Genomic DNA, 57,671 nt, shown 5'->3' on the forward strand with positions numbered 1-57,671 from the left:
ACGGAGCCGGAAACTTACGAGCGAGACGAAGCCTGACAGCGCCGTCGTCCGCACGAAGCCTCGGGCTCACAGGGACTACCCGCCCTGCCCGCACCTCTCGTGCCGACGCTGCAGCGTCCACCGCAAAACCGGCTCGCGAACATGACGACTTCACGTCGCCCCTCTTGGTGAGCCGGGATGAGCGACACATACGCCGAAACCGAATTTCGGTAAAGTGGAATATTTTTGCGCGCGTGGATTGACAGCGGACGACACAAGCGCGGTCCGGTAGGCCGGAATGTCCGGCAATACCTGTTTACATCCAGCAACATTCGGGCTGCTGAAACGCCACGATCGCGCGGCTATTGGTTCCAGCTCGTTCCTGCCCCGCCGCGGGCCATGGGCGCCTCTCCCGGGGCAAGGCCATATGGATCTCAACCGACTTGATGCCGTCACACCCGTTCGTCGCAATCCCCGTACCATCCGCAAAGGAGAATCATCGTCCGACGCCGACGCAGTTGCGCGCCGGAGCAGCCTGCCTCGCGCTGATGCTGGGCGGCCTGTTGACCGGCTGTGCGGTTGGTCCGGATTACGCAGGGCCGCCCCGGCTGGAAATGCCTGCGCACTGGAGCACCAGATCGGCGCCGCGACGGCAGACCGGAACACTGGACCGCTGGTGGCTGCGCCTGCGCGATCCCCTGCTCAACCGGCTGATCGAACAAGCCGTCGAAGCCAATCCCGATGTCGCCAAGGCCAAGGCGGCTGTGCGCGAGGCGCGAGCAACGGTTCAACAAACCAGCGCCGGCCTGTTTCCTTCGATCAGCGGCTCCGCCTCGGTAACCGACAACAAGACCAGTGCTGGCTCCGCCTCAGCCGTCGTCGACACTTCACCCTACACGTTGCACCAGGCAAGCTTCGATTCCAGCTGGGAGCTCGACCTGTTCGGCGGCACGCAGCGGAACGTCGAGGCGGCCGTGCGCGGTGCGCAATCCGCCGAGGAGGATCTGCACGACAGCCTGGTCACGCTGATCGGCGACGTCGCCGCCTATTATGTGGACGCGCGCGGCCATCAGGCCCGGATCGCGCTGGCGCAGCGCACATCGGTCTCGCAGCGCGACACCGAAAAGCTCACCCGCAGCAAATACGACGCCGGCAGCGGCAATGCCGTCGATCTCGCCAAGGCGACGGCGCAAGCTGCCAGCACCGAGGCCAACGTTCCGACCTATCAGGCCGCGCTCGCGGCCGACATTCACCGACTTGGCATCCTGCTCGGCCGGCCACCCAACGGCGTCGCTTCGCTGATGGCGCGGTCCGCCCCCGTGCCGGCACCGCGCATGCCGCTTCCCACCGGACTGCCTGCGGATCTCCTGATGAGCCGTCCGGATGTGGCCAGCGCCGAACGCAAGCTGGCCCAGGCGACCGCCAAGATCGGCGCGGCCGAGGCCGATCGCTATCCGGCGGTATCGTTGACCGGCTCGGTCGGCACCTCGGCGCTGCGCGCCGGCGATCTCGCGAAATATTCCAGCGTGAGCTGGTCGGTCGGCCCCTCGATCACGGTGCCGGTCTTCGACGCCGGCAAGCGCCTAGCCACCGTCAGGATCGCGGAGGCGCAGCGCGACCAGGCGTTTGCGACATTCCATTCGACCCTGCTCACCGCGTTCGAAGACGTCGAGAACGCCCTGGTCTCGCTGTCGCGCGAACGCGTGCGTGCGACCAAGCTGACGGAAGCGGCCAAAGATTACCGCGAGGCCGCACGGCTGTCGCGATCGCTGTTCGAAACCGGCAGCGCCAGCTTCATCGACGTGCTGGACGCCGAACGGTCGCTGTACTCGGCCGAGGATTCGCTGATCCAGAGCAAGGTGTCGGCGGCCAAGGACTACATTGCGCTGGCAAAGGCGCTCGGCGGCGGCTGGTCCGAACCGGTCGACGTGTCGACGCCCATCATCGTGGACAGCAACACGGGACCTCACTTCCGGGAGACGCAGAAGTGACCGGGATCATCACCGCCAAGCGCCTGAAGATCGCCTCGGCCATCGTTGCCGTCGCGGCCACCGGCGTCGTCGCCGCCATGCGCTTTCCGGGGACGTCGAACAAGGCGCAGTCCTACATCACGGCGCCGGTCACCGTCAGCGATCTGCGCGAGGAGGTGCTCGCGAGCGGCACGCTGAAGCCGGCGCGGCTGACGGCGGTCGGCGCGCAGGTGTCGGGCCGGATCACCGCCCTCAACGTTCGCGTCGGCGATACGGTCAAGGCGGGCGATGTCATCGCCCAGATCGACCCCGTCACCAGGCAGAACGACCTGCGCAGCTCGGAAGCCTCGCTCAAGAACTACCGCGCGCAGAAGACCGAGAAGGAGGCCGCGCAGGTGCTGGCCGAGGCGAACCTCGCGCGCCAGCAGGCGACCTTGGCGCAACGCGCGACCTCGCGCAGCGATTTCGACAGCGCGGATGCAACGGTGCGCCAGACCCGCGCCCAGATCGCCGCCCTCGACGCCCTGATCGTGGGCGCCGAAGCCAGCGTCGAGACCGCCAAGGTGAACCTCGACTACACCCGCATCACCGCGCCGATCGACGGCACGGTCCTGGCCACCGTGGCGCAGCAAGGACAGACGGTCAACGCGGTGCAGTCCGCGCCGACCATCGTCGTGCTCGGCCAGCTCGAGACGATGACGGTGCGGGCGGAGATTTCCGAGGCCGACATCGTCAAGGTCAAGCCCGGCCAATCGCTCTACTTCACCATCCTCGGCGACCAGGATCACCGCTACGAGGCCAAGCTCGAGCAGATCGAGCCGGCTCCCGAATCGATCAAGAGCGACGCCAGCTTCTCCTCCACCACCACGACCTCGAGTTCAAATTCGAGTTCATCGAACTCGACCAGCACTGCGATCTACTACATCGGTGTCTTCAACGTCCCCAACAAGGACTATGCGCTCCGAACCTACATGACCGCCGAGATTCACATCATCACCGGCGAGGCCAAGCGCGTGAAGGTCATTCCGTCGCTGGCCGTGATGCGGAAATCCGACGGACGCAGCACCGTGCGTACGCTGAGCGCAGCCGGCGATGTCGCCGAGCGCGAGGTCAGGACCGGCCTCAACGATCGTACCACCGTCGAGATCAAATCCGGCCTTGACGAAGGCGAGCGCGTCATCACCGGCGAGGCGAGCGAGCAGACCGCATCGCGCGGCACGCCGAGCGGCGGTCCGCCTAGAGGGGGAGGTCCCTGACATGACCGATCCGATCATCGCGCTCGACAACGTCCGGCGGGAGTTCGCGGCCGGCGACACACGCGTGGTTGCGCTCGACGGCGTCTCGCTTTGCATCCAGCCTGGCGAAATGGTCGCGATCATCGGCTCGTCCGGGTCGGGCAAATCGACGCTGCTCAACATCCTCGGCTGTCTCGACCGTCCGACGTCCGGCACCTATCGCGTCGCCGGCAAGAACGTTTCAGAGCTGGACGCCGATGCGCTGGCGGCGCTGCGCCGGGAGCATTTTGGCTTCATCTTCCAGCGTTACCATCTGCTCGGGGACCTCTCCGCGGCTGCGAATGTCGAGATCCCCGCCGTCTATGCCGGCATCAATGCGCGCGAGCGCCGCAAGCGCGTAAACGCACTGCTCGAACGACTTGGCGTGGCGACCCGAAGCGGTCATCGCCCGAACCAGCTCTCCGGCGGCCAGCAGCAGCGCGTCTCGATCGCTCGCGCGCTGATCAACGGCGCTGAGGTGATTTTGGCAGACGAGCCGACCGGCGCGCTAGACCGGCGCAGCGGCGAGGAGGTCTTGAAGATCCTGAAGGAGCTGCATCGCGAGGGACGCACGATCATCATCGTCACTCACGATGCCGATGTCGCCGCACGGGCCGAGCGCATTATCGAATTGCGGGACGGCAAGATCGCCTCTGATCGCTGCACTGAAACTGCCGCCACGGCAGAACCTGCCGCCAGGGTCTCCCCATCCGCACGGGACAGCGCTGTCGGCTGGTTCAGCGCGATGGGACGCCTGAGGGAGGCCTCGCGCATGGCGTTGGCCGCGATGGCCGCGCACCGGTTGCGTGCGTTCCTGACCATGCTCGGCATCATCATCGGCATCGCCGCGGTGTCGTCCGTGGTCGCGCTCGGCAACGCATCCCAGCGCAAGGTGCTGTCCGATATCTCCAACCTCGGCACCAACACGATCGAGGTATTCCCGGGCAAGGATTTCGGCGATGCGCGCGCCGGCAAGATCAAGACGCTCGTGGTCGACGATGCCCGCGCGCTCGACCGGCAGGCTTTCATTGCCGGTGTGACGCCGACGGTCTCGACCAGCACGACGGTGCGATATCGCGGCAACGAGTCCAACGTGCTGGTCAACGGCGTCGGCGAGAGCTACTTCCAGGTCAAGGGCGCCAAGCTGGCGAAAGGCCGCCTGTTCGACGCCGACGCTGTCCGCAACATCGAGCGGCAGGTCGTCATCGACGACAACACCCGCAGGACCTTCTTCTCCGACGACCAGACCTCCGGCATCGGCCGCGTCATCTGGCTCGGCAAGGTGCCCTGCCGCATCGTCGGAATCATCGCCCAGCAGCAGGGCGGCTTCGGCTCGAACCAGAACCTGTCGGTGTACCTGCCCTACACCACCGTGCAGGCCCAGTTCACCGGCGACCGTGCGCTGCGCAGCATCCTGCTCCGGATCAGCGACGAAGTCTCGACCAATCTGGCGCAGGACGCCGTGACCACGCTGCTGACGCAGCGGCACAACACGAGGGATTTCGTCATCCTCAACACCGACGATATCCGCCGCACCATCACCAGCACGACGCAAACGCTGGCGTTCCTGGTGGCGGCGATCGCGGTGATCTCGCTGGTGGTCGGCGGGATCGGCGTCATGAACATCATGCTGGTGTCCGTGTCGGAACGGATCGGCGAGATCGGCGTGCGCATGGCGGTGGGCGCCAGGCGCAGCGACATCCTCCAGCAGTTCCTGGTCGAGGCGACTCTGATCTCGTCGATCGGCGGCATCGCCGGCATTCTGATCGCGGTCCTGCTCGGCGTCGCCATCAACGTCGCGGTGCCGGGATTTCAGGTCAGCTATTCGACCTTCTCGATCGGCGCGGCATTCCTGACCTCGACCGGAATCGGAATCGCTTTCGGCTTCTTCCCCGCCCGCCGCGCCGCGTTCCTCGACCCCGTGGTGGCGCTGAGCCGTGACTGACCGTAGGATTGCCCCATGACCGTAGTTCTTCGGACGAGACAATCGTCCGCAAATCGACCAACGATCGTTGCCCCCGATGCGATTTCAATCATGACCGACGGCAACCAGAACATCCTGATCGTCGAGGACGACAAGCCGACCCGCGACCTCATCTCGCGCTATCTGCGCGATCACCAGTTCTCGGTCGACGCGGTCGCGAACGGAAAGGAGATGGACCGCTATCTCTCGAAGGACCGGGTCGATCTGATCGTGCTCGACCTGATGCTGCCGGGTGAGGACGGCCTGAGTCTCTGCCGCCGCCTGCGGACGGACTCCACGACGCCGATCATCATCCTCACCGCCAAGGGCGAGGATCTCGACCGGATCCTCGGCCTCGAGATGGGCGCCGACGACTACCTGGCAAAGCCGTTCAACCCGCGCGAGTTGCTCGCCAGGATCAACGCGGTGCTGCGCCGGCGTTCGAGCGGCCTCGCCGCCGGCTCCGCTGCAGCGCGTCTCAAGTTCCAGGGCTGGACCATCGACCTTCGCCTGCGGGAGTTGCGCGATCCCCAAGGCGCTCAGGTGCCGCTGACCAGTGCCGAGTTCGATCTGCTGCAGGCCTTCTGCGAGCGGGCCGGCCGCGTTCTCACCCGTGACCACCTGCTGAGCATGACGCGCGGCCGTCCCGGAGCAAACTTCGGCCGCAGCATCGACGTGCTGGTCAGCCGGCTGCGTCGTAAGCTCGACCGGACGGAAGAAACGTCCGTGATCAAGACCGTCCGCATCGGTGGTTACGTCTTCACGCCGGTGGTGGAGGAAGCATGAGCCGCACCGCCGACATCGTCGCGCTCTTCAGCTTCCGGCGGATCAGCGGCCAGATCGCTGCCTTGATCCTGGGATCGCTGATCCTGATCCACGTCCTGATCGCCGGATATTTTCTCCTCAACCAGCCGAAGCTGCTGGCGGACACACCGCTGGAGCAGATCGAGCTGATCGTGCGCATCATCGCCAACGCGCCGAAAGCCGAGCGCGCGCTGGTCCTGAACAGCGTCAGCCGGACTTTTCCGGCGCTCGAGCTCCAATTGCGGGACGGCGGCTCCGCTGCCGCCACGCCGCAGTCGATGCGGACGTCCCTGCCCATCCCTTCCGTGCTCGGCGTCAGGGCCGAGCTCGTTCGCGGCGGCGGCGCGGACGGCGAGCGCGTCTGGTTCTACCTTCCCGGCGACGACGTGCTCGAAGCCACGATCGGCTCGCCCAAAATGCCGGGCTTCGTCAGCGGCCTGTGGACATCGACGCTGCTGTTCCTGGTGGCGAGCCTGACGCTGCTCGGCGTCTGGGCCGGCCGCGCGCTCTCCTCGCCGCTGTCGGCCTTCGCGCGCGCCGCGGAGGATTTCAGCCTGAGCCGGTCCTCCGCGCCGCTGCCCGAAAACGGACCGGAGGAGATCAGGTCCGCGGCGAGGGCACTGAACCGGATGCGCGATCGCATCACCACGCTGATGAACGACAGGAACCGCATGCTCGCGGCCATCAGCCATGATCTGCGCACGCCGATCACGCGTCTGCGGCTGCGTTCGGAATATATCGAGGATCCGGCGCAACGCACGCAGACCGTGCGCGACCTCGACCAGATGCAGTCGATGCTCGAATCGGTGCTGTCCCTCCTGCGCAGCGAGAGCCCGGTCAAGCCGACGCTGGTGGACGTCGCGGCGCTGCTGCAAATGGTTTGCGACCAGTTTTCGGACTCCGGATTCGCCGTGACCTATTCCGGCCCGGACCGGGCCGCCTTCATCCTGCGGCCCGACGAGATCATCCGCGCGGTCACCAACCTCGTCGAGAACGCAACGCGCTTCGGAACCCGGATCGAGGTCGCGCTGTTGGCGGCCGGAGACCGGCTCGTCATCGACGTCTCCGACGACGGGCCGGGCATTCCCGAGGACAGGAAGGCCGCGATGCTGGAGCCCTTCGTGCGCGGAGAGGAAGCCCGCACCATGGACGAGACGGCCGGATTCGGGCTCGGCCTCTCGATCGCGCAGACGATCGTGACCGCGCATGGCGGATCGCTTCAGCTGCTCGACAACGCGCCAAAGGGCCTGCGCGTCCGCTTGCAGCTCGCGCGGGCCGCCCGTGACGATTTGGAAGAGCCCCGGACATAAAGCCGCGGCATTTCACGGGCTTGTCGATCGCCCCGCCTGCTCTCCCGGAGTTCCCATGTCTTCCGCCGACCGGCCCTCGACGCGCCTTGCGACCCGGCTTGCCTTCCTCGTCGCGGGTTTCGGCATCTCGTGCTGGGCGCCGCTGGTGCCGTTCGCGAAGACGCGGCTCGGCGTCGATGACGGCGTGCTCGGACTGCTGCTGCTCAGCCTCGGCATCGGCTCGGTCGTCGCGATGCTGGTGACCGGAATCGTGAGCGCGCGCTACGGCAGCAGGCCGATCATCATTGCGGGCGGGTTTGGTCTGGCGCTGGTCCTGCCCCTGCTCGCCATTGCGGCTTCGCCTGCAACGCTGGCGCTGGCGCTGTTCGCATTCGGCGCCGCGCTCGGCTCGATCGACGTCGCCATGAACATCCACGCCGTTGAGGTGGAGCGCGCCGCGGCACGCCCGCTGATGTCCGGCTTCCACGCGCTGTTCAGCATCGGGGGCTTTGCCGGATCCGCGCTGATGACGGCGCTGCTCTCGCTGCAATTCGGCACGCTCGCCTGCACCTTGATCTGCTCCGTCCTGATGCTGATAGCGATGGTCGTGACCTCGCCGCGCCTGCTTCGTTCCGTGCAGGTGCAGGAGGGCCCGCTGTTCGTGCTGCCGCACGGATCGGTGTTGCTGCTCGCGCTGCTCGGCGCCATCACCTTCCTGGTCGAAGGCGCGATGCTGGATTGGGGCGCCCTCCTCGTCATCGGCGCAGGTCTCGTCACCGAGGCGCAAGGCGGCGCCGGCTATATCGTGTTCTCGATCGCGATGACTGCGGGCCGGCTCGGCGGCGATGCCGTCGTCGCGCGCATCGGCGACCGCGCGACGTTGCTGTGGGGCAGCCTCATTGCGATCGCTGGCTTCGTGGTCCTGCTGACGGCGCCCGTTGCGGCAGTCGCCATCGGCGGCTTCCTGCTGATCGGGCTCGGCGCATCGAATCTCGTGCCGGTGCTGTTCCGCCGGGCGGCGCGGCAAACGGTGATGCCCACGGGGCTTACGGTCGCGGCGATCACGACCGCAGGCTACGCGGGAATTCTGGTCGGCCCCGCCGGCGTCGGCTTCGTCGCCCGTTTTGGCGGACTGCCCATGGCCTTCTGGCTGCTGGCTGTGCTGATGAGTCTGGTCGCGCTGACGGCACGTATTGCCACAAAGGACCCGGGTCGGACCATGGCGACCTAACCCCTTCCACTCCCAGCATGATTCAGGTGGACGGAGGCCGAGCCCAAGCCATCTGCGCAGGTCTGCCAGCCATGCGGCTTTCGGCCAGTTTACTGTACGGCTCGTTCTGCTAGACCACAACAAGATACCTTTTGACTCCCGTTGCGGGGGCAATGGCACGTGCCAGCTCACAATAACAATCAAGATTCGGCCATTTCATTCGGGCCATTTCGGCTGTTTCCCAAGTCCCGGCTCCTGGAAAAGGAAGGGGTGCCGCTTCACGTCGGCGGCCGCGCACTCGATATTCTCATCCTGCTGGCCGAGCGTCCCGGCGAAGTCGTCGACAAGAGAGAACTGGTCAAGCGCATTTGGGCCGAGGTGAATGTCGACGAGGGCAGCCTGCGCTTCCATATCGCAGCGTTGCGCAAAGTGCTCGGCGACACCGGCAAATCGGCCCGTTATGTCCTCAATGTGCCCGGCCGCGGCTATTGCTTCGTCGCCGCGTCCGCCCAAGCCGCCTCGCAGACCGTTCCGGCCGCCGCCGAAATCATTCTCCCCCGCTCCCTGCCCGCCCAGCTTGCGAAGATGGTCGGACGGGAGGAGGTCATCGAGAAGATTTCGAACGGCCTGACGCTCTATCGCTTCATGACCCTGGTCGGTCCCGGCGGCATCGGCAAGACCGCCGTCGCCGTCACGGTCGGCCATCGGCGCTCGGCGGATTTCGACGGCCGCGTCTTCTTCGTCGATTTCGGTCCGCTGCGGGACGCCAGCCATGTCCCAACCACCATCGCCGCCGTGCTCGGACTGACCGTCAGCTCGGAGGATCCGACACCCGCCATCCTGACATTTCTGAAGAGCGGCCCGGCCCTGCTGATCTTCGACAGTTGCGAGCATGTACTGGACACGCTGGCGCCGATCGTGGAGCGCATCGTTCGCGAAGCGCCGCAGCTTCGTGTTCTCGCCACCAGCCGCGAGTCGTTCCGGAGCGAAGGCGAGCGGATCTTCCGGCTGTTTCCGCTGGATTGCCCGCCCGAGCGCGAGGGCATCGACGCCACCGAGGTTCTCGCCTACCCCGCGGCCCAGCTCTTCGTCGAGCGCATCGCGCAGAGCTCCGGGCCATTCCAGCTCAGCGCGGAAGAGGCGCCGCTCGTCGCCAGCATCTGCCGGCGGCTCGACGGCATTGCGCTGGCGATCGAACTCGCGGCGGGCCGTGTCAATGCCTATGGCATCGCCGGCACCGCCTCCCTGCTGGACAGCCGCTTCTCGCTGCAATGGCGCGGACGGCGCACGGCCGTCCCGCGGCACCAGACGCTCGCCGCCGCCCTCGACTGGAGCTACGACCTGCTGCCTCCGGCGGAAAGCGCCACCTTGCGACGATTGTCGGTGTTCGCAGGACCCTTCGCGCCGCAGGCGGCCGCCGCGGTCGCGTCCGGCGATGGCCTCAGCACCCCGGAGACGCTGGAGGCGATCGACAGCCTGGTCACCAAATCGCTGATCTCTCCATCCGGCGCGCGGGCGCTGCGCTATCGCCTGCTCGACACAACGCGCACTTACGCGCTCGGGAAACTGAACGAGCTCGGTGAAGGCAGGCACTTCGCGCGGCGCCATGCGGAGCATTTTCGCGACCTCTTCGAACGCGCGGGGGCCGACACCTCGACGCCGCTTCCCGAATGGCTGAGCACCTATGCCGGGGAACTCGACAATGTGCGCGCGGCGCTGGACTGGGCCTTCGCACCCGACGGCGACGCGAGGCTCGGCATCGCGCTGACGGCGACCGCGGTCACCCTGTGGGTGCGTCTTTCGCTGTTCGCCGAATGCCGCGAGCGCTGCAGAACGGCACTGGCGGCGCTTGGAGACGGCGTCGACAACGATCGCATCCGCATGCAGCTGCTGTCGGCGCTCGGCTGGTCGCTGATGTATGGCGAGGGCCGCGCGCGCGAGGCGCGCCCGATCCTCGAGACGACCCTCGAGCTGGCCGAGAGCCTCGACGACAAGGATTTCCGGCTGCGCGCGCTCTGGGGCCTGTGCATCGACCAGTTCAACAACGGGCAGTTCGGCAAGGCTCGCGCGCTCGCGGACCGCTTTGCGAATGCCGCGGTGAATTCATCCGACAACACCGATCTCATGCTGAGCGACCGCCTGATGGCGGTCGCTCTGCATTATCTGGGAGACCAGAACGAGGCGCGGCAGCGTATCGACCGGGTCAACGCCTCGCTGCATGTGCTGGTGGAGAAGCCGAAGATCTTCCCGCTCGATCTCAGGATATCGACGCAATATTTCCGGGCCCGGATCCTCTGGCTTCAGGGCTTCGCGGATCAGGCCCAGGCGCTCGCCGCCAACAACATCGAGGAAGGCCGCGCCAACGGCCACGCGCTGACCTTCTGCAGCGTGCTGGGGCAGGCTGCCTGCCCGATCGCGTTCTGGTCCGGCGATTTCGAGGCCGCGGAGCGCCACGGCGCCGAGCTGCTCGAACACACCGAGCGCAACGCGATCCGGCCGTGGGGACTGTGGGCACGGGCCTTCAACGCAGCGGTCGTGGCCAGGCGCGGCGACATCGCCACCGGCCTGCCGCTTTTGCGCGAAGAGCTCAATCGTGCAGGTGATGCGCGCTTCCTGCCGCGCTTTCTGCCGCTGCTTGGCGAGCTCGCCGCGTGCTTCCTCGAGGCCGGCCAAATTGACCGGGGCCTCGACGTGATCGAGGACGTCCTGATCCGCTGCAACGACCGGCAGGAGCGCTGGTATCTACCGGAGCTGCTCCGCATCAAGGCAGAATTGATGCTCAGGAGCACGCGGCGTGCAGAGCAGGCCGAGACGCATTTTCACGAGGCGATGGGCATAGCCGCACAGCAGGGCGCGCGTTTCTGGGAGCTTCGATGCGCGACCAGCCTCGCGCGGGCCATGATCGGAGCCGGCCGGGGCGCGGAAGCCTTGCCAGCTTTGCAACGCGTATGCGAGCCTTTCAGCGAGGGCGCCGTCTTCGCAGACATCCGTCGCGCGCGCGATTTGATCGAGCAGCTCCGTATCTGACGGCCGCGTCGCCGGCGATTCAGCCAGTCCGCGCGATGAACCCGGGCACGCCGGTCTCCACCACTGCGTTGAATCTGACATTGGTCGTGATCTCGTCTCGTATCTGGCGCATGGCGTCTTCCGGCAGGGCCGAGATAGCAAGGTTCTCCCGGATGCGACCCGGATTGGTCGAGGTCGTCAGGAACGCCGTGCCGCGCTGCACGGCCCACGCCAACGCGACCTGCGCCGGCGTCTTGTGCACCCGTCGCGCGATCGCCGTGATCACGGGGTCTTCCAGCACGCGCGGCTCCATCGCATGTCCGAGCGCCGCGAAGGCCTGAAGCACGATGCCATGCGCGCGGCAGAAGTCGAGCAGTTCCCATTCGGGGAGATATGGATGCGCTTCCACCTGCACCATGGCAGGCCTGATCCGCGCGACGGCAACGATCTCTCTCAACTTCTCCAGGGTGATGTCGGACAGGCCGATCGACTTGCAGTGCCCCTCGTCCACGAGGCGCTCCAGCGCGTGCCAAGTCTCCGCCAATGTAACGCCGGAATCATAGATGACCCGACCGTTTGCGTCCCGAGGATCCTGCTCGTCGCCGGGCTGAAAGGCAAAGGGCGTATGGACGATATAGCAGTCGATATCCTCGACTTGCAGCCGCCGGCGGCTGGCGTCGAAGGCAGGCTTGACCCGCTCCGGCCGATGATTGGTGTTCCATAGCTTCGTCGTCACGAACAGGTCCTCCCGCCGAAGCACGCCGGCCTTGAACGCATCCTGCATCGCATCGCCGACGGCCGCTTCGTTGCGATAGCGCTCAGCACAATCAAGGTGTCGAAATCCGGCCTCCAATGCGGCCTTCGTGGCCTGTTTGGTCACGACCGGATCGGGAATGAGCGTGCCAAATCCCACAGCGGGAATCGTCACCGACCCATGGGTGGAAATCCTGGTGTCACGAAGTGCATCCGAAATCGTCATGCTGATACTCCCTTGTTGAACGCTCGCCGGCGGCGGCGAAATGATCGCGGTTGGCAGATGGGACGTCGCTTCGTCTCCCCGGCATCAGCCGGCGGGACGCGGCTTACGGAGAAAGAACACGAGCGGGATCACGACGAGCATCGCGAACATCAGGATCTCGAACTGGTCGATGACCGCGACCGTGGCTGCCTGATGCGTGACCATGCCGTTGAGAGCGGCCAGGCCAGGTTTGCCGATCGGGCCAGGAGCGTTCGCCGCAACGCGAAACGGCGTGAGATGCTTGGCGAGCGCGACGTGCAGGGCCTGGGTGTTGGCATAGAAGAAGAGCTGGACCACCGCGATGCCGATGGTGCTGCCATAGAGGCGCGACAGGTTGATCAGCGCGCTGCCCTCGGGGCGAAGTTTCGGATCGAGCGTGCCGAACGCGGCCCTGGCGAGCGCCGGCAACACCATGCCGAGACCCGCGCCCTGGAGGAAGCCGGCTTCGACAACCGGCCGCCAGTCCATGGCAGGCGAGTAGCCGAGCATCAGCCAGTTGGCGTAGACCACCAGCGTCATTCCCCCGACGAGGAACATCCGGTAATCGACCTGCCCCGGAACGAGGCTCGTCAGCACCAGCGCTCCCACCAGCGCCACGCCACGCGGAATGGACATGTAACCTGTGGTGTCGACGGGATAGTTAAGCAACTCCTCCAGCATCGGAGACGTCAGGGCCAGCGTCGGCAGCAGGACGAATCCAAGTGCAAACGAGATCACCGTGGAGAGGACGAGATTGCGATCACGGAACAGCGCGGTGCGGAGAAAATGCTCCCTTGTCGTCATGACATGCACGACGAAGAGATAGAAACCCAGCACCGAGGCGCTTGCCTCGACCCAGATCTCCGTCGAGGCGAACCATTCGAGGCGCTCGCCGCGATCCAGCAGCATCTGCAGCCCGATCATGCCGACCGAAAAGGTCGTCAGGCCGAAGAAGTCGAAGGACTTGCTTCGCTCCGCCCGCTTCTCGCTCAGCAGCGAGGCCATCGTCAGGAATACGAATGCCGTCATCGGCAGGCTCGCATGGAAGATCGACGGCCAGCCGTAATATTCGCTGAGCCAGCCCCCGATGGCGGGGCCGGTGCTGATGCCGAGCAAGGAGCAGACGGTCCACGCGAGACTCATGCGCGCATGGCGCGGCGGCGGCGTCACCTCCAGCAGGATTGCCAGCGAGAGCGGCGCGAGCGGTCCGCTGGCAGCTCCCTGGAGAATCCTGGCCATCACGAACTGGATCGACGTCGTCGCCAGCGTGTCGAGCACGAGGCCTAACGCGAAGATCGCGAGGGCTGCTTGATAGACGGCCTTCCGGCCGAAGCGTCCCGCGAGCCATTGCGTCACCGACATGGTTACGGCGCTCGCCGCAATATAGGAGGAGAACACCCAGCCGACCTCGTCGTTCGCCATCGAGAGCGTCGCCTGGAGGTGCGGGAGCGCGGCGTTCGGCACCGAAATGTTGACCGCCTGCATATAAGTCGCCAGCAGCGCCGCCGCGGAGATCGCGGAACGACCGTCGGCCGCAGTGGTCGGTGGAAGCGATGTACTCATTTGACACCCGTCGCGAGCGAGGGTTGAAGCAGATGCAGCCAGTTGCGACGATGGCCGGTATCGACCCGCGCCGTCACGCTGATGCCGGAGAACAGCGGCCGGGCAAAATCCGGGTCGTCGATCTCGAGACGCACGGGCAGCCGCTGCACGACTTTGACCCAATTTCCGGTCGCATTCTCTGGCGGCAGGACCGAGAAGTCCGACCCGGTACCGGGACTCATGCTGACGATATGGGCCGTGAACTTGCGATCCGGATAGGCATCGACATCGATCGTCGCCTGCTGGCCCGGCTGCATGTGCGCCAGGCCGGTCTCGCGAAAATTCGCCTCGATCCAGACGTCGCGGCTCGACATCAGCGAAAACGTGGGCGCCCCCGCATTGACGAAACCACCACCTGGAGATCGTCGACCTTGGTCACAATGCCGTCGTCGGGCGCCCGCACCGTGGCGTAGGAGAGATCGAGCCGCGCACGATCGAGCTGCGCCCTGGCTGCGCGGACCGTCGGATGGCGGTCCGGATCGATATCGGGATCGCCGTTGAGCGCGACGACCGTGTTGGCGATCTGCTGTTCGATCGACGCCATGCGATGGCGCGCCACCTTGAGATCCGTCTCGGCCCGCTCGTAAACCGCGCGCGGCGTGAAGTCGGACGCCACCAGCATCTTCTTGCGGTCAAACTCGCGTTCGTCGAAGGAGGCCGTCTCCTTGGCCGATCGCAGTTCTGCCTGCTGCTGGCGGTAGGTTGCCTTGAGAGAGTCGATCTGCAGCCGGGCGCTGCCGAGCCGTGCTTCGGCCTGATCGACGGCGATCTGATACGGCTCGGGGTCAATGCGGAACAGGACCTGGCCTTGCCGGACGCGCTCGTTGTCGCGCACGCCGATCTCGACCGCCTGGCCGGAGACCCGCGCATTGATCGTGACCTTCGCGGCACGCACGAATGCGTCGTCGGTCACGACGAATTGCTCCTGCGCCAGATACATGAAGCCGCCGAACACGGCGGCTGCGGCCGGCAACAGCACCATCAGGGGCCGGCGCAGCCGACCGGCAAGATTGGCTCCGAACAGCGGTGCACCGGCCTCGCTCTCGCGCAGGCTGCTGCGATCGCCCAGCCACCCGCCGATTGGCGCAAAATTCAAACCCATCGGAAAGCCCTCGTTCCATCCATTTGACTAACGATCGTTACAAAATATTGTACCGGCGCGCGAGGATCAAGGGGCCCGGTCATTGATTTTTATAACGGGTCATACAAATATATGTGCGAGACAGGACAACGGGAAATCGGGCGAAAATGGCACGAAAGAAGAGCGATACGAGCGCAGCTCGCCGCGGTCGGCCGGCCGCCTACGACGCGGAGACGGCCCTCAGGCAGGCCACGGAAACATTCTGGCGGGCAGGCTATTCCGGCACATCACTGGACAAGATCGCCGCCGCGACCGGCATGAGCCCGCCAAGCCTCTACGCGGCATTCGGCAACAAGCACGCGCTCTACCTCGAAGCCCTCGCACGCTATTGGGAGATGAGCCTTGCTGCGACGCGCGAGGCACTTGCGGGGGACCATCCCCTGGACGAAGCTTTGATGCTGGCCTACGAGGCGGCGCTGTCGATCTATTTCTCAGGTAAGGGAACCGCCCGCGGATGCTTCGTGGTCGGAACCGCCGTGACCGAAGTTGCGGAAGATGCGGCGATCCGGGGCAGTGTCGCGGCGGGACTGCGGGCGATCGATGCCGATTTCGAAGCCCGCTTCCGCCTGGCGCAAGAGCGGGGCGAGCTGAAGCCAACTGCCGACCCTGCCGCGCTCGCGCTGCTTGCCGCAGCCACGATGCAGACCATCGCGATTCGCGCCCGTGCCGGTGTCCGCCGCGCCGATTTGCGAGAGCTTGCCCGGAAGGCCGTCGGCGTGATCTGCGGCAAGTAGAGCCTGCCGGCGGCAAACGCTGCCGGCAACGCCAGAAGAGCAGCCTGTGCACGCGCCCGCCTTCCCAATCAGAAACCGGCGATGTCTTCGACCATCGCGCCGACCCATGACGTCCGGATCAGAGATCGCGCGATAGAGGGAATCCGTTGCCCCGCAGTTGTCGCTAGCCTCCCGCAGCCATCGCGCGGCGCGGCAGCTTCCAATCCGGCCGGATGAAGTGGCAGGTGTAGCCGTCAGGATAACGTTCGAGATAGTCCTGATGCTCGGGCTCGGCCTCCCAGAACTCGCCTGCGGGCGCGACCTCGGTCACCACCTTGCCCGGCCACAGGCCCGAGGCCTCGACGTCGGCGATGGTGTCTTCGGCGATCCGCTTCTGCTCGTCGTTCGTATAAAATATCGCGGAGCGATAGCTGGTGCCCCGATCGTTGCCCTGACGGTTGAGCGTGGAGGGATCGTGAATCTGGAAGAAGAATTCCAGCATCGTCCGGAAGCTGGTCTTGGCGGGGTCGAACATGATTTCGATCGCCTCGGCGTGGCCTTCGTGGTTGCGGTAGGTCGCGTTCTTCACCGCACCGCCGGTGTAGCCGACGCGTGTGGAGATCACGCCTGGTTGCTTGCGGATCAGATCCTGCATGCCCCAGAAGCAGCCTCCGGCCAAAACTGCGCGTTCCATCGTCATTTGATGCTCCCTTGGTTTCGTCGAGATGCTTACCTTTGCTCTGCAATCCCATGCAAGCGCGGGTCGTCCTTGTCGTCGTGATATTCGAGGCCTAGCGGCCCAATCGCGCTCACCTGCGTGACATACTCGCCGGACTTCGCCCAATGGAAATGCCAGGTCTCGCCGGGCAGCACGATAACACTGCCCGGCGGATAGGCGCTGACTTTATCGCCGTCAAAACTCTCGCCGAGCCCGATGTAAAAGACGCCCGACATGACGGTGTAGATCCGGTCCTCCGGATGCTTGTGCGGCATCAGCCTGGTGCCGCCGGGCACCTTGACCCGGACCACGTAAGGCCCTCGCTCGGCCGGATGTCCCACCATGACGGCCAACCGCGCGCCCGGCGGGAATGCCGGGAAGGGCTGCCACGCAATATCTTCGGGCAGGATCGCCCGGAACCTGTCTTCATCCGGTTGATGTCGACGAGGCAGATCTTGACGCGACATGGCGCGGGTCCTTCCGTTCGCTCAGGCGAGCTTGGCGTCGAGTGTGATCTCGGCGTTGAGCACCTTCGACACCGGGCAGTTCTTCTCGGCTTCACCGGCGATCTTGGCAAAACCGGCCTCGTCGAGGTTCGGCACCTTGGCGCGCAAGGTGAGCGCCGATTTGGCGATCTTGAAGCCCTTGCCTTCAGGCTCAAGCGTCACGGCGGCTTCGGTGGAGAGCTCGTCCGGCGTGAAACCTGCCATCTGAAGCCCGAAGGCCAGCGCCATCGTGAAGCAGCCCGCATGGGCCGCAGCGATCAACTCCTCGGGATTGGTGCCCTTCTCGTTCTCGAAACGGGTCTTGAACGAATAAGGCGTCTCGGCGAGTACGCCGGAGTCGCTCGAGAGCTGGCCGGTGCCGTCGCGGCCGGTGCCCTTCCATAGTGCCTTTGCCTTGCGGATCATCTCAATTCTCCTTGCTTGTTTTGCACACCGGCACTCTCTACCGACGGAAGGCGGCATCGGCGTGACCGCCCGCCGCCGCTCCAACCGGCCGAGCATCGCAACGGTTCCGCCAAATCCCGTTCCGATGACATCGGAAGGGGATTTGATGCTTGTTTTGACGTGTTTTCTTCACGCGAACCGGCATCCACGTCGCCCGAAACCGCTTTAGCTGCCGATCTGTCCGACGTGAAAGCCGAGCCGGTTCTCGACGTCCCCGGCGCGGTGGAAGCCGCGCGCCATCAACGCCTTGATGCGGGTCCGGCTCGCTGGACGGCCGAGCGAGGCCAGGAACGCGTCCCACTCCGGCTTGATGTCGGCGTCCGGCGGCAGGCTTGCAACATCGACGAGACGCTTGGTCTCGGCGATCGCCTCCTTGTCGAACGACGCGATGCGCATCGCGAGCGCCTCGACGAAACCATCGAGCTCGGCGTCCGGCAACGACCGATTGACGTAACCATAGCGTTCGGCGAGATCGCCATGGATGTCGTCGGCGCCGAGCAGCACTTCGAGCGCGCGGCCACGGCCCATCAGGCGCGGCAGCCGCGCCATCGGCCCGCCACCGGGCACGAGGCCCGCCCCGACCTCCCATTGCGACAGGATCGCCTTCTCGCGGCTGGCAAAGCGCATGTCGCTTGCGAGCGCGAGCTCGCTGCCGACGCCCGTCGCGCGACCCCGGATCGCGGCGATGGAGACGACCGGCGCGCGGCTGAGGCGCACCAGCGTGTCAGGTAGCGACTGCAGGCCGGTCGGCCCGGGCGGGACCTGGAGGGAATCCTCGAGCGGCGCGAGGAAGTCGTAATGCGTGATGAAGAAGCCTTCGACCGCGCTGTCGAACACGACGACTTTCACGTCCGGATCAGTTTCGATCGCCGTGACGACGTCATTGAGCAGTGGAAGATGCCTCGGGCCAAAAATGTTCACCGGCGGCATATTGAAGGTGACGCGCCAATAGGTCGGCAGCCGGCGCTCGAGGCGGATGTCGCCGGTCGTGAAATTGCGTTCGGGACGGTTCATTGCTTGCACTCCTGATGTATGGGTTCGCATCTCAGATCGATTGCCGCAGTGGACGGAACGCCGTCCGTATCTCCGCGGAGAACAGCGCCGGCTGCTCCCAGGCCGCGAAGTGTCCGCCCTTGTCGAGACGGTTGTAGTGGATGAGTTTGGGATAGGCCTTCTCGGCCCAGCTCCGCGGCGCAGCGTAGATCTCGTCGGGAAAGACGCTGACGGCGACAGGGATATTGACGTGCTTGGGCGCGAAGAACACCAGCTTGTTCTCCCAGTACAGCCGCGCCGACGACACCGCGGTGTTGGTGAGCCAATAGAGCGTGATATTGTCGACCACGTCGTCACGCGACAGGCCTTCTGTCCTGCCGTCGAACACGCGTGCGATCATCGCGGCGCTGCGCGCATCGTGATCGAGCATCCACGACGCCAGGCCCGCGGGCGAATCCACGAGACCGTTGAGCGTCTGCGGCCGGTTCGACATCTCGATCGCATAGCCGAGGCCGTGCTTGTAGAAATCGTCGAGCTGGTCATAGGCAAGGCGCTCCTCGGTCGAGAGGTTCGCCGGGCGTGTTCCCCCGGGTTGCAGCGCCCTGGCGATGTCGTCGGGGACGGTCGCGGGCATGTTGGTGTGGATGCCGAGCAGTTCCGGCGGCGCGATCAGCGCCATCTGCTCGGTGACCGCGTTACCCCAATCGCCGCCTTGCGCGACATAGCGGTTGTAGCCGAGCCGCTTCATCAGCACGATCCAGGCCCGCGCGATGCGCTGGGGGTCCCAGCCGAGCACCGTCGGCTTGCCCGAGAAGCCGTGGCCGGGGAGCGAGGGAATCACGAGGTCGAACGCGTCCGCGGCCTTGGCGCCATGCGCGGTCGGATCGGTGAGCGGACCGACGATCTTCATCTGCTCGATGATCGAGCCGGGCCAGCCATGCGTGACGATCATCGGCAGTGCATTCTCGTGCCGGGAGCGGACGTGAATGAAGTGAATGTCGATGCCATCGATCTCAGTGACGAATTGTGGCAGGGCGTTCAACCGCGCTTCCAGCTTGCGCCAGTCGTAGTCGCTCTGCCAGTAACGCACGAGCTGTTGCACCGTCGTCAGTTGCACGCCTTGCGACTGATCGGTGACGATCTCGCGATCCGGCCAGCGCGTGGCCGCCAGGCGCCGGCGCAGGTCGAGCAGATCCTGCTCGGGCACGCTGATCTGGAAGGGGCGGATGGCGCCGCCTGCGGCAGCCTTGGCTGGACGCAGCGGCAACAGGCTCGATACGCTGGCGGCGATCGCGGTCATCGCGGCCTGGCTCAGCAATTGACGGCGGTCGGGATTGAGGCTCTCGATTCGTGCTTGCGTGGTCATGTTGGATCTCCCTTGCTTTGGTCGGTGACGCTGACCGAATTCGAAATCAATGCGTCCGTCGGCGTGCAGAGAGATTGGCTCAGGACCAGGCAATTTGCGCGTTATGGGTTGTTAGCCTGCGTTAGCCGTTGCGAGTCCGTGCCCGGCAAGAGTGCGACGACATCGGCGCAATGCGATACGGCGCCCGATCATCATCGCGCGCCGTGTCGGCCGAGATCGGGAGATATCTTACGCTGCAGCTCAAATTGGCAGCGGCTGGCCGGCTTGCTCGCGGACGATATAGTCGGCGTACCAGTCTGCCCAGTTCTCGTCGTGTCCGCCGCTCCGCGTCTCATGCTCGCCATGCGCCAGCGCCGCGCGACGCAGCGCTGCGGCCAGATCGGTCGTCGAGGCAAATGTCGTGCTGTCGGACGCGACGCGTCCGGGCAATCGCGTGGTGATTTCCTGGAACAGCCAGCCATTGCCGTCGGGATCGCTGAACGCGGCGAATGAAGCATAGCTTCCGCGCTTCGGGTCAGCACCACTGACTCGAACGCTGCCGAACAGATATGGCTCGTCAGGCCCGGCGTGAACGTCGCCGTCACCATGGAATGGCGCGCTGACCTCGACGCCGCGGTCGAGCAGATCCTGTCGTGCCGCTTCGAGATCGGAGACGACCAGATAGAGGCCTCGGGCCGAGCCGGGCACTGCGGCCGTGACGTTCTTGCCGAAGATCACCGAACAGGCCGATCCCGGCGGCGTGAACTGGATCACGCGCCAGTCGTCGCCAGAGGCGAAGTCGGCGTCCAGCCGCCAGCCTAGTCGCGCATAGAACGCCTTAGCGCGGTCTACATCGGACACCGGGATCACGAGGACCTCGAGCTTTGCATCAACTCCGCGAGATCTAGAGGGCTTGGTTTCAGTTTGGCGATTGATCTCGATCACAGCCATGTTGAACTCCTTGTTTCAAGCCGCGGGTTCGGGATCGACACCCGCTCCGGACGTCAAGACTGTCGCGCAAAGGAGAGACCTTTGCCCGTTATGGAGTGTTAGGGTCCGCTAGCCGTTGTGAGGGAAGGGCAAAACTCCCCCGGCCGTCACGCCGCAGCGATCGGCAGCACGATGGTGACCCGCGTGCCGCCCTCCCCCGCCTCGCCCTGCAAACGAGCGTGGATGCTGCGAGCGAGCCCTTCGAGAATCCGGCTGCCGGTGCCCTGAAGCGGACCGGTGGCACCGATGCCGTTGTCGGCCACCGTGCAGAGCCAGGTGCCGTCGCGCCTGGCCAAGCCGATACGGATCAACGCACCATTCTTGTTCGGGAAGGCATGCTTTGCCGCGTTCGTCACCAGCTCCGTCAGCATCAGCGCGAGCCGATGACACTGCGCAGCAGGCAACAAGCCGCTTTCGATCGCAGCCTCGCAACGGATGCCCGCCGGCTCCAGCACGGCCTCGGAGATCGATTTGCACAGGCCTTCGAAGAAGGCCGCTGTGGAGACCAGCGGCAGATCGTCATGATCGGACAAGAGTTGATAGAGCCTGCCGAAGGCGACGATGCGCCGCTCGAGCCGGTCCACCACCATCGACACATCGCCGCTGCCCGCACGCGTGAAATCGCGACGGACTGACGCACCCAGCAGTGTCAGCGTGTTCTTCATGCGATGATGGGATTCCCGCAGCACGAGTTCCCAATCACGCGACTGCTCATCGAGACTGGCGACGAATTGAGATCGAACGACATGGTCGTTCGGCCGAGCGCCGATAATGGACATCATGGCCTCCCCGTTGAAATAGGATCTAACTCGAAGGCCATACTGGATGCATCGCAGCCGTTTAGCCCGTTAGACGTTGCAAGATTCTGTTATGAAGGGCGGTGCAGTCACCCGGTTAGCACCCTCTCGATCACTGCCGACGGGACTGCTCAGCTGGCCCGGCCGTGCCTAAAATTGCTGCTTTGGGGTGCAATTGCCGGGATCGTCTCCATGCAATCGGCCCACCGTCACGCGATTTCGCCACTTTCGGCCAGTTTACTGTACGGTGCGTTCTGGTAGTTCAAAGTGCCGACATTGCCCTTTCACCGGAATTACTCGCCAGTGCCAGACACCAACGAGCAGGATTCGGCCATTGCCTTCGGGCCCTTCCGCTTGTTCGCGAAATCGCGATTGCTTGAAAAGAACGGCGCACCGCATCATCTCGGCGGCCGCGCGCTCGATATCCTGATCTGTCTCGCCGAACGTGCCGGCGAGGTCGTGGACAAGCGAGAGTTGATCAAGCGCGTCTGGGCCGACGTCAACGTCGACGAGGGAAGCCTGCGCTTCCACATCACGACGCTTCGCAAGGCTTTGGACGACAAGGCCCTGGGCGCTGCCGGGGAAGCATCCCGCTATGTGATCAACGTCCCCGGCCGCGGCTATTGTTTCGCGGCCCCGCTGCTCCGGGCTGCGCCTTCGGAGAGCCGGGCCGGCCCGCCGGCCGCTTCGCCCCGCTCGCTGCCCACGCCGCTTGCCAGGATGATCGGACGGGACGATGCGGTCGAGAAGATCTGCGCTGAGCTTGCCCAGCATCGCTTCGTCACGATCGTCGGCCCGGGCGGAATCGGCAAGACTTCGGTCGCACTTGCCGTCGCGCACCGCGAGCTCGCGGCCTTCGGTGACCAGGTGTGTTTCGTCGATTTCGGCGCATTGACGGATGTCCGGCTGGTCCCGGGCACGATTGCTTCCGCACTGGGCCTGACCGTCAATGCCGACGATCCCGTACCGAGCCTGCTCGCGGTCCTGCGCAGCCGGCGCATGCTGCTGGTGTTCGACAGCTGCGAGCATATCCTCGACGAGCTCGCCCCTCTGGCCGAGCGCATGGTCCGCGAAGCTCCGCAGCTGCATATCCTGGCCACCAGCCGCGAATCCCTTCGTACCGAAGGTGAGCGCGTCCACCGGCTGTTTCCGCTGGATTGCCCGCCGCAGCGCGAAGGCCTCGGCATCGCCGACATCCTTGCCTATCCCGCAAGCCAGCTCTTCGTGGAACGCATTGCCGAGAGCCTGAGCGAATTCGAGCTCACCGAGGAGGATGCGCCGCTCGTTGCCGAAATCTGCCGGCGCCTGGACGGCATTGCATTGGCAATCGAGCTCGCCGCCGGACGCGTCAACGCCTATGGCATTGCCGGGACCGCATCACTGCTCGACAGCCGCTTCTCGCTGCTGTGGCGGGGACGGCGCACCGCGATTCCGCGGCACCAGACGCTGAGCGCCGCGCTCGCCTGGAGCTACGATCTGCTGCCGCCGACCGAGAGCGCGACCCTGCGCGGCTTGTCGGTGTTCGTCGGGCCGTTCACGCTGGAAGCCGCGCTTGCGGTCGCGTCCTGCCAGGGCATCGGCGAGGCCGAAGGCGTGGAAGCCATTTCGAACCTGCTCTCCAAATCCCTGATCGCGACCTCGCCGGCGGAGCGGCGGCTGCGCTATCGCCTGCTCGACACCACCCGCGCCTTCATGGCGGACAAGCTGGTCGAGCACGGCGAAGCGGACCGTGTCGCGCGCGCCCACGCCGAATATTTCCGCGACGTCCTGCACGACATTGCCGTCAAATCCACGGGCATGCAGAGCGCGGGCGGCTTTCTCCCCTATGCCGACCATTTGCCTAATGTCAGGGCCGCGCTGACCTTCAGCTTTTCGGACCGCGGCGACCGGACGATCGGCGTGGATCTGGCGGCCTCGGCGGCCCAGTTCTTCCTCGAACTGACATTGCTGACGGAATGCTACCGATGGACCCAGCAGGCGCTGGCGTCCCTCGACACGCGCGCCGTCGACGGCCGCCAGGAGATGACCCTGCAGGCCGCGCTCGGCGTCTCCGTGATGTTCACACAGGGCAATACGGAAGCGGTTCGGTCGGCCTTCACGCGCAGCCTCGAACTCGCCCGTCAGCTCGATGACCTGCACTGGCAGCTCTGGCTGCTGCGCGGCTTGCACATCTACCTGACCAGAGTCGGAGATTTTCACGGCGCGCTCGACACCGGCCAACAGGGCGAGGGCGTTGCACGCAAACTGAATGATTCCGCGGCCACGCTGAACGTGGACTGGATGCTCGGCGTCGCGCATCATCTGATCGGCAACCAGGACAAGGCGGTTCGGTTCTGCGAAAGCGCGATGGTGCAGAATCCCGGCTCGCAACGGCTGAACATCGGGCACCTCGGTTATGACGACCGCATCGTCGCGCTGGTCGCGCTGGCGCGCGGGCTCTGGCTCACGGGGCGGCCCGAGCGAGCGGTCGAGGTGGCCAGATACACCATTCGCGAGGCCGAGCTACTGGAGCAACCTCTCACCCTCGGCATCTCCCTGATCTGGACGATCTACGTGTTTCTCTGGGTCGGCGACTGGGCCGATGCCGAAATCCTGATCGAGCGGCTGATCGATCATTCCGCACGTCACTTCCTCGGCCCCTATCACGCGGTCGGCATCGGCCAGAAGGGCGAGCTGCTGCTGCGACGCGGCGACGTCGCGGCGGGTATCGAGCACCTTCGCCGCAGCCAGGCCACGTTGTACGCGACACGGCACCGCATCATGACGACGGTGTTTGCGACGGCACTCGCGGAGGGGCTTGCCGCCCAGAACCAGCCGGACGCGGCCTTGCAGACGATCAACGAGGCGATCGCCCAGATTCCCGATCATGGCGAATCCTTCGACATGCCGGAGATGCTCAGGATCAAGGGTGACATCCTCGCCGGGTCGGGCCACGCTGCAGAGGCGGAGAGGACCTTGCGCAAATCGCTCGATCTGTCCCGGCGTCAATCCGCGGTCGGCTGGGAGCTTCGCGGGGCGATCAGCCTCGGCCGCATCTGGGAGCGGGCAGGCCAGCCCGCTGACGTCCGCGCTTTGCTCACCCCCCTCGTTGCGCGCTACCAGGAGGGCTTGCAGACTCGCGATCTGATCGCTGCCAGGGAGCTGCTGAGCACCCTGAATTGAGAGTATCTTCAACGAGATACCGCCAGGAGGCCCGCTCGCAACTCCTAACAACTTCTAACACGCCAAGCCGCATCGTCCCCGCCATGGTGGAAACACTCACGGTGGACATGGCGGGACATGGCGCTTCTTGACGATGTAATCGATGCCAGCGGCGGAATGGCCCGCTGGAACAGCTTGAACCGGTTCACGCTCCACCTTTCCGTTGGCGGAACGCTGTTCTCTGGTGCCGGCCATGCCCGGGAATTCAAGGACGTGACCGCGGAAGGCTCGACCCGGACGCAATCGGTGCGGTTCACCGGCATCACCGGGGGTGAGTACTCCGGCTCCTTTCAACCAGATGCAATCACCATCGAGAGCCTGGATGGGGAAGTGTTCCGGGCCTGGCCTGACCCCAGCCTTGCGTTTCCCGAGGTAGATCCATCGGCGCTCGCTGATGAGCTGCACCTGATCTTCTTCTGCGGCGTCGCGATCTGGAGCTATCTGACGATTCCATTCCTGCTGGCCCATCCCGACGTCGTGATCGAGGAGCTGTCGCCCTGGCAGGAGAATGCCGAAACCTGGCGACGGCTGCGGGCACAATTCCCGGCTCACCTGATGACGCTCGCGCCCGAGCAGGTCTTCTATTTCGACGAGAGCGCGCTGCAGCGGCGGACAGATCACGACCTCTTCGGGATGAAGGTCGCGCACTCCTCCTGGGCTCATGACAGCTTCGGCGGCATCGTGGTGCCGACACTTCGGCGCGCGCAGACAGTGCGGCCCGATGGAACCGTGATTGCCAAGCCGGTGCTGATGGACGTCGAGATCTTCGACGCCGTCTTCGAATAGCGGCGACGCGCCTGGTACGGCCGCTCTCAACGCCTAACAATACATAACGGGCCAACAGCCGACTTTGAGCGCAGATTGGGTTCGCGAGCAACGAACGACGTGCTCGAACGAAACCCAGGCGACGCAGCCACGCGCGTGGAATGCGCCGCAGCACTTTCCGCAAACCCTCACGCTACGCGCAAGAGCAACGACATGAGCATTCCAGCCGCCCTCGCCCTCTCCGCCGCAATGGCTTGCGCCGCCGTACAGGCCTCGGCGCAGGAATTGCGATCGAGCCGGCGCTCGATCAGCTATCACACCATCGATATCGGCGGTCTCAAGACCTTCTATCGCGAGGCCGGATCGCCCGACGCCCCGGCCGTGCTGCTGCTGCACGGCTTTCCGTCCTCGTCGCGGATGTGGGAGCCCTTGCTGCCGCTGCTGGCCGACAAATATCACGTGATCGCACCTGATTATCCGGGCTTCGGCAACAGCAGCGCGCCGCCGCCGTCCGATTTCGACTATACGTTCGACAACATCGCCGGCGTAATAACCGAGCTGACGGCCAAGCTCGGCCTCGGCAATTCCGTCCTGTTCATGCAGGACTATGGCGGTCCCGTCGGCTTCCGCATGGCGCTGGCGCATCCCGAACGGGTGCGCGGGATCATCATCCAGAACGCCGTGTCGCACGAGCAGGGCCTGAGCCCGCTCTGGGATGCGCGCCGCAGATATTGGGCCGATCCGGCACACGAACTCGAAGCGCTCAAGGCCAATTTCATCTCGCTGGCGGCGACGCGCCAGCGGCATCTCGGCTCCAGCCCACACCCCGAACGTTACGACCCCGATACCTGGAACGACGAATACGCGTTCCTGACGCGTCCGGGACAGGCCGAGATCCAGACCACGCTGTTCTTGGATTACCGGACCAACGTCGCCTCCTATCCGAAATGGCAGGAGTGGCTGCGCAAGACCCGGCCGCCGACGCTGGTGGTCTGGGGCAAATACGATCCGTCCTTCACCGTTGCCGGCGCTTCGGCCTATCGCGACGACGTTCCGGATGCGGAGGTTCACCTCCTGGACGCGGGCCATTTCGCGCTGGATGAAGCCACCGACGAAATCGCTGCGCGCGTTCGCGACTTCCTTGCGCGACTGGACGGACACAAGGGCTGAACGGCAACCGCGTGGCGGATCGCCACGCTACACACCATGCAACGACGATAGGAGCAACACGTGTCCGACAACATCAACCGTGAACGCCGCCGCTTTTTCGGAAGTGCCGCCATGACGCTCGCAGCCGCCCAGCTTTCGCTCACCGCGACCGCCTCGGCTGAGACGGCCAAGCCGGCCAAGCCCGCCGTCGCCATCAAGCCGGGAGCCAGCACGGCGTTCGCGTCCCTGAAGCAGATCGACGCCGGCCTCCTCAACGTCGGCTATGCCGAGGCGGGTCCCGCGGATGGTCCGCCCGTGATCCTGCTGCACGGCTGGCCCTATGACATCTACAGCTTCGTCGACGTCGCACCGCTGCTCGCGGCGGCCGGCCATCGCGTGATCATCCCGTATCTGCGCGGCTACGGCAGCACGCGCCTGCTCTCCGACGCGACGATGCGGAACGGTCAGCCGGCGGCGATCGCAACCGACGTCATCGCGCTGATGGACGCGCTCAAGATCGAGAAGGCAACGCTCGCCGGCTTCGACTGGGGCGCGCGCACCGCCAACATCGTCGCCGCCCTCTGGCCGGAGCGCGTCAAGGCGATGGTCTCGGTGAGCGGCTATCTGATCGGCAGCCAGCAGGCCGGCAAGATGCCGTTGCCGCCGAAGGCCGAGCTGCAATGGTGGTACCAGTTCTATTTCGCGACCGAACGCGGCCGCGAAGGCTATGACAAGTACCGTCGGGATTTTTCGCGGCTGATCTGGCAACTCGCCTCGCCGCAATGGCATTTCGACGATGCCACCTTCGAGCGCAGCGCGGCGGCCTTCGACAATCCGGACCACGTCGCGATCGTGATTCACAATTATCGCTGGCGCCTCGGCCTCGCCGAGGGCGAAGCGAAATACGACGCCTACGAGGCCCGGTTGGCGCAGGCCCCCGTGATCACGGTGCCCACCATCACCATGGAAGGTGACGCTAACGGGGCGCCGCATCCGCAGCCGTCCGCCTACGCCGCAAAATTCTCCGGGCGCTATTCGCACCGGACCATCAAGGGCGGCATCGGGCACAATCTGCCGCAGGAGGCGCCCAAGGACTTTGCCGATGCCATCCTGGACGTGGCAGCCGCGAGCTAGCATCACAATGGCGAAACCCGCACCAAGGGAGCGACCAGGGATGCGCCGGCTGTTTGCGACCCTCGCCTTGCTCGTCGTCGTTCTGCTCGTGCTGATCCAGTTCGGTCCGGCATGGCTGCCGGGATAAACCCTTCGGCTTGATCAGGCAGACGGCGGGTTCAGCATGAGCCGTGCGGCTTTGAGATCGGCGGTCTCGAACCCCTCGGTGAACCGCGCATAGGTCCTGGCGAGCTGCTCGCGCGGATCTTGGACACCCTGCCGCTCGCGCAGCCGCGCGAGCGACATCTCGGTGCGCAGCCGCCAGGATAGCGCCCCCTGTCGCTCGGCGAGCTCCGCCGACGCGACGAGGCTTGCCTCGGCCGCGTCGAGGTTCCCGCTCTGCGCCTCGAGCTCTCCGCGCAGACGGAGCAGTTCCGGCATATCGAAGGCGCCGCCTTCCTGCTCGACGCGGTCGGTGGTTTCGTGCAGGACCTGCGCGCCTTCCGCCAATCGCCCCGACAAGGCCAGCCCGCGGGACAGATCCGCGGCGAATGCCGACATATAGAGCTCGTAGCGATCCGCGTGCAGGCGCGGGAGCGCGCTCCGCAACAGGTCGATGCCGCCGGTTACCTCGCCATGGGCGATCAAGGTCTGCGCCCGAAACCCGGTCGCAACGGCTTCGTAGGGGACGAGCCCGTGCATGCTCGCGTGCGTCGCCAGGCGAGCGCTCATGGTCTCGACGGCGGACCAGTCACCGACCCAGCCGAACACCGAGGCGGACCAGCACAGCGCGATACAATGCATGACCACGTCGCGCGGCGCCGACGCACCGACGAGCGGGAGGACGCATTCGAGCGCGCGATCGGGATAGCCGCGCAGCCACAACACCCGCGCGAGCGGAATCTGCGGCGTACGCGAATAGGCGAAATGTCCGGGTTGCGTGCCCCGCAGCGCGGCGTCGTCGCGCATGCCCTCGTCGAGATGAGCTTGCGCCTCGGCCTGGTCGCCGGCGAGGTGATAGGACACCCCGAGAAGCGCCTTGCTGCCGGCAATGCCCGCGGTATCTCCGATCAGGCGCGCAATCCGTTCGGCGTGACGCGCTGTCGGCACCAGATGCCGGTAACCGCCGGTGCGGCGGTAGTACATGTTCAACCGCGACAGCAGCCTGAACGTGTTGGCGTGATCGCCGAGCGTTTGCGCGATCTCCAGCCCGCGCCGGAGCGCGGCTTCCGCCTGCTCGCTGTTGCGCTCGGTGAACATGGAGGCGTGGCCGAGCGTCGACTGAAGCTCGAGCTCCCATCGGCCGCCGCGATCGGCGTCGTCGAGCATTGCGAGTGCGCGATCGGACCAGATGCGCGCCTCGTTCAGCAAATTGAGCTCGACGAAAAGACCCGTGCAACTGCCGGCAAGCGGCACGCGCAAATCCGCGCCTTCATCATTGGCGTAGCTCCAAGCCAGCGCCGCGCGGGCATCGGCGAGCAGGCCCGCCCGCTGATGCGAGCGTGACAGCTGGCCGCTGCCACCCTGCGCCGTCGGGCCGGCTTCGAGCGTGCGTTGGACATGACATGCGTGACGGCGCGCGATGACGTTGGCCTCACCGACATCCACCAGTTTCTGCATGGCATAGGCACGCGTCGCGTCCAGCAGCCGATAACGCCGCGATGCGCCATCCGGCTGCGAGGAGACCAGCGACTTGGCCACGAGTTGCTCCAGCGCGTCGATGACGCGATCTTCCGGCGTCTCCTGCTCGGCCGCCACCGCTATGGCGCCCTTCAGGGTGAAGTGACCTGCGAAGACGGCGAGCCGCTGGAACACGACGCGCTCGTTCTCGCCGATCAGGCCGAAACTCCAGTCGAGCGTAGCGCCGAGCGTCTGCTGCCGCGGCGGCGCCGTTCGCCGTCCGCGCCATTCGAGCTGCAGGCGGCTGTCGAGCAGCGCCGCCATCTCACGCAGCCCGTAGAGACCGACGCGGGCGGCGGCGAGTTCGATCGCGAGCGCGATGCCGTCGAGCTTGCCGCAGATCTGCACTAGGACTTCCGCATCCTCGTCGGTGAGGTCGTCGCGATGCCCCGCCGCATTGGCGCGATCGACGAAAAGACGCGCAGCCGGATAGCCCAGCACCTCGTCAGCGCTGAGGCGCGTGCCCTGCGGCGGGCCCGGCAGCGGAACGAGCTCGAAGATCTGCTCGCCGGACACCAGCAGCGACTCGCGGGAGGTGGCGAGGATGGCGACGCCGGGCGCCTCGCGATGGATGTCCTCTGCGAGACGCGCGACAGCGTCGATGACGTGCTCGCAGCTATCGAGAACGAGAAGCAGCCTCCGCCCACGCAGGAAATTGACGATGCTGTCGCTCGGATCGTTGTGATGCACGACGAGGCCCAGCGCGGCGGCAACCGTGCTCGCCACCAGCGCGGCGTCCTTGAGCGGACCGAATTCGAGGAAATGGACGTTGCCCTCGAACCTGTCGCACAGGTCATGCGCGAGCGCGACCGCGATGGTGGTCTTGCCGATGCCGCCTGGCCCGCGCAGCGTGACGAAACGATCGCGGAGCAAGCGCGGCGCCAATTCGGCCACGATTTCGTCCCGCCCGACCATCCGGTCCAGACGATGCGGCAGAGACGGTGACGGCGCCACCTTATTGGGCGGCAGCGACGCGGGTGCAGGCGGCTCTGCGCGTGTGCCGCGCTGCACCGGCGCGACGAAGCAATAACCCCGGCTCGGGATGTTGGTGATGTAGCGGACACCGTCCTTGCCATCGCCGAGCGCCTTGCGCAGCTCCGCGACATGAACCCGCAGGCTGATCTCCTCGACGGAGAGTCCGGACCACGCGTAGCTGAGAATCTCGCTCTTAGGCACCACTTCGCCGGCACGGCTGACGAGCAGGCGCAAAATATCCATCGCGCGGCTGCCGAGCTTGACCGGCTCGCCGTCCTTCTGCAGCAGCCGCGACCGAAGCGAGAACGGCCCGAACGAGACGGCATCGAGATCAGGGATCGTTCCGGCGCCGGCGCCGCGGGGGCCATGTCCTGCCGAGAGGTCGGTCACATTTTGCTCATCTTGACGACGGCTTCCTCGAAACGCGCAGGGACTATACCCGGACCCGATGCGAGGTCCAGCGAAGGCCCTGCGCTAATCCCAAATCGGCACGTCGATTCCCCACGCGATGCTCCGTGAGGGCCCCTCAAACAGGGCAGCCAGCCGAATATTCGACAAATTGGACCTAATCAAACGTCTGCGGCGGGCTGTCGCACCTGGCGCACAAAATCTAACAACTCCTCATCACCACTAACGGGCGTCCTGGCCAGCTCACGCCTATCCTTCGAGCATGGAAAGCATTGGGCTTGCGCGTTTGCCGGTCGTCGCAAGCAGCCACTGGACTAGGAGAGGACGAGCGATGTCGAACAATTTGCACGCGGCCCATGCCTGGATCGATCTTCCGGCCGGCGCTCGGGATCACGAGGTTCTTCGCCCCGCGCATGTGATCGCCTGGGAGAGCCGATGGCGTCAGAATGATCTTCCACCGGATGGTGCGACCGAGGACGTCACCATCTCGCGATGGGAGGACCTGCGGAGCAGTTCGTCCCACGAAACGACGACGCCGGACGATCGCTATTTCATCGGCATTGCCCTGAAGACCACGCGCGCGAAGCTGACACGGGACCGCCAGGTCATTTTCGACGGCACGATGCCCGCAGGGACGCTCTATGTCACCGCTCCGTCGAAGTCTCTCGGCGTGCAATTCCAGTCGCCATGCGCCTTCCTGCACGTCCACATTGCCACGGATCATCTTCCGGCGCATGTCGTGGCGGCTGACGGGCTCAATGACCTCGTGCTGTTGCGCGATCCACTCGCCGCCGAGCTTGCCAAGGCGCTGATCGAGCAGAGCGATGCCGCTGACCGGCGTTTTACGCAGTGCATCGGCCAGACCCTGGCGATGCATCTCACCCGGATGGAGTTGCCGCGCGTTCGGGTCAATGCCTTGCCGAAATGGCGACTGCGGCGTGTCGAGCAATATATCGCAGATCATTTCCACCGCTGCATCAGCCTGTCCGAACTCGCTAACGTCGCCGGCCTGTCCCGAATGCACTTTGCGGCGCAATTCCGCATCGCGACCGGTTACCGTCCCCGCGAATATCTGCTCAATTACCGGACCGAGCAGGCGAAGATGCTGCTTGCGACCACCGAGCGGCCATTGGCAGAGATCGCGCTCGCCGTGGGCTTCAGTACGCAGGCGCATTTTTCGACCGTGTTCAAGCGCATCAGCGGTGAATCGCCGGCACGCTGGCGCCTCGCCAGCAGGGATGAACGGCTCGAGGTCGAAGCGCCGCCGCGGCGACGTCCTTCCCCGGAGGTCGGTTGGATCACCAGCGCCGCGGCGTAGTGCCGCCTCAGGGGCACGAGAGGGCTACACCGGATCGAACGCGCGGATCGGCGGCAGATTGCCGGTGAACTTCTCCACCTCGACCACCGTCAGCTGTCCGGTGCAGCCTTGCGCGAACGACGAAGTCCCGACGTCGCGGGTGAGCACGTTCGGATTGCCGTGAACGCACAGCGGCGCCTCGTCTTCGGGATCCATCGGATCGTACCAGGCGCCGGTCGGAAGCTGGACCACGCCGGGCGCGATGTCATCGGTGACGTGGACCGCGGCAAGGCACGCCCCGCGATCGTTGAACAGGCGGATGATGTCGCCGTCCCCGATGCCGCGCGCATTCGCATCGACCGGGTTCATCCGCGCGACCTCACGGCCGCGATGTTTCGCGCCAAGCGAATGGCCGCCGAAATCGAGCTGGCTGTGCAGGCGCGTCACCGGCTGGTTGGCGACGAGGAAGCACGGCGCCCCCGGCCTGGGCAAGTCGGTCTTGTCGAGCCAGACCGGATGTCCCGGACAATCCGCATCGTTATGCCCCGCGATCTTGGCCGAAAATATCTCGATGCGCCCGCTCGGCGTCGGCAGCGCGTGATCGACGGGATCCTCACGGAAGCGGCGCAGCCGGCCGCCGTCATCGGGCTGCTGCGGCACGACCAGGCTGCCGCGCGCCCAGAACTCCTCGAAGTGAGGCGCTTCCAGTCCGCGCCTGGCGAGCGAGGCGCGGGTCGGCTCGTAGAGATGCTCCAGCCACTGCCGCGACGTGCGGCCCTCGGTGAAGGGTTCGCGCGCGCCGAGACGGTCGGCGAGATCGGCGAAGATATCGTAATCGTCGCGCGCAAGCCCAAACGGCTCGGCGACCTGATGCATGGCGACCATCAAGGGATCGTTGCTGGAATAGCCGATGTCCTCGCGCTCGAGCGTCATCGTCGCGGGCAGCACGATGTCGGCGTGACGGGCGGTGGCGGTCCAGGCGAGCTCGTGCACGACGAACGTATCGAGCTGCGCAAAGGCCTTGCGCAGGCGGTTGATGTCCTGGTGATGATGAAAGGGATTGCCGCCCGCCCAGTAGACCATGCGGATGTCCGGATAGGTTCGCGTCTCGCCGTTGTAGCGATAGGCACTGCCCGGCTTGAGCAGCATGTCGGCGATGCGCGCCACCGGGATGAAATCGGCAACGCCGTTGCGGCCCTGTCCCAGCGTCGGCCCCGGCACGTCGTTGACGCGGCGGCCGTAATAGCCGATCGCCCCGAGCGAATAGGCATAGCCGCCGCCGGGAAGGCCGATCTGGCCGAGCGCTGCCGCCAGCACCATGCCCATCCACACCGGCTGCTCGCCATGCTCGGCCCGCTGCAGCGAATGCGAGACGGTGATCAGTGCGCGCTTTCCGGCCAGCCGGCGCGCCAGCGTGCGGATCGTCTCGGCATCGACGCCCGCGATCGCGGCCGCCCACTCGGCATGCTTTGCCTGCCCGTCGCTCTCGCCGGTGAGATAGCGCAGGAAGACCGGCCACCCTTCGGTGTAGCGATCGAGGAAGGCCTGATCGTGCAGGCCTTCGCTGACCAACGTATGGACGAGGCCGAGCATCAAGGCGGTATCGGTGCTCGGCACGCAGGTCATCCACTCCGCACCGGCCTCGACGGGCAGGTCTTCGCGAAGCGGGCTGACCAGGATGAACTCGCAGCCGCGCTTGCGGGCTGCTGCCATGGCACCGCGCTCGACATGCTTGCTGATGGAGCCGCCGGCCACCATGGAGTTCTTCAGCGCCATGCCGCCGAACGCCAGCACGATGTCGGTGTCGGCAGCGATCTGCTCCCAGGTGACGTTGCGCTTGGTGATGTCTTCATAGCCCGCGAGGATTTGCGGCAGCAGCACCGACGACGCGCCCGAGGAATAGGAATTGACCGAGCGCACATAGCCGCCCATCGCGATGTTGAGGAAACGATGCACCTGGCTCTGGGCGTGATGAAAGCGCCCGGCGCTCGACCAGCCATAGGAGCCGCCGAATACGGCGCCCGGCCCGCGCGTGTCACGGATGCGGCCGAGCTCGTCGCCGAGGAGGTCAAGGGCCTTTTCCCAGCTCACGGAGACGAATTCGTCGCGGCCGCGGCGATCGTCGGGCCCCGGCCCGCGCTCGAGCCAGCCGCGGCGAATCGCCGGCTGGGCAATGCGCGCTTGGTGGCGGAGCGTGCCGGGGAAATTATCGATGATGCCGTTCGGATCGGGATCGCCCGCATAGGCCCTGACCTCCAGACCGGTCGCGCTCTGACGCGCGGAAAACACGCCCCAATGCGAGGTGTGCGGCTTGAAGCCATCCGAGAGGTCGAGACCGGGATCGGGGAAGCCAATCGTATCGTCCATCATCTGATCCTTGTTCCGGCGTCGGCCTTCAATCAAGATGGTAATATACCGATCCGATCCGGAATTCGTCGAGATGAGCGTTGACGGAAACGCTGGGCTGCCCCGCGCGAGGCCCGAGGCCGCTGCCGGGGCTGTTCGCCCGAGCCCGATGGGGCGACTGCACGGCGAGGAACGAAAGCCTCGACCGTTTCATTGATGCCGCAGGAGCAGCATGGGCAAGCTATTCATCAGCGTCGTCGTCGTGAGCCTGGCGATCGGCATCGCCTTCGCGGTCTTCGTGATCACGTTATGACGATGCTCGCCGGGACGTGCAGCATAGAACCTGCCGATGTCCGGCATCACCCACCTGCGCAGCTATCCACCAACAGCTGCCAGATCCGCTGCGCCTCGCCTTTCGCGTGATCCTCCGGTGCCTTCTCGGCACTGGATCGGCCAGAGATGGCGCGCGCTTCACGCGGCACGATCCACCGTTCCGAGATCGGGTCGTACCATTTTCCAATGTTCATCTAGAATTTCCGGCGGTCGAGCGTTGCGCCTCCCGCGGCCCGATGCGAACCATTCGACGGCGCGGCGCTCAATTTACCAATCAGCGCCGCGTACGAACGTTCCTCCCACGGCATCAGCCCGGCCGGGCCGGATGAAGCGTGCGCGGATGCCGCTCGTGCAGCAGGCGGGCGAGCTCCTCGCGCTCGGTAGCGCGGCCCTTCATGGCGGTCTCGAACAGCGCCTCCTGGATATCGCGGGGCATATCGCCCCACACGTCCATCGCCGCGCGTCCGAGCAGGCCCGCAAGATGATCAATTCCGTCGCTCATTCGGCTCTCCTGGTGTCACCACGGAATGGAACAGCTGTGGCCGTAAGGCGTTCCAGTGTCATCATTGTCAAAGGAGTGTCATTTATGGGTTTCTTCACCAAGGACATCAAAACGATGGAAGACCTGCTGCTGCACGGGCTGCAGGACATCTATTACGCCGAACAGCAGATCCTCAAGGCGCTGCCGAAGATGATCGACAAGGCGACCAACCGGGACCTCGTCACCGGGCTGAAAGCCCATCTGGACGAGACCAACAAGCAGGTGGAGCGGCTCGGCAAGGTGTTCGCGAAGCTCGGCAAGGAGCCCAGCGGCACGCAATGTCCTGCGATCGACGGCATCATCAAGGAGGCCGACGAGACCGCCGGAGAGATCGAGGACAAGGCCGTGCTCGACGCCGCGATCGTCGCCAACGCACAGGCTGTGGAGCACTACGAGATGTGCCGCTACGGCACGCTGATCGCCTGGGCGGAAGAGCTCGGCCACGACGATATCGTGCGCTTTCTCACCACCAATCTGAACGAAGAGAAGGCCGCCAACACCAAGCTGAACACGGTGGCTCTGCGCAAGGGCGTCAACGCCAAGGCGTCCAACGCCGCCTGATTGAGAAGCGCGGGAAGCAATCCGGGACTCTCCGCGGAGACGTTCTGGATTGCTTCGTCGCCAACGCATTGCCGTAGGGTGGGCAAAGGCGCCTAGCGCCGGGCCCACGATCTCCATTCACAAGCAACACAGACGTGGGCACGCTTGCGCTTTGCCCACCCTACGAGATCGAGCTTGTGGCACGCAGCTTGGCTTGCGGACATGCCTTCGCGTTCTCGCGGCGCGTTTTGCCCGAGCTTTGCTTCGTCGCTCCACCCTCTAAAGCCAAGAGGGCGCAGGGAAGGCCGGGTGCCGGCTGGCACCCGCGGTCCGCTGCGCGAAATGCACACGCAGAAAGAACCGCACAGCAGCATACAGGTGTCGCCGATCACTCGGCCTTCCCTGCGCGATGGCTGGACGGCTTATGCCGTGATCTCCCGGGAGCCGACCATTCCTTCTGGCCTCCCTCGCCGTTCGAATTGACGATGCCGTCCACCCGGTTGGGCTCGCGCACATCTTCGAACGGCTTGACCGTGGCAACGACGGCCAGGACCACACGGTTTTGCCGTACGCACGGCCCGCCATGTCGCCGCAGTTTTTCCAGCCCTGTCGACGGAGCCGGAAACTTACGAGCGAGACGAAGCCTGACAGCGCCGTCGTCCGCACGCGGTTACGGACTCACAGGAACTACCCGCCCTGCCCGCACCTCTCATGCCGACGCTGCCGCGTCCACCGCAAGCCCGGCTCGCGAACATGACGACTTCACGTCGCCCCTCTTGGTGAGCCGGGATGGACGACACATACGCCGAAACCGAATTTCGGTAAAGTGGAATATTATCGCGCGCGTGGATTGACAGCGGGCGACACAGGCAGCGCCCCGCCGGGGGGCCACGGTGCTTGTTTTGCGTCGAGCAGCGTTCCTGCATCCGCGCTGCTGCATCGCGAAACCATTTGCGCCGCAGCATTCAAAAATGAGACTGCCCGTCAAACCAAAGGAGGCGCCAACGCATGCATCGCGTCCGACTTCGGTTAGCTTTCCCATCAAAGCCGCGGGCCGTTCGAAAGCCACGTGGCGACAAAACACGACACACAGGGAGGAGCACAATGTCGAAATGCAGTGTGGGACTGCTCGCGCTGAGCAGCTTGTTTCTTTCAACCGCGGCCTTCGCCCAGGAGAAGATCAAGGTGGGCGTGACCGCAACCCTCGAAGGCACCTACACGGTGCTCGGCGAGGACGGCATGCGCGGCCACCAGACGGCACTCAACGTCCTGGGCAAGAAGGTCGGCGACAAGGAGCTCGAATTCATCGTCGCCTCGACCGACGCGACGCCGGACAGCGCGGTGCGCGCCGTGCGCAAGCTGATCGAGCAGGACAAGGTGCAGATCCTGCTCTCACCGCTCTCCGGCGACGAGGGCATCGCGGTGAAGAATTTTGCAAAAACCCATCCCGAGCTGACCTTCATCAACGCGGCCTCCGGCGCCCAGGAAACGACCTATGTCGATCCTGCCCCGAACTTCTTCCGCTACAACATGGACGGCGCGCAGTGGCAGGTCGGCCTCGGCAAATACGCCTTTGAGGAAAAGAAGTATCGCAAGATCGCGACCGTTGGCGAGGACTATTCCTTTATCTACACCCAGGTGTTCGGCCTCGTGCTCGAGTTCTGCGGCGCCGGCGGACAGGTCACCAACCGGCAATGGGTGCCGCTCGGCACCAAGGACTTCGCCTCGGTCATCGCGGCATTGCCCGACGACGTCGATGCGATCTATCTCGGGCTCGGCGGCGCCGACGCCGTCAACTTCCTCAACCAGTATCAGCAGGCTGGCGGCAAGGCGCATCTGATGGGCGGCTCCATCATGATCGACCAGACCATCCTGTCGTCGAAGGGCAACGCCAAGAACGCCCTGGTCGGCACCATCGCAGCGAGCGGCCAGGCCGACACTTGGGAGGATCCGGGCTGGCAGAAATTCGTGAAGGCCTATCAGGACGCCTTCCCGCCCAACAAGCGATTCCCGAGCCCGTCGCTGCTCGCCACCAACTATTACGGCTCGACCATGGCGCTGATCCTGGCGCTGCGTGCGGTCAATGGCGATCTCTCCAACAACCAAGCCAAGTACAAGGAAGCGCTCGCCAAGATCGAGATCGATGCGCCGAACGGCAAGATCAAGCTCGATTCCAACCGACAGGCGATCGGTACCAACTTCGTCACCGAAGTGGTCGACGACGGCAAGGGCGCGCTGTTCAGCAAGGTCGTGAAGGTGATCCCGAACGTCAACCAGACGCTCGGCTACGACCCGGCCGTCTTCTCCAAGATCGGGCTGCCGAGCCGCACCGTGCCGGAATGTAAGAAGTACTGACGCATCACTCCTGCGATGCACAATCCGGGGAGCGACTCGCTGACGCGGTCGCTCTCCGCTCTTGCAATCTCGCCGGCGTTGTTGAACGCTGAGCGAAAAGACAAGAACATTCGGGAGGGGAAGGCATGAGCCGTGCGCTCGCCGTCTTCCATGGCCGGTTTGGCCGGGCGACGGTTTATCAGTTGAACCGCCCTTTCAATATCCACGCCCATCGTGAAGGTCATCTGATCTTCCATGTCGGCGGCATGCCCGCATGCATCGACGTCTCCGACGGGCACCACAATCTCGACGAAACGTCCGTGGTCGCGGTCAATCCGTGGGAGCCGCACAATTTCCTCCCGACCGATGTCGACGGCGGCGCGATCTTCTTCGTGCTCTATGTCAACGCCGAATGGTTTGCGCCCGATCCATCCGGCACCCACCGGATGCGTTTCGGACGCACCCAGTTCCGGCGCACGCCGGCGCTGGACAAGCATATCAGGCGGACAGCTGCGCTCGTGTGCGGCGCACCATCGCTCTCCAGCCTGGATTCCGAGCTGCGGCGGCTGATCGACGTCTGCTACGACGAAAGCTGGCAGCAGGCGGAGATCGCGCGTGATCCTCGCGCAAACGGCTCCGTCACCGATTTTCGCGTGCGCAAGTGCATCAAGATGATGTCGGAAAGCCCCGGCGCCGAGATCGAGCTCGACGCGATCGCGCGGGAATCCGGCCTGTCGCGGCCGCATTTCTACCGGTTGTTTCGCGTCCAGACCGGCGTGACGCCGAACCTCTATCTCAACACGCTGATCATGGAACAGGCGCTCGAAGCGCTGGTGGCGAGCGAGGCGCCGATCGCCGATATCGGCTTCGATCTCGGCTTCTCCTCCCAGAGCGGCTTCACCCGCTTCTTCGCTGCCAATGTCGGGATGGCGCCAACCGATTATCGTCGCGCAGCCAAGATTTTGCGCGCCTGAGCGGGCCACGAAAAGATACTCACGATCAAACGTCACCCTCGCAGCCTCGCTAGGATGCAGGCAACGCGATCCCGGAAGAGGGTCGCGACCGAAGGGAGCGCGCGTTCATGGTGAGGCTAGCAGCCGGTGACGGTCTGCCTGCCCCCTCTGCCCGCCTGCGGGGAGAGGGTCGGGGTGAGGAGGAGTTTCCACAAGGTCGGTTGCTGTTCGACTCGCGGAGACTCCCCCTCACCCGCGCCTTCGGCGCGACCTCTCCCCGCAAGCGGGGCGAGGTGAAACCATGAGCCGCTTCGTCGAACGCCATCCGGCCTGGGCGCTGATCTCGATCATCGCCATTGCCGTGATGCTGTGGCTGGTGTTTGCGATCTGGCCGCCGGGCCTCGAAGAAGCCATCGGCCGCAAGCGCGTCTTCCTCAACGCGGTCTTCAACGGAATCACCCTCGGAGGCCTCTACTTCCTCGTCGCCAGCGGCTTCACGCTGATCTTCGGCCTGATGCGCAACGTCAACCTCGCCCACGGCTCGCTCTATCTGTTCGGCGGCTATGTCGGCTATGCCATCAGCACAGCGACCGGCTCATGGATTCTCGGCTTCATCGTCGCTTTCATCCTCACCGCTCTGGTTGGCGTGCTGCTGCAGGTCATCGTGTTCCGCCGAATGGAGGGCCAGGACCTCCGGCAGACGATGGTGACGATTGGCCTGTCGATCGTATTTGCCGATCTGATGCTCTGGGCCTGCGGCGGCGATTTCTACCAGATCCAGACTCCGAACTGGCTGATCGGTCCCATCGAGCTGCCGCTGGTCACGGCGATCAAGTCCTCGGGCGAACCGGTCTATCTCAGATATCCCATGGTCAGGCTCGTGATCTTCGCAGCTTCCGTGGTCATCGGCGTTGCGATGTGGCTTGCTCTCATCCGCACCCGGATCGGCATGATCGTCCGCGCCGGCGTCGACGATCGCGATATCCTCGCGGCGACGGGGGTGCGCATCCAGCTCGTTTTCGTGGCGGTGTTTGCGTTCGGCGCGGGCCTTGCCGGCGTCGCCGGCGTCGTCGGCGGCACCTTCCAATCCCTGTCGCCGGGCGAGGACATCCGCTTCCTGCTCGCTTCCCTCGTCGTCGTGATCGTGGGCGGCATGGGCTCGATCCCCGGTGCGGCGCTCGGCGCGCTGATCATCGGCCTCGCCGAGCAGCTCGGCTCGGTCTACATCCCGACCTACGCCATCGTCGTGACCTTCCTGATCATGGTGCTGGTGCTGGCGATCCGGCCGCAAGGCCTGTTGGCGAGGCGCTGAGATGTCGCTCGCCCACGATAGCCGCATCACGGTCCGGCCCGCCGCATTGGCGCAGCGCCCGGCGCGTATCTGGCCTGAGATCAATCATCCCGCGGCCTGGATCGTCGCGGTCATTCTCCTGATCATGCCGCTGATCGCCAACGGCTTCTTCCTGATCGAGATCTTCGCTTCCACCTTGATCCTCGGCACCATGGCGCTGAGCCTGATGTTCCTCGCCGGCTACGGCGGCATGGTCAGCCTGATGCAGCTCACCATCGCGGGCTTCTCGGCCTACATGGTCGCGGTGTTCGGTGTTAGCGGCAACGCCAATATCAGCCTGGGCTGGCCGTGGTGGCTCGCGGTTCCCATGGCGCTGGCGCTGGCGACCGCCTTCGGCACGCTCGGCGGCGCGCTCGCGGTACGCACCGAAGGCATCTACACCATCATGATCACGCTCGCGATCGGAGCTGCCTTCTACTATTTCACCAACCAGAACTGGGCGATCTTCAACGGCCATACCGGCATCAACACCGTGGCCACGCCGCACTTCTGGGGCGTCAACTGGCGCGCCGACATTCCCTTCTATTACATCGTGCTCGCGGTCGCAGCGCTCTGCTATTTCGCGGTCGAATATCTCTCGCGCGCCCCGTTCGGGCTCGCGCTGCAGGGCGTGCGCGACAATCCCCGGCGCATGGCGGCGCTGGGCTTCAACGTCAATGCGCACCGCGTCGCAGCCTATGCCTTCGCTTCCTTCATCGCGGCGCTCGCCGGCGTCCTCCAGGTCTGGAACTACCGCCAGATCTCGCCGGGCTCCGTCAGCGTCGGCGCCTGCATCGACGTGCTGATCATCGCCGTCGTGGGCGGCATCACGCGCCCGATCGGCCCCTTCATCGGCGCGCTGATCTTCGTGCTGCTCCGCACCTTCGCGCTCGATTTCCTGGTCAGGATCGGCCTCGACGGCAACCGATTCCGGTTTTTGATCGGACTCGGCTTCCTCGCCATCGTGTTCTGGTCCTCGGACGGCGTCATCGGGCTGTGGCAGCGCTGGCGCCAGAGCCGGCGTCCTGCTGCAAATCGACCGGGCGGAGGACACGGCCATGGATAGCGTCGCCCACCGCCTCTCGGCCGTCGGCGCCGGCGCCGCGCTGGAGCTGCGCGGCGTGACGCGGTTGTTCGGCGCGCTCGCAGCTTTGACCGATGTCACCATCACCGTGCGTCCCGGCGAACGCCGCGCGGTGCTCGGCTCCAACGGCGCCGGCAAGACCACGCTGTTCAACTGCATCACCGGCGACTTCCCGCCCTCCTCCGGCACGATCCGCTTCTTCGGCGAGGACGTCACGCACTTCCCGCCCTATGAACGCATCCGCCGCGGGCTGCGCCGGACCTACCAGATCTCCGCGCTGTTTCCCGGCCTCACCGTGCAGGACAACGTCTATCTCGCCTGCCGCGGCGTCTCGCGCGGACGTTTCTCGTTCCTGCGTCCGGGACAGAACGATGCCCTGATGCACGCGGCCGACAATCTGGTGCAGGCCGTGCATCTGTCCGCCGTGAAGGACCAGCGCGTCGCCGAACTCGCTCACGGCCAGCAGCGCCAGCTCGAGATCGCGCTCGCACTCGCCGGCGCCCCCCGCTTCGTGCTGTTCGACGAGCCGGCCGCGGGCCTGTCGCCGACCGAACGGGCCGAGCTGATCGAGATCCTGACCTCGCTGCCGGCGCATATCGGCTACATCATCATCGAGCATGACATGGACGTGGCGCTGCGCGTCGTCGAGAGCGTGACGATGATGCACAACGGCCGCGTCTTCAAGGAAGGCGTGCCGCAGGAGATCCAGTCCGATCCGGAAGTGCAGGAGCTTTATCTCGGAGGCGGCCATGAATGAGGCCCGCCGCTCCGCCGCCGCACTCGAGGTCCGTGGGCTCGACGTCTATTACGGTCACTCCCACGCCCTGCAAGGCGTCGACCTCACGCTGGAAAGCGGCGTGTTCTCCGTCGTCGGCCGCAACGGCATGGGCAAGACCACGCTGTGCAAGGCCATCATGGGGCTGGTCGCCGTGAGCGGCGGCTCGATCCGGGTCCGCGGCGAGGACATCACGCGGCGGCCTCCCGCCCAGATCGCCCGGCTTGGCGTCGGCTATGTGCCGCAGGGACGCCGCCTGTGGCGCTCGCTCAGCGTCGACGAGCATCTGCGGCTGGCCGGCGGACTGCGGTCCGGCGCGTGGACCGTCGAGCGCATCTACGACACCTTCCCCCGCCTTGCCGAGCGCAAGGACCATGGCGGCGGCCAGCTCTCCGGCGGCGAGCAGCAGATGCTGGCGATCTCGCGCGCGCTTCTCACCAATCCACAGCTGCTCATCATGGACGAGCCGACCGAAGGCCTCGCTCCCGTCATCGTGGCGCAGGTCGAGGAGATGCTGCTGCGGCTTGGCGAGGACGGCGACATGTCCGTGCTCGTGATCGAGCAGAACATCGGCGTCGCCACCGCTGTCTCGCGCAACGTCGCGATCATGGTCAACGGCCGCATCAACCGCATCATCGATTCCGCACGGCTCGCCGCCGACCGCGAGCTGCAGCAGCGCCTGCTCGGTGTCGGCCTTCACGCCGAACTCGAAGACGATATCGATATCTCCGCCCCCACGGCCGAGTCGAAACCAGCGCCGGCGCCACGCCGCGACGGACCGGTCCGCATCTACATCTCCAACCCGACGCTTCCGACGCGGTGGTCGCAACCGGTGCCGATCGCCCGCATCGAGGCCGCAGCGCGCACGCTCTCGACGCAGGTTGCGCGGCTCGACGACACCGCGCGGCGCAAGCGCGAACCGGTGGCGGCGCAGACCGCCGGTCCGCCCGTCGTGCTGGTGGTCGGCACGCTCGACACCAAGGGTCTCGAGCTGCGCTTCATCCGCGACATCATCGCGGAAGGCGGCCTGCACACGCGGCTGGTCGACGTCTCGACCAGCGGCAAGCATTCGTCTTGCGATGTCTCGGCGCAGGAGATCGCACTGAACCACGGCCGCGGCGGCTCCGCCGTATTCGGCCCGGACCGCGGCGCGGCCGTGACGGCGATGGCCGACGCGTTTGCCAGCTGGCTGCGGCGCCAGGGCAATGTCGCCGGCGTGATCTCGGCCGGCGGCTCGGGCGCCGCCTCGCTGGTTGCCCCCGGCATGCGCACACTTCCCATCGGCGTGCCCAAGCTGATCGTCTCCTCTGTCGCGTCCGGCGATGTCGGGCCTTATGTCGGCCCCGCCGACATCACCATGATGTACTCCGTCACCGACGTGCAGGGGCTCAACTCGATCTCGCGCGCGGTGCTGGCCAACGGCGCCAATGCTCTCGCCGGCATGGTCAAGGCGCGGCTCGATCAGCGCGCGGCCCGCCCAGCTGCCGCCCTGCCTTCAGTGGGCATCACCATGTTCGGCGTGACGACGCCGGCGGTGCAGAAGATCGCCGCCGATTTGCGCGAGGATTTCGAATGCCTGGTCTTCCATGCCACCGGCGTCGGCGGCCGCTCCATGGAGAAACTCGTCGAGTCCGGCCAGCTCGCGGGCGTGATCGACCTCACCACCACGGAGGTCTGCGATCTCCTGATGGGCGGCGTGTTTCCCGCAACCAATGACCGCTTCGGCGCGATCATCCGCACGCGCGTCCCCTATATCGGCTCGGTCGGCGCACTCGACATGGTCAATTTCGGCGCGCCCGACACCATTCCCGAGCGCTACCGCGGCCGCAAATTCCACGTCCACAATCCGCAGGTGACGTTGATGCGGACGACCGTGGAGGAAAACGAGCGCATCGGCCGCTGGATCGGCGAGCGGCTCAACCAGATGGACGGACCCGTGCGCTTCTTCCTCCCCGAGGGCGGCGTCTCCGCGCTCGATGCCCGCGGCCAGCCGTTCTGGGACCCCGATGCGGACGCCGCGCTGTTCCGCGCGCTGGAGCGGACCGTACGGCAGACCGGTCATCGCCAGCTCATTCGCACGCCGAAGAACATCAACGATCCCGACTTCGCCGCCGCCATCGTCAGTGCGTTCCGAACTTTGTTCGGGCGACCCGGCGCGCGGCGGAGACTAGCGAGGTGAGAGATGGCCAGGTTTGAACGCTCAGCACTGCTGAAGAGATTTCGCGAGATGGCGAAGCGCGGCGAGCCGATCGTCGGCGGCGGCGCCGGCACGGGGCTATCGGCCAAATGCGAGGAGGCCGGCGGCGTCGATCTCATCGTGATCTACAATTCCGGCCGCTACCGCATGGCCGGCCGCGGCTCGCTCGCTGGCCTGATGGCTTACGGCGATGCCAACGCAATCGTGCTGGAAATGGCCGGCGAAGTGCTGCCCGTCGTCACGAGGACGCCGGTGCTTGCAGGGGTCAACGGCACGGATCCGTTCCGCGACATGGACGTCTTCCTCGACCAGCTGAAGGCGCTCGGTTTCGCCGGCGTCCAGAACTTTCCGACCGTCGGCCTGATCGACGGCACCTTCCGCGCCAATCTCGAAGAGACCGGCATGTCCTATGCGCTCGAGATCGACATGATCGCGAAGGCGCACGACAAGGACATGCTGACGACGCCCTATGTGTTCAGCGAAAAGGAGGCCGCTGCGATGGCGATCGCCGGCGCCGACATCGTCGTCTGCCACATGGGGCTGACGACCGGCGGCTCGATCGGCGCGCAGACGGCACCAAAGCTGAAGGACTGCCCGGCGCGGATCGACACCTGGGCCTCGGCAGCACTCAGCGTCAATCCTGACATCCTGGTGCTGGCGCATGGCGGCCCGATCGCGGATCCCGCCGACGCCGATTTCATCATGAAGAATACCCGCCATTGCCACGGCTTCTACGGCGCCTCCTCGATGGAACGGCTGCCGGTGGAACGGGCGCTGACGGAACAGGTGCGTCAATTCAAGGCGATCGGCGCGCGATAACGCCTGAGGGTACGAGGGAGGAAAAGATGTCGGGCAATCTGGTCGGTGAATTGATCCTCTGGCTGATCGTCGCGGTCGTCGTGATCGTGGTCGGCGTCTACATCGTGAATTGGCTCTATCACCGCTCCTCCAAGGAGACTTCGTTCGTCCGCACCGGTTTCCTCGGCGAGCGCGTGGTGATCAATGGCGGCGCCTTCGTGATGCCGTTCATCCACGATTACACGCCGGTCAACATGAACGTGCTGCCGATGGGCATCGTGCGTTCCAAGCAGGATGCCGTGATCACCCGCGACCGCATGCGCGTCGACATCGAGGCCGACTTCTACGTCCGCGTGCAGGCGACCCGCGAGGCCGTGTCGATCGCAGCCGCCACGCTCGGCCGCCGCACCATGGAGCCCGAGCAGCTCCACGCCCTCCTGGCCGGCAAGTTCATCTCGGCGATCCGCTCGGTTGCTTCCGAAATGACGCTGGAGCAGATGCACGAGCAGCGTGGCGAGTATGTCGCCCGCCTCAAGGCCAACGCGACGGAGGCCCTCGCCCAAAACGGTCTCGAACTGGAATCGGTCGCCATCACCGATCTCGACCAGACCGACCTCGAATTCTTCAACCCCTCGAACCGCTTCGACGCCGAAGGCCTGACCCAACTGATGCAGGACATCGAGGCCAAGCGGAAGCTGCGCAACGACATCGAGCAGGACTCGATGATCAGGATCCGCACCCGGAATCTGGAAGCCGAGCGGCAGGCGCTGGAGATCGAGCGCGAGAGCGAGACCGCGCGCCTGGAGCAGGAACGCGACATCGAGATGCGGCGCGCGCTCCAGCGTACGGAAGTCGCCCGCGAGCGGGCGCTGCGCGAGACCGAGGCCGAACAGGCGCAGATCTCCGCGCGCGAGACCATCGAGCGCGCCCGCATCGCCAATGACCAGGCGATCGCGGAGGCCCGCATCGCCTCCGAACGCGAGACCCGCCAGAAGGAGATCGAGCGGACCCGCACCATCGAGGAAAAGGAGCTGCTGGCGCGCGAGGAGATCGAGAAGACCCGGATCGCCAACCAGCGCTCGATCGACACCACGCGGATCGCCTCCGAGCGCGAGGTGCGCCAGCGCGAGATCGAGCGGATGCGCACGGTCGAGGAAGCCGAGATCGCCGCGCGCGAGGCGGTTGAAAAGGCCAGGATCCAGCAGGATCGCGTCATCACCGATGCCCGCATCGCCAACGAGGAGGAGACGCGCCGCCGCGAGATCGAGCGCACCCGCGCCGTCGACGAGGCCGAGATCGCCGCGCGCGAGGCGACCGAGAAGGCCCGCATCGCCCAGACGCTGATCGTCAATGTCGAGCGCATCTCCTCGGACGAAAGGACCCGCGCGCTGGAGATCCAGCAGGTCCGCACCATCCAGGAGGCCGAGATCGACGCGCAGCGCGCGGTGGAGGCCGCCCGCATCGCCCGCGAGCGGACGCTCTCCGCGGAGCGCATCGCCGCCGAGCAGAGCACGCGGCAGCTGGAGATCGAGCGCAACCAGGCGCTCGACGTCGCCGGCATCGCCGCGCGCGAGACCACGGAAGCCTCACGCATTGCCCAGGAGGAGCGCGTGCGCTCGCTGGAGATCGCCCGCAACCGCGCCGTCGAGGAGGCCGACATCGCCTCCCGCGAGGCGATCGAGGCGGCCCGCATCGCCCAGGAGAAGGCCGTTGCGGCCGAGCGCATCCAGGCCGAGCGCGACACCCGCTCGCTCGAGATCGAGCGCACCGGCGTGCTGGAGGCGGCCGAGCTGAAGCGGCGCGACGCCATCGAGCGCCAGCGCATCACCGTCGATCTGGCGCTGGAGGCCGAACGCATCAATTCCTCCAAGAAGCGCGAGGTGCTCAATATCGAGCAGAAGAAGGCGATCGAGATCGCCGATGAAGACCGCGTCATCGCGCTGTCGACCAAGAAGTCCGAGCGGATCGATGCCGACCGCCAGGTTCGGCAGGCCGAGATCGTGGCGCGCAAGGAGGTCGAGACCACCGACGTCTCGCGCGAACAGGCGCTGGAGGCGGCCCGCATCGAGCGCCGCCGTTCGATCGAGCAGCTAGAGGTCGCCCGCGTGCAATCCTTGCAAGAGGCCGAGATCGCCTCACGCGAGGAGGTCGAACGCGCGCGGATCGCATCCGATCGGGGCCTCGACGAGGCCCGCGTCGGCCGCGAGCGCGAGCTGCGCAAGCTCGAGGTCAATCGCGAAAAGGAGGTCGAGACCGTCCTGATGGAGAAGGCGATTGCGATCCACACGAAATCCCTGGAAGAGTCCGCCGCCAAGGCGTCGGCCGAGGAAGCGCGGATGCGCGCGACCGAAGCCACCGAGCGCGTCGTCACCGCGCGCGAGAGCGAGATCGCCAAGCGGCGCAAGACGGTCGAGGTGCTGCTGGCGGAGAAGCAGGCCGAGGAAACCCGGATCGCAGCCGAGGCCGAGCGCGTGCGCGCCACCGTCGAGGCCGAGGCGCAGCGGATGCTCAACGAAGCCGAGAACGTGCTGACCGATCAAGCCCGCTATTCGCTGTTCCGCCGCAAGCTGCTCGACCGGATCGAGGGTATCGTGCGCGAGAGCGTCAAGCCGATGGAGAAGATCGAGGGCATCCGCATCCTCCAGGTCGACGGCCTCAACGGCAACGGGAATGGCGGCAATGGCGGCCGCAGTGCCACCGACGAGGTCATCGATTCGGCCCTGCGCTATCGCGTCCAGGCGCCGCTGATCGATTCGATCCTCGCCGACATCGGCGTCGAAGGCGGCAGCCTCTCCAAGATGCCGGGCCTGATCCGCGAAGCGCGCGACATGCAGGGCATCAAGGAAGCCGCGCGCAAGGGCGGCGGCGGTGGCGGCGACAAGCCGGCAGCCTCGCCAGCCCCCTCGGCCGAAGGTGGCGAGCCGCCGGCCGGGCCCAAGAAGAAGAGCTGAGGTCGCACCATGGCTCGCGTCTACGTCTCCACCGTCGTCAATGCCCGCAACGACCGCGTCTGGGCGCGGGTCCGCGATTTCAACGGCCTGCCGAACTGGCATCCGGCGATCGCCGAAAGCCGCATCGAGGGCGGCGAGCCTTCGGACAAGATCGGTTGTGTGCGGGATTTTCGCCTGCGAAACGGCGATCGCATCCGCGAAAAGCTGCTTGGCCTCTCCGACTACGACATGTTCTGCACCTATTCGATCCTGGAATCTCCGATGGGTGTCGAGAACTACGTCGCAACGCTACGGCTGACACCCGTCACCGACGGCGACCAGACCTTCATGGAATGGACCGCCGAATTCGACTGCGCGCCGGAGCGCGAGGCCGAGCTCGTCGGCAACATCGGCGGCGGCGTATTCCAGGGCGGGTTCGATGCGCTCAAGCGCGTGTTCGGAGGCTAGCCGTGCCGCATGTCGTCAAGAGCACGATCTTGGACGCACCGACCGAACTGGTGTGGACCATGCTGCGCGATTTCAACGGGCACGATCGCTGGCACCCGGTCGTCGCGACGTCCTCGATCGAGCGCGCGCAGTCCTCCGACAAGATCGGCTGCATCAGGCGGTTCAAGCTCAACGACGGCTCCGAGCTGCGCGAGCAGTTACTGGCGCTGTCGGACCTTGAACAGTCCTTCAGCTATTGCCTGCTCGATACGCCGATGCCGATGTTCAACTACGTCGCCCATGTCCGGCTGCTGCCGGTCACCGACGGCGACCGCACCTTCTGGCACTGGGAGTCGCGCTTCACCACCAGGCCGGAAGATCGCGACCGCATCACGCATATGGTGGCCGAAGACATTTATCAGGCGGGGTTCGAGGCGATCCGCCGCCATCTGAAGGAGGCCGCATAATCATGGCCGTGACAGTGAAGACGTATGCAAGCGTGAGCGAGGCGGCCGGCGCGCTGTCCTCTGACCGCAGCGCGCGCTATCTCGGCGGCGGCACGCTGGTGATGCGCGCGCTGAACGAGGGCGATGTTGCGATCGCGACCGTCATCCGCGCCCAGGACCAGGCGCTGACCCGGATCGACGCCTCCGGCCCGCGCGTCACGCTCGGCGCCGGCGTTACCTTCGCGCGCGTCCTTGCCGAGCGCGACCTCGCCTTCCTGCACGCGCCCGCCCGCTCGATCGGCGGTCCCGCCGTCCGCAACATGGGCACGGTCGGCGGCAATCTCTTCGCACCCAGTCCCTATGGCGATTTCACCGTGGCGCTGCTGGCACTCGATGCCACCGTCGCGGTCGCGGGCGGCTTTGGCTCACGCGACATCCCGATCGAAGAGTTTCTGCAGGCGCGCGACCGGCAGGCTGGAACCTTGGTGCTGTCGGTCTCCTGCACCCGGCCGGCGAGCAGCGAGGCATTCCGCTATCGCAAGATCGCCCGCATCAAGCCGAAGGGCGGCTCGGTCGTCACGCTGGCGGCGCATCTGCCGATCAGTGGCGGCCGGATTGCGGGCGCCCGGATCGCGCTGGGATCGATGGCGCCGACCCAGATCCGCGCCCGTGCCGCCGAGCGTGCGCTCGAGGGCCGCTCGCTGGATGCCACGACCATTGCGGCGGCCGCATCCGCCGCAGCCGAGGGAACATCGCCATCGGACAACGCGCTCGGCAGCGCCTGGTATCGCCGCGAGATCGTCGGCGTCTATCTGCGACGCCTGCTGTCGGGACAGGAATAGAGCCCATGTCCAAGATCCCCCTGCAATTTCGTCACAACGGCCGCGACGTCGCGATTTTTGTCGATGGCGGCACCAACCTGCTGGTCGCGCTCCGCGAGCTGATCGGCGACATGACGCCGAAATTCGGCTGCGGCCAGGGCGGCTGCGGCACCTGCAGCGTTCTGATCGACGGCGAGCTTCATCTCTCCTGCCTGACGCTGGCGGAGACCGTGGGCGGTCGTTCGATCGAGACGCTCGACGGCATGAAGCAGGGCCCGAATTTGCACCCGCTGCAGCGCGCCTTCGCCGACCATTTCGCGGCCCAGTGCGGCTATTGCACGCCAGGAATGCTGATGGCGGCAAAAGCGCTGCTCGACCGCAATCCCTCGCCGAGCCGCGACGAAGTCGTCGAGGCCATCTCCGGCAATATCTGCCGCTGCACCGGCTACGAGCCGATCATCAACGCCATCCTGGCCGCCGCCGGCGGCCGGGTCAGCGCCTGAGGTCAACCATGCTGGAACTTCGCAAGGACATCTTCGCCGACGAGCGCGACGATAATCTCAATGAAATCGGCAAGGGTACCCAGCGTCAGGACATGCTCGGCCATGTCACGGGGACGTCGAGTTACTTCAACGACCACAAGCTGCAGGGCATGCTGCACCTGAAGGTCGTACGCTCGACACAGGCGCATGCAAAGATCCGCCGCATCGATACGGCCGAGGCCGAACGTTCGGCCGGCGTGCGTCGCATCATCCGTGGCACCGATGTGCCGGTCAATCTCAACACCTTGCTCAGCCTGATCAACTTCGGCAAGGACGACGAGCCGTCGCTCGCGGTCGACAAGGTCCGCTACAAGGGCGAGCCGATCCTCGCCATCGTTGCCGACAGCGAGCGCGAGGCGTTCGAGGCCATTGCGAAGGTCAAAGTCGATTACGAACCCCTGCCGACCGTATTCGACGTCGAGGATGCGTTGAAACCCGGCGCGCCCGTGGTCAATGAGACCTATCCGAAGAATGCGTTCATCTATCACGATGCCTACGACCATCAGCGCCTGCGCTTCGGCGATGCCGATGCGGCGCTCGCGAGTGCCGATCACGTTCTGGAGCAACGCTACCAGATGTCGCCGATCGAGCACGCGCCGACCGAGACCAACGGCGCCATTGCGGCGCCCGACACCAACGGCCGCTACGTCGTCTACACCTCGACCCAGGCGTTGTTCTTCTCGGTCGACACCTGCGCCAAGATTCTGGACGTGCCCTCCAACACCTTCCACTTCATCGGCGGCACCGTCGGTGGCGGCTTCGGCGGCAAGGTCGACACCTTGACCGAGCCGCTCGCCATCCTTGGCGCGATGCTGACGGGACGCCCCGTGCGCTACGTGTTCGGGCGCGAGGAGGAGATGCAGTACGGCCCTCCTCGCGGCGCCGAACGGATCTACATCAAGGACGGCGTGATGCGTGACGGCCGCATCGTCGCCCGCAAGATCCACGCCTATTTCGACAGCGGCGCCTATACGCGGCTGTCGAGCTACGCCGCCGTGAAGTGCGCGGCACATTTGCCGGGCCCCTACACCATCCCGAACGTCTATGGCGACGTCTACTGCGTCTTCACCAACCGCACGCCCGCGACCGCCATGCGCGGCTTCGGCGTCACCGCGATGGACTTTGCGATCGAGTGCCAGATGGACAAGCTCGCGAACCTCGTCGGCATGGACCCGATGGAGTTCCGCATTCTCAACGCCTATCGCGACGGCGACATGAAGGCGCACCGACGCGAGGCCAAGAACACCGCGCTGATCGAATGCGTTCAGGTCGCCGCCGAGAAAGCAAAATGGCCGATCCGCGACGAGTTCAAGCGCGCTTCTTCGCGCAAGGACGGCGGCGGCAGCCGCGCTGCCATTCCACCGACGCCGACGGATTCCCGTAGCCGTCCGGCTGCGCCTGCACAGCAGCGCACGAGCTATGACCGCGCGCCGGTGACTGCAACGCGGGAGCCACCGCGTGATCCGCCCCCACCGACACCGCCGCCTCCCCCGCCGCGTCCGGCCGCACCATCCCACGGCGCGACCCGGTTCTCGTCGGTGTTCGGCACCAGGAGACGCTGACATGACCCGGCATCGCGGACGCGGCATGGCGTCGATCAACTATCCCATCGGCATGAACCTTGGCGGCGATCCTAGCCAGGCCCTGGTTCACTCCAATCCGAGCGGCAAGTTCACGGTGGCACTGTCGTCGATCGACCTTGGCCAAGGCATGAAATCGGTGACGCGGCAGATCTGTGCCGAGACGCTGGGCGTTCCCGTGGAGGATGTCTATGTCGACACGGCGGATTCCGACACCGGCCCGCATTGCATGGGCTCGTTCGCCTCGCGCGGCACCCATCGCGTCGGCAATGCCGTGATGGCCGCGGCTCGCGAAGCGCGCGGCGTCATGATGGAGGCCGCAGCCGAGGAGCTCGAAGTCAACGCTGCCGATCTCGAAACCGACGGCCGCGGCAACATCCATGTCAAGGGCGCGCCGCATCGCTCAATCTCGACCAAGGACGTCGCGATTGCCGCGCAGTTCAAGCAGGGCAAGACCATTTCGGGCCGCGGCATCTTTCTCGTTCCGCTCTCCGAAGTGAATCCGGAGACCGGCGAGATGTCGCCTGCGACCTGTTACGCCCATGCCTGCCTGGTCGCCGAGGTCGATGTCGACGACGAGACCGGCGAGGTCGCGATGGTGCGGATGGACTCGGCCTACGAGCTCGGCCGCGCGCTCAACCCACGTCTGGTCGAGCAGCAGCTGGTCGGCGGCGCCTGGATGGGCGTCAGCCACGCGCTCTACGAGACTCCGGAGCCTTATTATCCCGATCCCGTTCACGGCCCCCGCGACTTCGTCGAATATCTGATGCCCGGGCCCGGCGACATCTGCCCGCACGATATCGCGGTGCTGGAGCGCCCCGCTCCCGATGGTCCGTTCGGCGCCAAAGGCCCCGGCGAGATGTGCGCCAACCCGGTGCTGCCGGCCGTTGCCAATGCGATCTTCAACGCCGTCGGCGTGCGCATCGACGACCTGCCGATCACGCCCGAAAAGGTGCTGCGCGCGATCAAGGCCCAGGGCGGCGCGCGGCCGCAGGCGCGGCGCTAGGGAATCGGCCGTGGCGGTTCGCAGCAACATCGTCGGCATCGACAGCCCGGAGGCCCTGGAGAAGGCGCTGCGCGCGGCCTATTACCTTGCCGACGAGGGCCTTGCGACATCAGCCTATCTCGGCCTCGCGCTCGGCAAGCCCCTGCTGCTCGAAGGCGCGCCGGGCGTCGGCAAGACGGAGGCCGCCAAAGCGATCGCTGCCGTGCTCGGCCGGCGCCTGATCCGCCTGCAGTGCTACGAGGGCATCGACGCCTCTGCCGCACTCTACGAGTGGAACTATCCGCGCCAGATGCTGGCGATACGCCAGGCCGGCGACGAAAGCATCGACATCTATGGCGAGACCTTCCTGATCGAGCGTCCCATGCTGGCCACGCTCCGCGCGCCCGATTCCACCGTGCTGCTGATCGACGAAATCGACCGCGCCGATCAGGAGTTCGAGGCCTTCCTGCTGGAGTTCCTCTCCGACTTCCAAATCTCGATTCCCGAGCGTGGCACGGTGCGCGCGACCGAACGCCCCGTGGTCGTGCTGACGTCGAACCGGACGCGCGATCTGCACGAGGCCTTGCGCCGTCGCTGCGTCTATCACTGGATCGACTACCCGACCGCGGAGCGCGAGGCGCGGATCATCATGATGCGCGCCTCCAGCGTCGCCGAGGCCACCGCTCGCGCCGTCGTCGCGGCCGTCGAGAAACTGCGGCGCGAGCCCCTGAGCAAGGCGCCCGGCATTGCCGAGGCCGTCGACTGGGCGGAGGCGGCGACGCTGCTGCATAACGGCGGCGCGCGCTGGCCGGATGCGTTCAAGCGCTCGATCGGGGTGGCGCTGAAGGACGAGGAGGATCTGCATTTCATCTCGCCGCGGCTCGATGCCATGCTCGCGGAGGTGACTGCATGACCGCCGAGCCGCAGCTCCCGCGCGCCGCGCGCATCTTCGTCGCCTTTGCACCCTTGCTGCGCGCGAACGGCTTTGCCGTCGCGCCGGAACAGACGACGACGTTCCTGGCCGCGATCGAGCTGCTCGGCCCGCGCAGCATCGAGCACATCAGGCAAGCCGCACTGGCGACGCTGGCTCCCCCGCCCGAACGTCGCGCGACCTTCGATCGGCTGTTCGACCTGCATTTCCGCGGCAGCGAGGCCATCGAGCGTACCCAGGACGGCGAAGACGACGAGACCGTCCGGCTTCAAGAGGAAGGCCGCGGTGATGAGGAACCGCTGCTCGCCGACGACGCCAACGAGTCCGGTCTCACCGCGAGCCGAAGCGAGGCGCTGGTCGAGCGCCGCTTTGGGGCGACATCGAGCGCGGATGCATTGCGCCGGCTGGCGCGGGAGGCGCCGCGGCGCCTGCCGCGACGGCGCGGGCATCGCCGCATGCGTGCCCGCCGCGGGCCGTTTGCCGATCTCCGCCGCACCTTGCGCGACTCTGTCCGCAGCGACGGCGAGATACTGCGGCTCGGCCACATGAAGCGGCGCCAGCGCCCGCGCAAGATGCTGCTGCTGATCGACGTCTCCGGTTCGATGAAGAGCCGCACCGAAGAGAACATGAAGCTCGCGCATGCGCTGGTGCAGGCGGCCCCAAGTGTCGAGGTCTTTACCTTCGGCACGCGGCTGACCCGCATCACCCGCCCGCTGCGGCTGAAGCGCCGCGAGCAGGCCATGAACGCCGCCTCGCATCTGGTCAGCGACTGGGACGGCGGCACCCGCATCGGCGATGCGCTGCAAGCGTTCCTCGCCGTGCCTCGCTTCGGCGGATACGCCCGCGGGGCCGCGGTGGTGATCGTCTCCGACGGACTCGAGCGCGGCGAGACCGACGCACTTCGCGACGCCGTCGCGAAGCTGTCTCGGCGGGCCTGGCGCCTGAGCTGGCTGACGCCGCTGGCGACGAGCCCTGGTTTCCGACCGCAGACCGAAGCGCTCGTCGCGATCGAGCGCTTCGTCGATGATCTCGTGGACGGCGGTTCGAGCGGATCGATCGTCGCCCATATTCTGGCATTGGGACGAAGGAGAGCGGCGTGACCGGCATTGTCGACGGCCATCATCATATCTGGCGGCAGGCCGACCTGCCCTGGCTGACCGGCCCCATGCAGCCGCGCATCTTCGGGCCGTATGAACCGATCCGTCGCGACTATCCGATCCAGGAATATCTCGATGACCTCCAGGGCAGCGGCGTCACGCGATCGGTCTATGTGCAGACCAACTGGGCCAACGACCGCTTCGAGGACGAGGCGGCCTGGGTGCAACGGACAGCGGACGAGCACGGCTGGCCGCACGCGATCGTCGCCTATGCCGATCTTGCCGTGGACGACGTACGCCCGCAGCTCGATCGCCTGAAGCGCTATCCACTTGTGCGCGGCGTGCGCATGCAGCTGCACTGGCACGAGAACCCGTTGTACCGCTTTGCGGCCCGGGCGGATCTCTGCGCCGATCCGATGATCCGCCGTAACGTCGCCCGTCTCGCCGACTACGGCTGGAGCTTCGACCTGCAGGTCTTCACCCCGCAGATGCCGGACGCCGCTGCGCTGGCCGAGGCCTGCCCCGACGTGACCTTCGTCCTCCAGCATGCCGGCATGCTGGAGGATCTCTCGCCTTCCGGCCGCGCCGCCTGGCGCAGCGGGATGGCCCGGCTCGCCGCCTGCCCGAACATCGTCTCCAAACTGTCCGGGCTGGGCACCTTCGTCCATCGCAACGATCCCGCACACATTGCCGCCGTGCTCACCGACACCGTCGCGATCTTCGGCGCCGAGCGTTGCCTGTTCGGCTCCAATTTCCCGATCGAGAAATTGTGGACCAGCTATCGCGAGCTCGTCGGCGCCTTTCGCGCGGCGGCCGCGCCGTTCAGCGCGGAGCAGCAGGACGCCATCTTCAGGACGACCGCGACGCGCGTCTACCGGCTTTGACAGCCAAGAAACAGACAGGGAGGGCAACGAATGGCGCTGGAGATCAAGATCCTGGACTATGGCGATATCGAGCTGGAATCGAGCTTTCTGGTGCTCGGCCGCGACTGCGGCCGCACCCGCCGCGTCCTCACCCTGGGCTTCCTGATCCTCGGGGGGAAATATCCGGTCGTGGTCGACACCGGCTATCGCTCCAACCAGATCATGGAGACGCTGGGCATGCGCGGACTGCAGTACCACGAGAACATGATCGAGAACCAGCTTGCGCGCCATGGCGTGCGCATGGGCGACGTCCGCTTCGTCTGCCACACCCATTTGCACATCGACCATGCCGGCAAGGACGATCTGTTCCCGATGAACACGACCGTCGTGCTCAACCGCAAGGAGCTCGAATATTCCGTCTCCGGCCTGATGCACCCGCAATATCCGGCGCCCGACATCAAGCACCTGATCGACCGCCTGCACACCAAGAGCGCGCTGCGCTTCCTCGACCTCGAGATCACCGGCCCGATCGAGTTGATGCCCGGCGTCTATTGCGACGCCGCCAACGCACACACCGAGGGCTCGATGAACGTCATCGTCGAGACCGCCGACGGCATCGCGACGATCTGCGGCGACGTGATCTACGACTTCAACGACCAGATCGTGACGCCCTTCAACGAGATCAACGACTGGGAGCCGCGCACGACGGGCAACCATGGCACCAGCAAGCGCGCCGAGAAGGCCTCGATCAAGAAGCTGCTGAGCAATTCGCGCTATCTGCTGCCGGTGCACGACCGTCCCGCCAAGATCGAAGGCGGCAACGTCGTCGGGCGCCTGCACGATCAGGTCCCCGGACCGATCGTGCAGTCCCTGCCCGCGCGCAACTGGTTCCCGGCCTGAGATGATCGGAGGGATCGACCGATGACGCACGTCACCTTGCGAAGCGAATTCGAAACCCTGGTCGACCCCTACGCGCCGGTCGCGCAGGTCGGCACCGGCTTCGACTTCACGGAGGGGCCAATCTGGCATCCGGTCGATCACTATCTGCTGTTCTCGGACATGCCGGGCGACGTCCGCCGTCGCTGGGACGCGCGGCGCAGTGTGGCCGAGGTCAAGCGTCCCTCGAACAAGTGCAACGGCATGACTTATGATGCCGAGCTCAATCTGATCGTCTGCGAGCACGCGACATCGTCGCTGATCCGCGAACGGCCGGACGGGCGGCGCGAGGTGCTGGCTTCGCATTTCAGGGGACAGGAGCTGAACAGCCCGAACGACGTCTGCGTGCACTCCTCCGGCGCGATCTATTTCTCCGATCCCTGGTACGGCCGCATGCCGGTCTACGGCGTCGAGCGGCCGCGCCAGCTCGGCTTTCAGGGCGTCTATCGCGTCCAGCCCGGCGGCGAACCGGCGCTCGTGGTCGAGCGCAATCTGTTCGACCAGCCGAACGGCCTGTGCTTCTCGCCGGACGA

Annotated in this window: 49 protein-coding genes (1 of these 49 running past the window's edge); 33 read left to right on the plus strand and 16 right to left on the minus strand. The window is 65.8% G+C overall.

The window, feature by feature from the left end; genetic code table 11:
* Positions 1-425 precede the first annotated feature (425 nt).
* The 7 genes from C7G42_RS28735 to C7G42_RS28765 all read left to right on the plus strand — a co-directional run bounded on the left by C7G42_RS28735 (position 426) and on the right by C7G42_RS28765 (position 11,516).
* Entirely contained in the window at positions 426-1,970 is a 1,545-nt protein-coding gene (locus C7G42_RS28735; RefSeq protein ID WP_245428015.1) for an efflux transporter outer membrane subunit, read from the plus strand.
* Entirely contained in the window at positions 1,967-3,205 is a 1,239-nt protein-coding gene (locus C7G42_RS28740) for an efflux RND transporter periplasmic adaptor subunit (protein ID WP_106952296.1), read from the plus strand. The genes C7G42_RS28735 and C7G42_RS28740 overlap by 4 nt, the downstream gene beginning before the upstream one ends.
* 1 nt (position 3,206) lies before the next feature.
* On the plus strand, positions 3,207-5,168 hold the full coding sequence (locus C7G42_RS28745; RefSeq protein ID WP_106952297.1) for a MacB family efflux pump subunit: 1,962 nt from the start codon (positions 3,207-3,209) through the stop codon (positions 5,166-5,168).
* A 90-nt stretch (positions 5,169-5,258) separates the two neighbouring features.
* Positions 5,259-5,972: a response regulator gene (locus C7G42_RS28750; RefSeq protein ID WP_147250294.1), complete on the plus strand. Its 714-nt coding sequence runs from the start codon at positions 5,259-5,261 to the stop codon at positions 5,970-5,972.
* Positions 5,969-7,300 (plus strand): ATP-binding protein, encoded by a 1,332-nt coding sequence (locus C7G42_RS28755; protein WP_106952299.1) that lies wholly within the window; start codon positions 5,969-5,971, stop codon positions 7,298-7,300. The genes C7G42_RS28750 and C7G42_RS28755 overlap by 4 nt, the downstream gene beginning before the upstream one ends.
* Positions 7,301-7,355: 55 nt before the next feature.
* Positions 7,356-8,510 (plus strand): MFS transporter, encoded by a 1,155-nt coding sequence (locus C7G42_RS28760; RefSeq protein WP_106952300.1) that lies wholly within the window; start codon positions 7,356-7,358, stop codon positions 8,508-8,510.
* 159 nt (positions 8,511-8,669) lie between these two features.
* Entirely contained in the window at positions 8,670-11,516 is a 2,847-nt protein-coding gene (locus C7G42_RS28765) for an ATP-binding protein (protein WP_106952301.1), read from the plus strand.
* A gap of 19 nt (positions 11,517-11,535) precedes the next feature.
* Here C7G42_RS28765 and C7G42_RS28770 read toward each other — a convergent pair whose 3' ends face one another.
* The 4 genes from C7G42_RS28770 to C7G42_RS28780 form a co-directional block, all read right to left on the minus strand.
* The gene (locus tag C7G42_RS28770; protein WP_106952302.1) at positions 11,536-12,474 is read right to left on the minus strand and encodes an aldo/keto reductase; all 939 of its coding nucleotides are present in this window, start codon (positions 12,472-12,474) and stop codon (positions 11,536-11,538) included.
* An 84-nt stretch (positions 12,475-12,558) separates the two neighbouring features.
* A complete protein-coding gene (locus C7G42_RS28775) occupies positions 12,559-14,055 on the minus strand; it encodes an MDR family MFS transporter (protein WP_106952303.1) in 1,497 nt (498 codons plus the stop codon).
* Positions 14,052-14,408, minus strand: a complete 357-nt coding sequence (locus C7G42_RS35940) for an HlyD family secretion protein (RefSeq protein WP_245428017.1) — start codon at positions 14,406-14,408, stop codon at positions 14,052-14,054. The genes C7G42_RS28775 and C7G42_RS35940 overlap by 4 nt, the downstream gene beginning before the upstream one ends.
* Positions 14,408-15,196, minus strand: a complete 789-nt coding sequence (locus C7G42_RS28780) for an HlyD family secretion protein (RefSeq protein WP_245428020.1) — start codon at positions 15,194-15,196, stop codon at positions 14,408-14,410. Before C7G42_RS28780 ends, C7G42_RS35940 begins: the two co-directional genes overlap by 1 nt.
* Positions 15,197-15,342: 146 nt before the next feature.
* Here C7G42_RS28780 and C7G42_RS28785 point away from each other — a divergent pair, with 146 nt between their 5' ends.
* Positions 15,343-15,969, plus strand: a complete 627-nt coding sequence (locus C7G42_RS28785) for a TetR/AcrR family transcriptional regulator (RefSeq protein ID WP_106952304.1) — start codon at positions 15,343-15,345, stop codon at positions 15,967-15,969.
* A 163-nt stretch (positions 15,970-16,132) separates the two neighbouring features.
* Here C7G42_RS28785 and msrA read toward each other — a convergent pair whose 3' ends face one another.
* The 7 genes from msrA to C7G42_RS28820 form a co-directional block, all read right to left on the minus strand.
* Complete coding sequence (gene msrA / locus C7G42_RS28790; RefSeq protein WP_106952305.1) at positions 16,133-16,648, minus strand: peptide-methionine (S)-S-oxide reductase MsrA; 516 nt, start codon at positions 16,646-16,648, stop codon at positions 16,133-16,135.
* Positions 16,649-16,677: 29 nt separating this feature from the next.
* Entirely contained in the window at positions 16,678-17,133 is a 456-nt protein-coding gene (locus C7G42_RS28795; RefSeq protein ID WP_199581199.1) for a cupin domain-containing protein, read from the minus strand.
* 21 nt (positions 17,134-17,154) lie between these two features.
* Positions 17,155-17,577: an OsmC family protein gene (locus C7G42_RS28800; RefSeq protein ID WP_106952306.1), complete on the minus strand. Its 423-nt coding sequence runs from the start codon at positions 17,575-17,577 to the stop codon at positions 17,155-17,157.
* Between the two features lie 204 nt (positions 17,578-17,781).
* Positions 17,782-18,630, minus strand: a complete 849-nt coding sequence (locus C7G42_RS28805) for an enoyl-CoA hydratase/isomerase family protein (protein ID WP_199581200.1) — start codon at positions 18,628-18,630, stop codon at positions 17,782-17,784.
* A gap of 31 nt (positions 18,631-18,661) precedes the next feature.
* Entirely contained in the window at positions 18,662-19,975 is a 1,314-nt protein-coding gene (locus C7G42_RS28810) for an epoxide hydrolase family protein (RefSeq protein ID WP_106952308.1), read from the minus strand.
* 240 nt (positions 19,976-20,215) lie between these two features.
* On the minus strand, positions 20,216-20,905 hold the full coding sequence (locus C7G42_RS28815; protein ID WP_106952309.1) for a VOC family protein: 690 nt from the start codon (positions 20,903-20,905) through the stop codon (positions 20,216-20,218).
* Positions 20,906-21,051: 146 nt separating this feature from the next.
* A complete protein-coding gene (locus tag C7G42_RS28820; protein WP_106952438.1) occupies positions 21,052-21,723 on the minus strand; it encodes a sensor histidine kinase in 672 nt (223 codons plus the stop codon).
* A gap of 321 nt (positions 21,724-22,044) precedes the next feature.
* Here C7G42_RS28820 and C7G42_RS28825 point away from each other — a divergent pair, with 321 nt between their 5' ends.
* The 4 genes from C7G42_RS28825 (at position 22,045) to C7G42_RS28840 (ending at position 27,990) form a co-directional block, all read left to right on the plus strand.
* Positions 22,045-24,903, plus strand: a complete 2,859-nt coding sequence (locus tag C7G42_RS28825; RefSeq protein ID WP_106952310.1) for an ATP-binding protein — start codon at positions 22,045-22,047, stop codon at positions 24,901-24,903.
* A gap of 117 nt (positions 24,904-25,020) precedes the next feature.
* Positions 25,021-25,728: a hypothetical protein gene (locus C7G42_RS28830; RefSeq protein ID WP_106952311.1), complete on the plus strand. Its 708-nt coding sequence runs from the start codon at positions 25,021-25,023 to the stop codon at positions 25,726-25,728.
* A gap of 192 nt (positions 25,729-25,920) precedes the next feature.
* Entirely contained in the window at positions 25,921-26,877 is a 957-nt protein-coding gene (locus C7G42_RS28835; protein WP_106952312.1) for an alpha/beta fold hydrolase, read from the plus strand.
* A 60-nt stretch (positions 26,878-26,937) separates the two neighbouring features.
* On the plus strand, positions 26,938-27,990 hold the full coding sequence (locus tag C7G42_RS28840; protein WP_106952313.1) for an alpha/beta fold hydrolase: 1,053 nt from the start codon (positions 26,938-26,940) through the stop codon (positions 27,988-27,990).
* 141 nt (positions 27,991-28,131) lie between these two features.
* Here C7G42_RS28840 and C7G42_RS28845 read toward each other — a convergent pair whose 3' ends face one another.
* Positions 28,132-31,014, minus strand: coding sequence for an ATP-binding protein (locus C7G42_RS28845; RefSeq protein ID WP_106952314.1), 2,883 nt, complete (start codon positions 31,012-31,014; stop codon positions 28,132-28,134).
* Between the two features lie 349 nt (positions 31,015-31,363).
* Here C7G42_RS28845 and C7G42_RS28850 point away from each other — a divergent pair, with 349 nt between their 5' ends.
* Entirely contained in the window at positions 31,364-32,350 is a 987-nt protein-coding gene (locus C7G42_RS28850) for a helix-turn-helix domain-containing protein (protein WP_106952315.1), read from the plus strand.
* 24 nt (positions 32,351-32,374) lie between these two features.
* Here C7G42_RS28850 and C7G42_RS28855 read toward each other — a convergent pair whose 3' ends face one another.
* The 4 genes from C7G42_RS28855 to C7G42_RS28860 form a co-directional block, all read right to left on the minus strand.
* Complete coding sequence (locus tag C7G42_RS28855) at positions 32,375-34,696, minus strand: molybdopterin guanine dinucleotide-containing S/N-oxide reductase (protein WP_106952439.1); 2,322 nt, start codon at positions 34,694-34,696, stop codon at positions 32,375-32,377.
* A 189-nt stretch (positions 34,697-34,885) separates the two neighbouring features.
* Positions 34,886-35,035, minus strand: a complete 150-nt coding sequence (locus tag C7G42_RS35100; RefSeq protein ID WP_158537641.1) for a hypothetical protein — start codon at positions 35,033-35,035, stop codon at positions 34,886-34,888.
* A complete protein-coding gene (locus tag C7G42_RS35520; protein WP_199581201.1) occupies positions 35,035-35,202 on the minus strand; it encodes a hypothetical protein in 168 nt (55 codons plus the stop codon). Before C7G42_RS35520 ends, C7G42_RS35100 begins: the two co-directional genes overlap by 1 nt.
* Positions 35,203-35,315: 113 nt before the next feature.
* On the minus strand, positions 35,316-35,510 hold the full coding sequence (locus C7G42_RS28860; RefSeq protein WP_094974141.1) for a hypothetical protein: 195 nt from the start codon (positions 35,508-35,510) through the stop codon (positions 35,316-35,318).
* A gap of 84 nt (positions 35,511-35,594) precedes the next feature.
* On the opposite strand from C7G42_RS28860, the gene C7G42_RS28865 reads away from it, so the two are divergent.
* From C7G42_RS28865 to C7G42_RS28970, 20 genes are all read left to right on the plus strand, one after another.
* Positions 35,595-36,110 (plus strand): YciE/YciF ferroxidase family protein, encoded by a 516-nt coding sequence (locus tag C7G42_RS28865; protein ID WP_094891190.1) that lies wholly within the window; start codon positions 35,595-35,597, stop codon positions 36,108-36,110.
* A gap of 1,083 nt (positions 36,111-37,193) precedes the next feature.
* Complete coding sequence (locus tag C7G42_RS28875; RefSeq protein WP_106952316.1) at positions 37,194-38,444, plus strand: ABC transporter substrate-binding protein; 1,251 nt, start codon at positions 37,194-37,196, stop codon at positions 38,442-38,444.
* 125 nt (positions 38,445-38,569) lie between these two features.
* Positions 38,570-39,397 (plus strand): helix-turn-helix domain-containing protein, encoded by an 828-nt coding sequence (locus C7G42_RS28880; RefSeq protein WP_106952317.1) that lies wholly within the window; start codon positions 38,570-38,572, stop codon positions 39,395-39,397.
* A 280-nt stretch (positions 39,398-39,677) separates the two neighbouring features.
* On the plus strand, positions 39,678-40,688 hold the full coding sequence (locus tag C7G42_RS28890) for a branched-chain amino acid ABC transporter permease (RefSeq protein WP_106952319.1): 1,011 nt from the start codon (positions 39,678-39,680) through the stop codon (positions 40,686-40,688).
* 1 nt (position 40,689) lies between these two features.
* On the plus strand, positions 40,690-41,772 hold the full coding sequence (locus tag C7G42_RS28895) for a branched-chain amino acid ABC transporter permease (protein ID WP_106952320.1): 1,083 nt from the start codon (positions 40,690-40,692) through the stop codon (positions 41,770-41,772).
* Positions 41,765-42,547 (plus strand): ABC transporter ATP-binding protein, encoded by a 783-nt coding sequence (locus C7G42_RS28900; RefSeq protein ID WP_106952321.1) that lies wholly within the window; start codon positions 41,765-41,767, stop codon positions 42,545-42,547. The genes C7G42_RS28895 and C7G42_RS28900 overlap by 8 nt, the downstream gene beginning before the upstream one ends.
* Positions 42,540-44,744 (plus strand): ABC transporter permease, encoded by a 2,205-nt coding sequence (locus C7G42_RS28905; RefSeq protein ID WP_106952322.1) that lies wholly within the window; start codon positions 42,540-42,542, stop codon positions 44,742-44,744. Before C7G42_RS28900 ends, C7G42_RS28905 begins: the two co-directional genes overlap by 8 nt.
* 3 nt (positions 44,745-44,747) lie before the next feature.
* Positions 44,748-45,581 (plus strand): phosphoenolpyruvate hydrolase family protein, encoded by an 834-nt coding sequence (locus tag C7G42_RS28910; RefSeq protein ID WP_106952323.1) that lies wholly within the window; start codon positions 44,748-44,750, stop codon positions 45,579-45,581.
* Between the two features lie 26 nt (positions 45,582-45,607).
* Positions 45,608-48,511 (plus strand): flotillin family protein, encoded by a 2,904-nt coding sequence (locus C7G42_RS28915; protein ID WP_106952324.1) that lies wholly within the window; start codon positions 45,608-45,610, stop codon positions 48,509-48,511.
* A 9-nt stretch (positions 48,512-48,520) separates the two neighbouring features.
* Positions 48,521-48,958, plus strand: a complete 438-nt coding sequence (locus tag C7G42_RS28920) for an SRPBCC family protein (protein ID WP_106952325.1) — start codon at positions 48,521-48,523, stop codon at positions 48,956-48,958.
* 2 nt (positions 48,959-48,960) lie between these two features.
* A complete protein-coding gene (locus C7G42_RS28925) occupies positions 48,961-49,404 on the plus strand; it encodes an SRPBCC family protein (protein WP_106952326.1) in 444 nt (147 codons plus the stop codon).
* A 2-nt stretch (positions 49,405-49,406) separates the two neighbouring features.
* Positions 49,407-50,225 (plus strand): FAD binding domain-containing protein, encoded by an 819-nt coding sequence (locus tag C7G42_RS28930; protein ID WP_106952327.1) that lies wholly within the window; start codon positions 49,407-49,409, stop codon positions 50,223-50,225.
* Between the two features lie 5 nt (positions 50,226-50,230).
* A complete protein-coding gene (locus tag C7G42_RS28935) occupies positions 50,231-50,707 on the plus strand; it encodes a (2Fe-2S)-binding protein (RefSeq protein WP_094974130.1) in 477 nt (158 codons plus the stop codon).
* A gap of 8 nt (positions 50,708-50,715) precedes the next feature.
* Positions 50,716-52,308 (plus strand): xanthine dehydrogenase family protein molybdopterin-binding subunit, encoded by a 1,593-nt coding sequence (locus C7G42_RS28940; RefSeq protein WP_106952328.1) that lies wholly within the window; start codon positions 50,716-50,718, stop codon positions 52,306-52,308.
* Position 52,309: 1 nt separating this feature from the next.
* Positions 52,310-53,332, plus strand: a complete 1,023-nt coding sequence (locus C7G42_RS28945; RefSeq protein WP_106952329.1) for a xanthine dehydrogenase family protein molybdopterin-binding subunit — start codon at positions 52,310-52,312, stop codon at positions 53,330-53,332.
* 10 nt (positions 53,333-53,342) lie between these two features.
* On the plus strand, positions 53,343-54,224 hold the full coding sequence (locus C7G42_RS28950) for an AAA family ATPase (protein WP_106952330.1): 882 nt from the start codon (positions 53,343-53,345) through the stop codon (positions 54,222-54,224).
* Complete coding sequence (locus C7G42_RS28955; protein ID WP_106952331.1) at positions 54,221-55,342, plus strand: vWA domain-containing protein; 1,122 nt, start codon at positions 54,221-54,223, stop codon at positions 55,340-55,342. Before C7G42_RS28950 ends, C7G42_RS28955 begins: the two co-directional genes overlap by 4 nt.
* Positions 55,339-56,223 carry an amidohydrolase family protein gene (locus C7G42_RS28960; RefSeq protein WP_106952332.1) on the plus strand — a complete coding sequence of 295 codons (885 nt, stop codon included), beginning with the start codon at positions 55,339-55,341 and terminating at the stop codon, positions 56,221-56,223. The genes C7G42_RS28955 and C7G42_RS28960 overlap by 4 nt, the downstream gene beginning before the upstream one ends.
* Before the next feature lie 30 nt (positions 56,224-56,253).
* Entirely contained in the window at positions 56,254-57,102 is an 849-nt protein-coding gene (locus C7G42_RS28965) for an N-acyl homoserine lactonase family protein (RefSeq protein WP_094891173.1), read from the plus strand.
* A gap of 21 nt (positions 57,103-57,123) precedes the next feature.
* On the plus strand, positions 57,124-57,671 hold the start of the coding sequence (locus tag C7G42_RS28970) for an isochorismatase family protein (RefSeq protein WP_106952333.1). The gene runs 1,027 nt beyond the window's last position; only the first 548 of its 1,575 coding nucleotides appear in the window; it begins with the start codon at positions 57,124-57,126; its stop codon lies off the right edge, out of view.

Source organism: Bradyrhizobium sp. MOS003 (assembly GCF_003020125.1).
GTDB lineage: Bacteria > Pseudomonadota > Alphaproteobacteria > Rhizobiales > Xanthobacteraceae > Bradyrhizobium.

Bases quoted from the DNA above. Each gene is read 5' to 3' on its own strand.
- C7G42_RS28810 (WP_106952308.1), bottom strand. From the start codon at position 19,975: ATGACCACGCAAGCACGAATCGAGAGCCTCAATCCCGACCGCCGTCAA.
- C7G42_RS28850 (WP_106952315.1), top strand. From the start codon at position 31,364: ATGTCGAACAATTTGCACGCGGCCCATGCCTGGATCGATCTTCCGGCC.
- C7G42_RS28800 (WP_106952306.1), bottom strand. From the start codon at position 17,577: ATGATCCGCAAGGCAAAGGCACTATGGAAGGGCACCGGCCGCGACGGC.
- C7G42_RS28965 (WP_094891173.1), top strand. From the start codon at position 56,254: ATGGCGCTGGAGATCAAGATCCTGGACTATGGCGATATCGAGCTGGAA.
- C7G42_RS28780 (WP_245428020.1), bottom strand. From the start codon at position 15,196: ATGGGTTTGAATTTTGCGCCAATCGGCGGGTGGCTGGGCGATCGCAGC.
- C7G42_RS28940 (WP_106952328.1), top strand. From the start codon at position 50,716: ATGCTGGAACTTCGCAAGGACATCTTCGCCGACGAGCGCGACGATAAT.
- C7G42_RS28770 (WP_106952302.1), bottom strand. From the start codon at position 12,474: ATGACGATTTCGGATGCACTTCGTGACACCAGGATTTCCACCCATGGG.
- C7G42_RS28895 (WP_106952320.1), top strand. From the start codon at position 40,690: ATGTCGCTCGCCCACGATAGCCGCATCACGGTCCGGCCCGCCGCATTG.
- C7G42_RS28880 (WP_106952317.1), top strand. From the start codon at position 38,570: ATGAGCCGTGCGCTCGCCGTCTTCCATGGCCGGTTTGGCCGGGCGACG.
- C7G42_RS28735 (WP_245428015.1), top strand. From the start codon at position 426: ATGCCGTCACACCCGTTCGTCGCAATCCCCGTACCATCCGCAAAGGAG.
- C7G42_RS35520 (WP_199581201.1), bottom strand. From the start codon at position 35,202: ATGAACATTGGAAAATGGTACGACCCGATCTCGGAACGGTGGATCGTG.
- C7G42_RS28900 (WP_106952321.1), top strand. From the start codon at position 41,765: ATGGATAGCGTCGCCCACCGCCTCTCGGCCGTCGGCGCCGGCGCCGCG.
- C7G42_RS28755 (WP_106952299.1), top strand. From the start codon at position 5,969: ATGAGCCGCACCGCCGACATCGTCGCGCTCTTCAGCTTCCGGCGGATC.
- C7G42_RS28830 (WP_106952311.1), top strand. From the start codon at position 25,021: ATGGCGCTTCTTGACGATGTAATCGATGCCAGCGGCGGAATGGCCCGC.
- C7G42_RS28915 (WP_106952324.1), top strand. From the start codon at position 45,608: ATGTCGGGCAATCTGGTCGGTGAATTGATCCTCTGGCTGATCGTCGCG.
- C7G42_RS28785 (WP_106952304.1), top strand. From the start codon at position 15,343: ATGGCACGAAAGAAGAGCGATACGAGCGCAGCTCGCCGCGGTCGGCCG.
- C7G42_RS28835 (WP_106952312.1), top strand. From the start codon at position 25,921: ATGAGCATTCCAGCCGCCCTCGCCCTCTCCGCCGCAATGGCTTGCGCC.
- C7G42_RS35940 (WP_245428017.1), bottom strand. From the start codon at position 14,408: ATGTCGAGCCGCGACGTCTGGATCGAGGCGAATTTTCGCGAGACCGGC.
- msrA (WP_106952305.1), bottom strand. From the start codon at position 16,648: ATGACGATGGAACGCGCAGTTTTGGCCGGAGGCTGCTTCTGGGGCATG.
- C7G42_RS35100 (WP_158537641.1), bottom strand. From the start codon at position 35,035: ATGCCGGACATCGGCAGGTTCTATGCTGCACGTCCCGGCGAGCATCGT.
- C7G42_RS28905 (WP_106952322.1), top strand. From the start codon at position 42,540: ATGAATGAGGCCCGCCGCTCCGCCGCCGCACTCGAGGTCCGTGGGCTC.
- C7G42_RS28860 (WP_094974141.1), bottom strand. From the start codon at position 35,510: ATGAGCGACGGAATTGATCATCTTGCGGGCCTGCTCGGACGCGCGGCG.
- C7G42_RS28760 (WP_106952300.1), top strand. From the start codon at position 7,356: ATGTCTTCCGCCGACCGGCCCTCGACGCGCCTTGCGACCCGGCTTGCC.
- C7G42_RS28745 (WP_106952297.1), top strand. From the start codon at position 3,207: ATGACCGATCCGATCATCGCGCTCGACAACGTCCGGCGGGAGTTCGCG.
- C7G42_RS28875 (WP_106952316.1), top strand. From the start codon at position 37,194: ATGTCGAAATGCAGTGTGGGACTGCTCGCGCTGAGCAGCTTGTTTCTT.
- C7G42_RS28890 (WP_106952319.1), top strand. From the start codon at position 39,678: ATGAGCCGCTTCGTCGAACGCCATCCGGCCTGGGCGCTGATCTCGATC.
- C7G42_RS28865 (WP_094891190.1), top strand. From the start codon at position 35,595: ATGGGTTTCTTCACCAAGGACATCAAAACGATGGAAGACCTGCTGCTG.
- C7G42_RS28920 (WP_106952325.1), top strand. From the start codon at position 48,521: ATGGCTCGCGTCTACGTCTCCACCGTCGTCAATGCCCGCAACGACCGC.
- C7G42_RS28750 (WP_147250294.1), top strand. From the start codon at position 5,259: ATGACCGACGGCAACCAGAACATCCTGATCGTCGAGGACGACAAGCCG.
- C7G42_RS28955 (WP_106952331.1), top strand. From the start codon at position 54,221: ATGACCGCCGAGCCGCAGCTCCCGCGCGCCGCGCGCATCTTCGTCGCC.
- C7G42_RS28855 (WP_106952439.1), bottom strand. From the start codon at position 34,696: ATGGACGATACGATTGGCTTCCCCGATCCCGGTCTCGACCTCTCGGAT.
- C7G42_RS28820 (WP_106952438.1), bottom strand. From the start codon at position 21,723: ATGTCCATTATCGGCGCTCGGCCGAACGACCATGTCGTTCGATCTCAA.
- C7G42_RS28795 (WP_199581199.1), bottom strand. From the start codon at position 17,133: ATGTCGCGTCAAGATCTGCCTCGTCGACATCAACCGGATGAAGACAGG.
- C7G42_RS28910 (WP_106952323.1), top strand. From the start codon at position 44,748: ATGGCCAGGTTTGAACGCTCAGCACTGCTGAAGAGATTTCGCGAGATG.
- C7G42_RS28815 (WP_106952309.1), bottom strand. From the start codon at position 20,905: ATGGCTGTGATCGAGATCAATCGCCAAACTGAAACCAAGCCCTCTAGA.
- C7G42_RS28930 (WP_106952327.1), top strand. From the start codon at position 49,407: ATGGCCGTGACAGTGAAGACGTATGCAAGCGTGAGCGAGGCGGCCGGC.
- C7G42_RS28945 (WP_106952329.1), top strand. From the start codon at position 52,310: ATGACCCGGCATCGCGGACGCGGCATGGCGTCGATCAACTATCCCATC.
- C7G42_RS28935 (WP_094974130.1), top strand. From the start codon at position 50,231: ATGTCCAAGATCCCCCTGCAATTTCGTCACAACGGCCGCGACGTCGCG.
- C7G42_RS28805 (WP_199581200.1), bottom strand. From the start codon at position 18,630: ATGAACCGTCCCGAACGCAATTTCACGACCGGCGACATCCGCCTCGAG.
- C7G42_RS28775 (WP_106952303.1), bottom strand. From the start codon at position 14,055: ATGAGTACATCGCTTCCACCGACCACTGCGGCCGACGGTCGTTCCGCG.